54 protein-coding genes and 1 pseudogene are annotated in these 56,718 nt (G+C 46.1%); 10 read left to right on the forward strand and 45 right to left on the reverse strand.

What is annotated here, in order from left to right; genetic code table 11:
- Positions 1-460 precede the first annotated feature (460 nt).
- From ARB69_RS27235 to ARB69_RS16880, 13 genes are all read right to left on the reverse strand, one after another.
- Positions 461-607 carry a hypothetical protein gene (locus ARB69_RS27235; protein WP_167702508.1) on the reverse strand — a complete coding sequence of 49 codons (147 nt, stop codon included), beginning with the start codon at positions 605-607 and terminating at the stop codon, positions 461-463.
- A gap of 137 nt (positions 608-744) precedes the next feature.
- A complete protein-coding gene (locus ARB69_RS16820) occupies positions 745-1,671 on the reverse strand; it encodes an alpha/beta fold hydrolase (RefSeq protein ID WP_055154394.1) in 927 nt (308 codons plus the stop codon).
- 8 nt (positions 1,672-1,679) lie between these two features.
- Positions 1,680-3,050 (reverse strand): citrate/2-methylcitrate synthase, encoded by a 1,371-nt coding sequence (locus ARB69_RS16825; RefSeq protein WP_055154433.1) that lies wholly within the window; start codon positions 3,048-3,050, stop codon positions 1,680-1,682.
- A gap of 232 nt (positions 3,051-3,282) precedes the next feature.
- Entirely contained in the window at positions 3,283-4,158 is an 876-nt protein-coding gene (gene rsmA, locus ARB69_RS16830; RefSeq protein WP_055154395.1) for a 16S rRNA (adenine(1518)-N(6)/adenine(1519)-N(6))-dimethyltransferase RsmA, read from the reverse strand.
- A 76-nt stretch (positions 4,159-4,234) separates the two neighbouring features.
- A complete protein-coding gene (locus ARB69_RS16835) occupies positions 4,235-4,609 on the reverse strand; it encodes a hypothetical protein (protein ID WP_174518413.1) in 375 nt (124 codons plus the stop codon).
- On the reverse strand, positions 4,581-5,345 hold the full coding sequence (locus tag ARB69_RS16840) for a TatD family hydrolase (protein ID WP_055154397.1): 765 nt from the start codon (positions 5,343-5,345) through the stop codon (positions 4,581-4,583). Before ARB69_RS16840 ends, ARB69_RS16835 begins: the two co-directional genes overlap by 29 nt.
- A 78-nt stretch (positions 5,346-5,423) precedes the next feature.
- On the reverse strand, positions 5,424-7,544 hold the full coding sequence (locus ARB69_RS16845) for a beta-propeller domain-containing protein (RefSeq protein WP_083487130.1): 2,121 nt from the start codon (positions 7,542-7,544) through the stop codon (positions 5,424-5,426).
- A 14-nt stretch (positions 7,545-7,558) separates the two neighbouring features.
- Positions 7,559-8,071: an RNA polymerase sigma factor gene (locus ARB69_RS16850; protein WP_055154398.1), complete on the reverse strand. Its 513-nt coding sequence runs from the start codon at positions 8,069-8,071 to the stop codon at positions 7,559-7,561.
- A gap of 678 nt (positions 8,072-8,749) precedes the next feature.
- Entirely contained in the window at positions 8,750-11,017 is a 2,268-nt protein-coding gene (locus tag ARB69_RS16860) for a hydratase (RefSeq protein WP_055154400.1), read from the reverse strand.
- 128 nt (positions 11,018-11,145) lie between these two features.
- The gene (locus ARB69_RS16865; protein ID WP_055154401.1) at positions 11,146-11,712 is read right to left on the reverse strand and encodes an FHA domain-containing protein; all 567 of its coding nucleotides are present in this window, start codon (positions 11,710-11,712) and stop codon (positions 11,146-11,148) included.
- A gap of 160 nt (positions 11,713-11,872) precedes the next feature.
- Entirely contained in the window at positions 11,873-12,682 is an 810-nt protein-coding gene (locus ARB69_RS16870; protein WP_055154402.1) for a C-type lectin domain-containing protein, read from the reverse strand.
- 374 nt (positions 12,683-13,056) lie between these two features.
- Positions 13,057-14,406, reverse strand: a complete 1,350-nt coding sequence (locus ARB69_RS16875) for a glucose-6-phosphate isomerase (RefSeq protein WP_055154403.1) — start codon at positions 14,404-14,406, stop codon at positions 13,057-13,059.
- A gap of 64 nt (positions 14,407-14,470) precedes the next feature.
- Positions 14,471-15,241 carry a hypothetical protein gene (locus tag ARB69_RS16880; protein WP_055154404.1) on the reverse strand — a complete coding sequence of 257 codons (771 nt, stop codon included), beginning with the start codon at positions 15,239-15,241 and terminating at the stop codon, positions 14,471-14,473.
- A 416-nt stretch (positions 15,242-15,657) separates the two neighbouring features.
- Between ARB69_RS16880 and ARB69_RS16885 the strand changes: the two genes are divergently transcribed.
- Positions 15,658-15,900, forward strand: a complete 243-nt coding sequence (locus tag ARB69_RS16885) for a TIGR03905 family TSCPD domain-containing protein (protein WP_025653757.1) — start codon at positions 15,658-15,660, stop codon at positions 15,898-15,900.
- Positions 15,901-16,126: 226 nt separating this feature from the next.
- Here ARB69_RS16885 and ARB69_RS16890 read toward each other — a convergent pair whose 3' ends face one another.
- The gene (locus ARB69_RS16890) at positions 16,127-16,618 is read right to left on the reverse strand and encodes a DUF6147 family protein (RefSeq protein ID WP_055154405.1); all 492 of its coding nucleotides are present in this window, start codon (positions 16,616-16,618) and stop codon (positions 16,127-16,129) included.
- Between the two features lie 52 nt (positions 16,619-16,670).
- Entirely contained in the window at positions 16,671-17,690 is a 1,020-nt protein-coding gene (locus ARB69_RS16895) for a DUF4367 domain-containing protein (protein ID WP_055154406.1), read from the reverse strand.
- A 151-nt stretch (positions 17,691-17,841) separates the two neighbouring features.
- On the opposite strand from ARB69_RS16895, the gene ARB69_RS16900 reads away from it, so the two are divergent.
- The gene (locus ARB69_RS16900; RefSeq protein ID WP_055154407.1) at positions 17,842-18,909 is read left to right on the forward strand and encodes an undecaprenyldiphospho-muramoylpentapeptide beta-N-acetylglucosaminyltransferase; all 1,068 of its coding nucleotides are present in this window, start codon (positions 17,842-17,844) and stop codon (positions 18,907-18,909) included.
- Between the two features lie 54 nt (positions 18,910-18,963).
- Here ARB69_RS16900 and ARB69_RS16905 read toward each other — a convergent pair whose 3' ends face one another.
- Positions 18,964-19,509, reverse strand: a complete 546-nt coding sequence (locus tag ARB69_RS16905; RefSeq protein ID WP_055154408.1) for an RNA polymerase sigma factor — start codon at positions 19,507-19,509, stop codon at positions 18,964-18,966.
- A gap of 15 nt (positions 19,510-19,524) precedes the next feature.
- The gene (locus ARB69_RS16910) at positions 19,525-19,932 is read right to left on the reverse strand and encodes an HIT family protein (protein ID WP_055154409.1); all 408 of its coding nucleotides are present in this window, start codon (positions 19,930-19,932) and stop codon (positions 19,525-19,527) included.
- Positions 19,933-20,110: 178 nt separating this feature from the next.
- Here ARB69_RS16910 and ARB69_RS16915 point away from each other — a divergent pair, with 178 nt between their 5' ends.
- Positions 20,111-20,842, forward strand: a complete 732-nt coding sequence (locus ARB69_RS16915) for a sensor histidine kinase (RefSeq protein WP_055154410.1) — start codon at positions 20,111-20,113, stop codon at positions 20,840-20,842.
- Positions 20,843-20,857: 15 nt separating this feature from the next.
- Here the strand turns inward: ARB69_RS16915 and ARB69_RS16920 are convergent, their stop codons facing one another.
- The 18 genes from ARB69_RS16920 to ARB69_RS17005 all read right to left on the reverse strand — a co-directional run bounded on the left by ARB69_RS16920 (position 20,858) and on the right by ARB69_RS17005 (position 36,301).
- Positions 20,858-21,469, reverse strand: coding sequence for a rhomboid family intramembrane serine protease (locus tag ARB69_RS16920; RefSeq protein WP_055154411.1), 612 nt, complete (start codon positions 21,467-21,469; stop codon positions 20,858-20,860).
- Between the two features lie 167 nt (positions 21,470-21,636).
- Positions 21,637-22,419, reverse strand: coding sequence for a DUF6382 domain-containing protein (locus tag ARB69_RS16925; RefSeq protein ID WP_055154412.1), 783 nt, complete (start codon positions 22,417-22,419; stop codon positions 21,637-21,639).
- A 6-nt stretch (positions 22,420-22,425) separates the two neighbouring features.
- Positions 22,426-22,854, reverse strand: coding sequence for a TadE family protein (locus tag ARB69_RS16930; RefSeq protein WP_055154413.1), 429 nt, complete (start codon positions 22,852-22,854; stop codon positions 22,426-22,428).
- A gap of 8 nt (positions 22,855-22,862) precedes the next feature.
- Positions 22,863-23,291 carry a prepilin peptidase gene (locus tag ARB69_RS16935; RefSeq protein WP_055154414.1) on the reverse strand — a complete coding sequence of 143 codons (429 nt, stop codon included), beginning with the start codon at positions 23,289-23,291 and terminating at the stop codon, positions 22,863-22,865.
- Complete coding sequence (locus ARB69_RS16940) at positions 23,279-24,076, reverse strand: hypothetical protein (RefSeq protein WP_055154415.1); 798 nt, start codon at positions 24,074-24,076, stop codon at positions 23,279-23,281. Before ARB69_RS16940 ends, ARB69_RS16935 begins: the two co-directional genes overlap by 13 nt.
- A 108-nt stretch (positions 24,077-24,184) precedes the next feature.
- Positions 24,185-25,555: a DUF5702 domain-containing protein gene (locus ARB69_RS16945; RefSeq protein WP_055154416.1), complete on the reverse strand. Its 1,371-nt coding sequence runs from the start codon at positions 25,553-25,555 to the stop codon at positions 24,185-24,187.
- Entirely contained in the window at positions 25,555-25,755 is a 201-nt protein-coding gene (locus ARB69_RS16950) for a Flp1 family type IVb pilin (RefSeq protein WP_055154417.1), read from the reverse strand. Before ARB69_RS16950 ends, ARB69_RS16945 begins: the two co-directional genes overlap by 1 nt.
- 13 nt (positions 25,756-25,768) lie before the next feature.
- On the reverse strand, positions 25,769-27,001 hold the full coding sequence (locus ARB69_RS16955) for an immunoglobulin-like domain-containing protein (RefSeq protein ID WP_055154418.1): 1,233 nt from the start codon (positions 26,999-27,001) through the stop codon (positions 25,769-25,771).
- A gap of 3 nt (positions 27,002-27,004) precedes the next feature.
- Positions 27,005-27,667, reverse strand: a complete 663-nt coding sequence (locus tag ARB69_RS16960) for a type II secretion system F family protein (RefSeq protein WP_154253282.1) — start codon at positions 27,665-27,667, stop codon at positions 27,005-27,007.
- Between the two features lie 43 nt (positions 27,668-27,710).
- Positions 27,711-28,874, reverse strand: a complete 1,164-nt coding sequence (locus ARB69_RS16965) for a CpaF family protein (RefSeq protein ID WP_243143823.1) — start codon at positions 28,872-28,874, stop codon at positions 27,711-27,713.
- Between the two features lie 44 nt (positions 28,875-28,918).
- Complete coding sequence (locus tag ARB69_RS16970) at positions 28,919-29,848, reverse strand: hypothetical protein (RefSeq protein ID WP_055154419.1); 930 nt, start codon at positions 29,846-29,848, stop codon at positions 28,919-28,921.
- A gap of 238 nt (positions 29,849-30,086) precedes the next feature.
- Positions 30,087-30,299: a pro-sigmaK processing inhibitor BofA family protein gene (locus ARB69_RS16975; protein WP_009004566.1), complete on the reverse strand. Its 213-nt coding sequence runs from the start codon at positions 30,297-30,299 to the stop codon at positions 30,087-30,089.
- A 140-nt stretch (positions 30,300-30,439) separates the two neighbouring features.
- Positions 30,440-30,928: a deoxycytidylate deaminase gene (locus tag ARB69_RS16980; RefSeq protein WP_050639136.1), complete on the reverse strand. Its 489-nt coding sequence runs from the start codon at positions 30,926-30,928 to the stop codon at positions 30,440-30,442.
- 30 nt (positions 30,929-30,958) lie between these two features.
- A complete protein-coding gene (gene upp, locus ARB69_RS16985; RefSeq protein WP_055154420.1) occupies positions 30,959-31,588 on the reverse strand; it encodes a uracil phosphoribosyltransferase in 630 nt (209 codons plus the stop codon).
- Positions 31,588-33,114, reverse strand: coding sequence for an L-threonylcarbamoyladenylate synthase (locus ARB69_RS16990; protein WP_055154437.1), 1,527 nt, complete (start codon positions 33,112-33,114; stop codon positions 31,588-31,590). Before ARB69_RS16990 ends, upp begins: the two co-directional genes overlap by 1 nt.
- Positions 33,115-33,177: 63 nt before the next feature.
- On the reverse strand, positions 33,178-33,876 hold the full coding sequence (locus tag ARB69_RS16995) for an N-acetylmuramoyl-L-alanine amidase family protein (protein ID WP_055154438.1): 699 nt from the start codon (positions 33,874-33,876) through the stop codon (positions 33,178-33,180).
- Positions 33,877-33,993: 117 nt separating this feature from the next.
- Complete coding sequence (locus tag ARB69_RS17000) at positions 33,994-35,934, reverse strand: glycosyl hydrolase family 18 protein (RefSeq protein WP_055154421.1); 1,941 nt, start codon at positions 35,932-35,934, stop codon at positions 33,994-33,996.
- Between the two features lie 139 nt (positions 35,935-36,073).
- Positions 36,074-36,301 carry a hypothetical protein gene (locus ARB69_RS17005; RefSeq protein ID WP_025653779.1) on the reverse strand — a complete coding sequence of 76 codons (228 nt, stop codon included), beginning with the start codon at positions 36,299-36,301 and terminating at the stop codon, positions 36,074-36,076.
- A 585-nt stretch (positions 36,302-36,886) separates the two neighbouring features.
- On the opposite strand from ARB69_RS17005, the gene ARB69_RS17015 reads away from it, so the two are divergent.
- Entirely contained in the window at positions 36,887-37,609 is a 723-nt protein-coding gene (locus ARB69_RS17015; RefSeq protein WP_055154422.1) for an adaptor protein MecA, read from the forward strand.
- Positions 37,610-37,764: 155 nt separating this feature from the next.
- On the opposite strand, the gene ARB69_RS17020 is transcribed toward ARB69_RS17015, so the two are convergent.
- Positions 37,765-37,971 carry a DUF1858 domain-containing protein gene (locus tag ARB69_RS17020; RefSeq protein WP_025653782.1) on the reverse strand — a complete coding sequence of 69 codons (207 nt, stop codon included), beginning with the start codon at positions 37,969-37,971 and terminating at the stop codon, positions 37,765-37,767.
- A gap of 538 nt (positions 37,972-38,509) precedes the next feature.
- Complete coding sequence (locus ARB69_RS17025) at positions 38,510-39,595, reverse strand: SH3 domain-containing protein (protein ID WP_050639141.1); 1,086 nt, start codon at positions 39,593-39,595, stop codon at positions 38,510-38,512.
- 402 nt (positions 39,596-39,997) lie between these two features.
- Between ARB69_RS17025 and ARB69_RS17030 the strand changes: the two genes are divergently transcribed.
- From ARB69_RS17030 to rbr, 3 genes are all read left to right on the forward strand, one after another.
- Positions 39,998-40,393 carry a Fur family transcriptional regulator gene (locus ARB69_RS17030; RefSeq protein ID WP_050639142.1) on the forward strand — a complete coding sequence of 132 codons (396 nt, stop codon included), beginning with the start codon at positions 39,998-40,000 and terminating at the stop codon, positions 40,391-40,393.
- Between the two features lie 151 nt (positions 40,394-40,544).
- The gene (locus tag ARB69_RS17035; RefSeq protein WP_025653785.1) at positions 40,545-41,087 is read left to right on the forward strand and encodes an NADH peroxidase; all 543 of its coding nucleotides are present in this window, start codon (positions 40,545-40,547) and stop codon (positions 41,085-41,087) included.
- Positions 41,088-41,325: 238 nt separating this feature from the next.
- Complete coding sequence (gene rbr / locus ARB69_RS17040) at positions 41,326-41,862, forward strand: rubrerythrin (protein ID WP_050639143.1); 537 nt, start codon at positions 41,326-41,328, stop codon at positions 41,860-41,862.
- A 232-nt stretch (positions 41,863-42,094) separates the two neighbouring features.
- Here the strand turns inward: rbr and ARB69_RS17045 are convergent, their stop codons facing one another.
- A complete protein-coding gene (locus ARB69_RS17045; protein ID WP_055154423.1) occupies positions 42,095-42,538 on the reverse strand; it encodes an Lrp/AsnC family transcriptional regulator in 444 nt (147 codons plus the stop codon).
- 136 nt (positions 42,539-42,674) lie between these two features.
- On the opposite strand from ARB69_RS17045, the gene ARB69_RS17050 reads away from it, so the two are divergent.
- From ARB69_RS17050 to ARB69_RS17060, 3 genes are read left to right on the forward strand one after another with little or no spacing between them, the layout of a single operon-like run.
- Complete coding sequence (locus tag ARB69_RS17050; RefSeq protein WP_055154424.1) at positions 42,675-43,613, forward strand: agmatinase; 939 nt, start codon at positions 42,675-42,677, stop codon at positions 43,611-43,613.
- Between the two features lie 59 nt (positions 43,614-43,672).
- Entirely contained in the window at positions 43,673-45,073 is a 1,401-nt protein-coding gene (locus ARB69_RS17055; RefSeq protein ID WP_055154425.1) for an alanine/glycine:cation symporter family protein, read from the forward strand.
- A 39-nt stretch (positions 45,074-45,112) separates the two neighbouring features.
- The gene (locus tag ARB69_RS17060; protein ID WP_055154426.1) at positions 45,113-46,108 is read left to right on the forward strand and encodes an asparaginase; all 996 of its coding nucleotides are present in this window, start codon (positions 45,113-45,115) and stop codon (positions 46,106-46,108) included.
- A gap of 146 nt (positions 46,109-46,254) precedes the next feature.
- On the opposite strand, the gene ARB69_RS17065 is transcribed toward ARB69_RS17060, so the two are convergent.
- The 7 genes and pseudogenes from ARB69_RS17065 to ARB69_RS17095 form a co-directional block, all read right to left on the reverse strand.
- A complete protein-coding gene (locus tag ARB69_RS17065; RefSeq protein ID WP_055154427.1) occupies positions 46,255-46,497 on the reverse strand; it encodes a GIY-YIG nuclease family protein in 243 nt (80 codons plus the stop codon).
- 702 nt (positions 46,498-47,199) lie between these two features.
- A complete protein-coding gene (locus tag ARB69_RS17070) occupies positions 47,200-47,940 on the reverse strand; it encodes a M23 family metallopeptidase (RefSeq protein ID WP_055154428.1) in 741 nt (246 codons plus the stop codon).
- A 42-nt stretch (positions 47,941-47,982) separates the two neighbouring features.
- Positions 47,983-48,972 carry a SpoIID/LytB domain-containing protein gene (locus tag ARB69_RS17075; protein ID WP_055154429.1) on the reverse strand — a complete coding sequence of 330 codons (990 nt, stop codon included), beginning with the start codon at positions 48,970-48,972 and terminating at the stop codon, positions 47,983-47,985.
- 57 nt (positions 48,973-49,029) lie between these two features.
- On the reverse strand, positions 49,030-50,097 hold the full coding sequence (locus tag ARB69_RS17080; protein WP_174518414.1) for an RNA-binding protein: 1,068 nt from the start codon (positions 50,095-50,097) through the stop codon (positions 49,030-49,032).
- A 9-nt stretch (positions 50,098-50,106) separates the two neighbouring features.
- Positions 50,107-52,581, reverse strand: coding sequence for a glycogen/starch/alpha-glucan phosphorylase (locus tag ARB69_RS17085; RefSeq protein WP_055154430.1), 2,475 nt, complete (start codon positions 52,579-52,581; stop codon positions 50,107-50,109).
- 5 nt (positions 52,582-52,586) lie between these two features.
- Positions 52,587-55,742: an isoleucine--tRNA ligase gene (gene ileS, locus ARB69_RS17090; RefSeq protein ID WP_055154431.1), complete on the reverse strand. Its 3,156-nt coding sequence runs from the start codon at positions 55,740-55,742 to the stop codon at positions 52,587-52,589.
- 696 nt (positions 55,743-56,438) lie between these two features.
- Positions 56,439-56,718 (reverse strand): annotated as a pseudogene (locus tag ARB69_RS17095) (hypothetical protein); the annotation flags it as partial.

Genomic DNA, 56,718 nt, shown 5'->3' on the forward strand with positions numbered 1-56,718 from the left:
ATTTTCAATCCGGCCTGTGCTGAAAAAATATCAATTTTTTCAGCGCATGCCGGATGTGCCCTTCCGGGTGCCTCCGGGTCTCTTAGAGCTTCTTCGTTAAGCGGTCAGGATTTTAAACCGACCATACAGGCCGGAGGGCTTGCCGCTTACAGTCCGCTTGGCGTCCCCCCATCCGCACCCAGACTAAATCTCGTCACTATCCCCCGATTCATTTAAGAATTTCATAATATTTTTTCGATTTCTTTAATATTTATAACATACTTTGGACACATTTTTCTTTTATACTAAAGTCAGATAGTTGATAAACAACTATCTCCCCCCTCATAAAGTAAAGACATCTTGGGGCAACCCAGGATGTCGCACTTTACTCTCATTCCTTTAGATAACTATAAAAACAACCAGAGGCCCGGACAGCCGATACTGTCCGGGCCTTCTGCTTTTCCTTTTTCTCCGGCCTTGCCTACACCTGTCTCATCTTCACGTCGAAGGCTTCTTTACGGGCATTGTGTTCCTGGTTTTGATTCTCCGGTTTCTTCTTTTCCGTAACGCTGTTGAACTTATTTCTGTTCTTCTGCCCATTGATTTCTTCCTGTTTCTTCTTATCCATATCGTCACCTCACAGTTAGTATGTTCACTAGACACAGTCATATACACACTTAATGCATTTGCTGTAAAAGAAAAAAGAGCCGGTATGATTTCCGACTCTTCTGAAATACACTTTCATGATATCTAAAAAATGAAAAATTATATTTTACTTTCCAGCCACTCGTACAGATCTTCATACACCTGATTCCTGTCAGTCTCATTAAGCAGTTCATGCCTGTCTCCGGCATATAAGCGCAGTGTAACATCCTTTATTCCTGCTGCCTTGTACTTCTCATAAATCTTTCTGACGCCCTTGCCGAAATCTCCGACCGGATCTTCTGATCCTGCGGCTATCATCATGGGAAGCGTCTTAGGAATCATGTAGATGCTCTCTTTCTTCTGCATCTTCAACATACCGCAGAACATATGATAATAAGCATTTACGGTAAATACAAAAGAGCAGAGAGGATCCGCCACATATGCATCCGCCATCTTCGTATCGCTTGTTACCCAGTCCGCCCTGGTTCTCGGCGGCTTATAGCCCTTGTTGTATCCTCCGATCGCCAGATTATCAATCAGTTTACTGCGGTAATGCCATCCTTTGAAAGCAGCTATAATACGACAAAGCCTCTTGGCAGTCTTCAAAGTGACCCGTTTCTTATCCGCGACCACACCAATGATAATCACACCATTCAGGCCATTGCCATACATCTGGATATACTGGCGCACAAGGGCTGATCCCATACTGTGCCCCAACAAGAAATACGGAACCCCGGGGTACTTCGCTGCAGTCTTCTGACGCAGCGTATGCATGTCCCCCAGTACACAGGCATTGCCGTACTTCTCGTTGAAATAGCCATATTCTGTTTTTCCCTGTATGGACTTTCCGTGGCCAAGATGATCATTGCCCACCACGTAATAGCCCTTGCTGCACAGGAAGTCCGCAAACTCATCATAACGGTTAATATACTCAACCATTCCATGGCTGAGCTGCAGAACTGCTTTTACTTCGCCTTCCGGCTTCCATTCAATTGTATGGATCTCTGTATTACCATCTTTTGATGGGAAGTAAAATTCATCTTTCATCTTATCCTCTACCTGTCCTCTAATTTTATGTAATCACGGTGAGGCGCGAGTGGTTTATACGCCGGTCGGATAATCTTATCCACGTTCTTAAGCTCTTCCAGTCTGTGCGCACTCCAGCCGACGATACGCGCTGCTGCAAAGATCGGAGTATACAGTGCAGCCGGAAGATCCAGCATACTGTAAACAAGTCCGCTGTAAAAGTCAACATTGGCGTTAACACCCTTATACATCTTACGCTTCTCACTGATAATCTCAGGCGCCATATGTTCTACCTTCTCATAAAGAGCATACTCTGCATCATAGCCCTTTTCAGTAGCCAGCTGCTTAACAAACTTCTTGAAAATGTCAGCTCTTGGGTCGGAAACAGAGTAAATTGCATGCCCCATTCCATAGATCAGACCCTTTTGGTCAAATGCTTTCTTGTCCAGAAGGTCTGTCAGGTACTGGCGGATCTGATCATCGTCATTCCAGTCTGTCAGATTCTGTTTCATATCATCAAACATCTGCGTAACCTTTACGTTCGCACCGCCGTGCTTCGGCCCCTTCAGGGAAGCCATCGCCGCAGCGATCGTGGAGTAAGTATCCGTTCCGGAAGATGTAACAACATGTGTTGTAAATGTTGAGTTATTACCGCCGCCGTGATCCATATGAAGCACGAGGGCCATATCAAGGATCTTGGCCTCCAGTTCGGTATACTTTCTGTCCTCACGCAGCATCATCAGAATGTTCTCCGCTGTTGAAAGTTCCGGATACGGTGCATAGATATAAAGGTCTTCGCCTCTTCGGTAATTATATGCATGGTAACCGTAAACCATTAACATCGGGAACTGGCTGATCAGATTCAGGCACTGGCGGAGTACATTCGGTATGGATGTATCGTCCGCTTTCTTATCGTACGTATACAAATTCAGTATGCACCGGGAAATCATGTTCATCATGTCCTTGCTCGGCGCCTTCATAATAACGTCCCTTACAAAATTCGGAGGAAGCATTCTTCTCTCCGCGATCATTGCCTGAAATTCATTCAGCTGCGCCTCTGTCGGCAGACTTCCAAATAACAGCAGGTAGGCAGTCTCTTCAAATCCAGAATGCTTTGCTTCTAAAAAGCCTCTTACAAGGTCTTTGATGTTGTAACCACGGTAATAGAGGTTGCCTGCACAAGGGACTTCCTTTCCGTCCACGATCTTAGTAGCGCAAACATCGGAGATATTCGTTAAGCCTGCCAGTACCCCTTTACCATTTACATCACGGAGGCCTCTTTTCACCTCGTACTGTGTGTAAAGTTCTTTCTCAATTGCATTGTTGTCCTCACAAATCCGGGCTAACTCTTCAATCTTCGGGGTGTTTTCAAAAAAGATGTTATCAATGTCTTTAGGTATTCTTGCCATAAAACCTCTCCCTTCCTCTTAAATATTCACTTGTCTGATCCCTCTATTATACTAAAAAAGTGGGTTTTATACAATGAAATGTCTATTAAATATTTATGAACTGCCTAAAAAGAGTGTGATACAGACATGTGTGTCCTGTTGAACTTTGGGAGACCGGCACCGGCGGGCACTGCCCTGCCAGATACCGGTCTCACCGTCATTTGCAACCCTGATCCGCAGCATTCTAATTACTTTCCCTGATCAGCGAATTCGTAAGCGCCGCGAATTCTTCCAGGTTCAGCACTTCCCCCCGCACACCGGCCCCTTTTCCGAGGCTTTCTATCGCCGCTTCGATCTGTTCTTTTGTGTAATCCAGCTCGGGAGAATTTTTCATGCCGTTTGCAAGTGTTTTTCTCCTCTGGTTAAAGGATGCACGGATAATCCGAAACATCAGCTTCTCATCCTCCACCCATACCGGCGGTTCCCCGTACCGCTCCAGCCGGATCACGGCGGAGCCTACCTTTGGTCTCGGCATAAAACAGTTCGGCGGTACATTTGCCACGATATAAGGCTTTGCATAATACTGCACTGCCAGCGACAGGGCGCCGTAGTCCTTTGTCCCCGGTCCTACCTGCATACGCTCGGCCACTTCCTTCTGCACCATGACTGTAATGCTCTTTACGGGCACATGCTTCTCAAATAACCCCATAATGATTGGTGTTGTAATGTAGTACGGCAGATTTGCAACCACCTTAATCGGGCGTCCACCGTTCTCACGCTCTGCCAGCTCTGCAATATCCACCTTCAGTATATCCTCATTGAGCACGGTCACATTGTCAAAGCCATTGAGGGTTTCCTCCAGGATAGGGATCAGCGCCTTATCAATCTCCACCGCAATCACTTTTCCTGCCGCACACGCAAGATACTGCGTCATGGTTCCGATTCCCGGACCGATCTCCAGCACCATATCTTCCGGCGTGATCTCTGCCGAGCGGATAATCTTATCCAGCACATGCGTATCTATCAAAAAATTCTGTCCGAACTTTTTCTGAAAAGCAAAGTTATATTTTTGTAAAACAGCAATTGTATTCTGCGGGCTGCCTAGTGTCGGCTCCTTCATAAGCTCCTCCTCGTTCATGTTGTTGAACTTTTCCTCTAAACAGTATAATATACTTTCCCATGACCGGCAACGATTATCAAAAACTTTCTCTTCCTGTCGGATTAGCAGAGTAACCGTCCCGGCCGTCCTCATCCCGCAGAGACAGCGCACATTCAATCGTGCCGATAGACGAAGCCGACATCGCGATCTGCCGGAACCAGTCGATAATACATGCGCTGTGCGGGCTGGCAAACAACTGTTGGCTGAACTCCTCCGCATACTGTGCCCGGTCCGTCTTGATCTGGCAGATGATCTCATCCACCGCTTCTCTTGTCAGCCCATAAGGAAATCCCGGACGCTGTGTCCAGCATGGAGCCGCGGCGGCCAGCAAAGTTCTATGTCTTCTCGCCCATCTTCCGGAGTCCCATGTATGACCATGCCATCTACAGTAAGTTGTAAAACCTTCTGGCATTTTTTTCCGTCTGTTCTACCACCTCGTCATAAGATAGCTGCTTCAGTTCTGCGATCTGCTCCGCCACATAGACCAGGTTTAAAGAAGAATTTCGTTTGCCCCTGTTCGGAACCGGTGCAAGATACGGACAATCCGTCTCAAGCAGCAGGTATTCCAGCGGAGTCTCCTCCACCACTTCCTTTAGTTTTCTGGAATTCTTAAATGTGACAACGCCCCCCACGCCAATGAAGAACCCCATCTTCACGTATTCCCTTGCCATCTCAGCCGAATAAGAAAAACAGTGGATCACTCCCTTAAGTCCCCTGGCATGTTCCTTCATAATCTGAAGCGTATCCGCAGCCGCTTCCCGACTATGGATAATGACCGGCATTTCCAGCTCCCGGGCCAGTTCCAGCTGGCGGATAAACCATGTCTTCTGAACCTCATGGCTCTCATTGTCCCAGTAATAGTCCAGCCCGATCTCTCCTACAGCAACCATCTTTTCTTCCCGGAGAACCGCCCGGAGCCTCATAAAGTTCTCTTCATTCAGTTCCCCCACATCATCGGGGTGCACTCCTGCCGCCCCGTATATGAAAGGATATCTTGCAGTCAGTGCCCTGACATCCTCCCAGGACGCCACATCGGAACCTGCATTAACAATCGTCCCAACGCCGCCCTCCTGCATGGAACATAAAAGCGCATCCCTGTCCTCATCAAACTGTTCATCATCATAATGTGCATGTGTATCAAAAATCATAGGTGACCTCCCTGGTACATTATATCATATAAAAACCGGACCCTGCATAAGAGGGTCCGGCCCCAATCGCTTCCACGATTATAGCACAATATCATCCACCTTTTCAAATGTATCCATCCGGAAAGATTCTACTGTATTGCCAGCCACAAGATAGAAAGTATCTTTGCTGAACAATCCCCGTCCTTCCGAATATCCACTCAGTTCCCGTTCAAAAATACACTGGAACCCTTTTTCCTTGTCGTAGGAGAACAAGTAATACTTCTGACTCTGTCCGTATGCAGCAAATCCGATCAGATTCCTGTCCGTATTGATCAGAGCCGCTTTGTAGTTGTAAGAAACGTTTGTTGAGTAACAATCCTCCATCACATACTTCTCGATCTCCTTCACATCGGACGGATCCGAGATATCAAACATGGATAGCTTCACGCCCTCCGTAGTGGTTCCTGTCTCATCCACATCCATCCCGATCCCGAGCAGCAGCCCTTCACCATATGGATGAAGATAATCCGAGAATCCCGGGATCTTCAGGGCCCCGATCACCTCCGGCTTCTCCGGATCGGACAAATCTACAGAAAACAGCGGATCAACCTGCTTAAATGTCACAAAATATCCCGTGCTGCCCATAAACCTCGCCGAATATACCTGCTCATCTTCTGCTAGCCCTTCAATTTTTCCCAGTTCATTCAATTTTTCATCCAGGACATAGAGTGAATTGCTGTCTTTCTTTGTGGATTTGGAAGAAAACGGGGACTCTCCAAACGTTACGATCGGAAACGGACTTGCACCGCCTGTAGGGCTGACCGTAGTTACCAGCCGCAGATTTCCCTCATACTCATCAATACTGAACGAATCGTTTAATGTGCCATCGATCCGCGTCTGTCCCACTGCCTCCAGAGTACCGTCCTTATAAGCCACCTTACGGATACATGTCTGTGTTACATCGGACTCCTCGGAATTGTAATAAGACTCACAGACATAGATGCTGCTTCCGCTAACATACACAAGCCCGGAACTTCCGAATACTGCTTTGCTGTCCAGCTTCCTGCCGGGATCCTTCAGAGAAAAAGCAGAGATCACGGTATACTGGTTTCCCCGCACATACTGTGGCAGCAGAATGCTTCCGCTGTCAATGGCCTTTCCCTGCACCTGGGGAATGTATAAATCAATATCATTCCTTGCAGCCGACACCTCGGCGTTAAAATTGCTGAACAGGTATACATAGTCTCCCGTTACACGTACCGTATAAAAGCTGCCGCTCTGTGTAATCTTTCCCACAGATTTGGGCTTCTCCGGGTTGCTCACATCATATGTCTCCGCCACAGTGTACTGCTTGTAAGTACCGTCATATCCCTCGTTGCCGTCATTGTACTCGGTCTTCGTGTACACAATAAGCAGTTTATCGCCTTTTATATAGATCTCAGAGATGTACTGGTCATCCTCCAGTCTGATGGATGCCATCTCCTTCATCTCTTTATCCTCAATGTTGACAATCTGCACCTTCTGCCCATTCAGAATATAAAGGTTTTTACCGTCCGTCTTAACGATATCCCCTTCCTCAACGCCCTCTTCCCTGATATTTGTATCCGAATAGGACGCACCGCTGTCGGCAGCCCCCGCCGCAGATGTATCGGCTTTGCTCTCGGCAGATTCCGTGCGTGCGAAATTCGATGCACTGCCGTCGGCGGCACTGTCCACGCTATACTGCTTCTGGAGCTCCTCCTGGCTCTCCTTCTCCGCCTCGATATATTTATAAATTTCATCATAGTCCCCGGCGGAAGCTATAACCGTATCGGTCGTGCCCGAGGACTCCGTATCCGCCTTCGCTTCATTCGTTCCTCCCGCATCGGCGGCAGAAGTACTCTCAGTATTTGACGTATCTTTATGTCCCCCAAGGCCGCCGAAAGCGGCAATCCCCACTACGATCACACAGCAGGCAGCTGCAGCCACCGCACTATACGCTGCCTTCCACCGGAAAGGTTTCTTCCCGCCTTTTTCAGTCAGCATCTTTTCTATATTCTCCGGTTTCAAAGATTCGGGGATCTCCACATCATCTGCCATCTCCCGGATCTGCTCCTCCACAGCCTGTTTTTCCACCCGTTCTTCTATTCTATGCTCATCGGTCTTCTGTTCTTCTGTTTTGTTTCCCTCCGGATTCTCTCTCCCATTCTTCCCTTTTAAATCTTTCCCATCCAAACTCATATCTACACCCCTTTCTACTGCAGCACACGGCGCATCTTATCCAGCGCCCGCGTCTTCTTCGAGCGGACTGTGGCCGGGTTCATCTCCATCATGCCGCCGATCTCGTCGCTCTGATACCCGCCAAACACGGAAAATGCCACAATCATCCTCTCGTCTTCATTCAATATCCGGAATGCTTCACGCACATCATGAGCGCCTGCATAATCCCTCTCTGTCGCCGGCATCTCCGCTTCCAACTCTTCTGTGCGCCCCGTATCCCTTAACTTTTTCCTGCACCGGTTACTCAAAATCTTAAAAATCCAGCTCCGGAAAGACTCCTCTTTCCTCAGGCTCCCAATATTCTCATAGGCAGCTATCACAGCCTCGCTGACCGCATCCTCCGCATCCTGCGGATGTTTCAGCATATAAAGTGAAAATTTATACAGATCCACATAAATTCTCGCATACAGTTCAGAGAAAGCTTTCACATCACCTCTGCGGGCCTTCCTGATCAAGATCAGTTCCGAACAGCTCTCATAATCATACATCTGCACCCCTCCTCTCCTGCTCCGCATCGCAGGAGCAGTCATAAACATTCATGAATGAGAACGAAATGAATTTATATTCCGTTCATACATATAAGAGTATCATAAACCATGGTTTGTTGCATTGGAAATGTTTTTTTTGCTGCGGGCGGTGAACGAAAGGGGGACGCCTGTGGGGAGCGGGAGTTCCGGACGGCAGGGATTGTATTTCCATTGAGGGGATTCTTACGGTGGCGGCGGATTGAGTTGGTTATACGTATTAGCCTGGAAGAAGCAAGTATTTAAGCCATCACCAGACAGGATTTTTACGTGCCGCCGTTACAAATCCGCAGCTCCCGTTTAAGGACCGCCTCCGGGAGGAGCGGAGTTTTTACTGCCGGCCGGATGCAACAGCTGTCTGGAATCGTGGCAGGGGTCTTTTGGATGCGTCTTTCGGGGATTACTGCCGCTTCATCAAAATGGAAGCCAACATATGAACTTCCAACAGGACTTCCAGTCCTGTTGGAAAGACGACTCAGCGAGAATGCATCCTGCATTCTCGTGTTTGTCGTCGGTGTTCATCATGTTGGCTTCCATTTTGATTAGCGGCAGTTATCCTCGAAACCCGTATCCAAAAGACCCCTGCCACGATTCCAGACAGCGTCCCCCTGCCACCAGCAGCACCCCATCCGCTCCCTCTCCTTATCCTTTATAGTAGTTGATGAGGCAGCCTTTTAGGATGATTTCGCGTTCTGCGTCTGTGAGTTCTCCCAGGCGGAATTCTGTTTCTTTGAGGCTGTCGCCTACTACGTATGCTTTTATGGTGTCTTGTTTTTCTTCTACGGCTTTTCTGACATCAGGGATGAAGATGTAATCTCCGTTCCCAAATGGCAGGGACTCGTGATTTTCTTTGGTCAGAAGCGGGAGCATTCCCCAGTTGATCAGGTTGGAACGGTAGCGCTTTGTGGCATACTCATTCGCAATGTTTGCCCAGCCACCCAATACTTTCTGGCAGGATGCCGCCTGCTCGCGGGCAGAACCGTCTCCTGGTTTTACTGCAAATATGGCGCTTCCTACACCCAGGTTTCCTTCGCCTGCTGAGGGGTAGGATTCCTGGATCTTTGCCATCACCGGTTTCAGCTCCTCGAGAACGTCCAGCGGGCATGTGCCTGCCTCGATTGCCTTCTGGGCTGCCTGTACTTCTTTGGCGCGGGCTACGTATGCAGGGTCTTTTCTGGACAGTGTAAACTCAGCAAGGCCCAGCGGATTGGAACGGTAGGAAGATGTCTCGCCCGATGGGATCAGCTCGTCTGTCGTGGTTACCGGGTCATGGATCTCGGAAACGATCTTTATGACCAAGTTCTGCGGTAAGGCTGACATCGCCGGCCAGTCCTTGATGTTCGGGCCGAACTTGATCTCAACATCCGGGTCCGCCTCACCTTTGCTGTCGAATACCCGGTTCTCATATATGCTCTTGTCAAAATGATATTTCTGTCCTGTATATTCTACATCCAGTGCAGTGGCCGGTGTCAGGAAGCCCTTATTGGCAGCTGTTGCAGCAATGGAACGCGCGTCCATAAGCGCCACGGAGGCAATCTGACCGCTCTGAAGCTTGGAGCCCTCCCGGTTCGGGAAGTTTCTGGTAGAGTGGCGGATGGAGAATGCATTATTGGCCGGCGTATCTCCCGCTCCGAAGCATGGGCCGCAGAAGGCTGTCTTTACGATGGTTCCTGCTGCCATTAAGTCTGCAACCGCCCCGTTTTTAACAAGTTCCATGTAGATCGGAGTACTTGCGGGATAGACGCTGAATGTAAATTCATCATTTCCGATGTTTCTGCCTTTGATAATGTCTGCAGCCGCACAGATATTTTCAAATCCGCCGCCCGCACATCCTGCGATAATTCCCTGCTCTACATATAATTTACCGTCAATCACCTTATCCTGGAGCGTATAGTCTACTGCACCGTCCAGGCTTACAAGGGCCTTCTGCTCCACATCGTGCAGAATATCCTTCAGGTTGGCGTTCAGTTCATCGATTGTGTACACATTGCTGGGATGGAACGGCATGGCGATCATCGGCTTGATCTCGCTTAAGTTCACATAAACCATACCGTCATAATATGCCGCTGCGCCAGGGTTCAGCTCCTTGTAATCCCCGGCTCTGCCGTGGATCTCATAGAATTCACGGATCTTATCGTCTGTTTTCCAGATGGAGGACAGACAGGTTGTCTCCGTTGTCATAACGTCAATACCGATTCTGAAGTCTGCGCTCAGCTTGCTGACTCCCGGTCCGACGAATTCCATCACTTTATTGTTAACATAGCCATTTCCAAATGTCGCGCCTATAATTGCCAGCGCCACATCCTGAGGGCCAACGCCCTTCATCGGCTCGCCATCCAGGTAAATCCCAATGACTCCCGGCATCTTAATATCATAGGTCTTGTTCAGAAGCTGTTTTACAAGCTCCGGACCGCCCTCTCCCATAGCCATCGTCCCGAGGGCTCCGTAGCGGGTATGGCTGTCTGATCCAAGGATCATCTTACCGCCGCCTGCCAGCATCTCACGTGCATACTGATGAATGACTGCCTGATGAGGCGGTACATAGACTCCGCCGTATTTCTTTGCACAGGTCAGTCCAAACATATGGTCATCCTCGTTGATCGTTCCGCCAACAGCACACAGGCTGTTGTGGCAGTTCGTCAGCACATAAGGGATCGGGAACTTCTCAAGTCCTGAAGCCCTCGCCGTCTGGATAATACCTACAAATGTGATATCGTGGGAAGTCAGTTTATCAAACTTAATCTGAAGATGTTCCATGTCAGATGATGTGTTATGCTCTTTCAAAATGCCGTAAGCCATCGTATTCTGAGCTGCTTCGTCTTTTGAAACCGGGACAGTAACACTGCCTGTATCTTCAACTATTTCAGTGCCGTTCAGCAGATAGACACCATTATCGTATAGCTTTATCATGTTCGCTCCTCCTAAACATACTTGATTTTACTCGTTACTGTTAATCATTTTAGCATGTTAAAGAATGGATGTAAATAACGGAAGCGGCAAAAAAGAGCGATGCCGCCGATGGCACCGCCCTTTTAAACCTAATTGGTTTCCCGGAGAATCTTCACTACCTCAAGATCAGTTTCTCCCATTGATATAATATCTTCTTTCTGAATCACGATCGGTTTCTGAACTTTCTTGCCATTCAGGAACGTATGGTTCTTAGAACCTTCATCCCTGAGAAACAGCTTATCTTTGCTCCTCACAATCGCGCAGTGAACCTTGGAAATCTTCCTGTCACCGGGCAGGGAAAGAAATTCCTCAAAAGCAACATCCTTCGTCGTTCTTCCAATCCCGATACTGTCATAGAAAACGAAGCTGTAACGCTCTCCCGTATCCGGATCCTCCAGAATGATCTTCCAGCGCCTTTTTTTGCCCGCACCCGCTGCTGGCGTCTTCGGCGGATGTCCGGCAGACTGTTTTTTCTTTCTCACCGGGGGCCTGTCATCGTAATCATCGTCGTCATAATCATCACTTTCTCCGCCGTAAGCCTCATCAAGCTCATAATGCCTATATTCTTTTCTCTCTTTTACTATGGTCACTATGGTAACAATTATAGTGACAGCTATCAAAGCAGCTAAAACTATCAGAATAATCCAGTACATCATATGTATATCCACTCCTTCAAGAGTTTATAGTACTATATTTTTCCCTTACAGGCAACCCAATCCGCCATTTTTTATCGCCTGAGCCTGAAATTTACTTAACAAATTATCTTTGGATATTCACAGAAACGAAATAAATTAACCGTTCTTGCCATCCCGAATTCTATTCATATTCGCAGATATACCCCAGGAAACCGGAATATGACGATTCTGCCGCCAGCATATCGTCCGGCACATCATTCCATACAAACCGCTTTTCGCCGTCAAAGAAAAATAAATCCATATACTGCTCTTCCAGGCTGCCGTCCTGGAAACTTGGCTCCCCGCTTTTCCATTCGTCAGAACACCAGCTGTCCTCAGAATTCAACTTCTCCCCAAACAGCTTATTATTCTCATTCACCCAATAATAATCTTCGGAATTGCCGTCTCTTCTTCCCCCAATCCGGAAAAAGATATTGGTCATCCCTGCCTTGCTGATTTCTTTCCGTATGTACTCATATTCTTCTGAACTGTTAATTCTGGCAAGATAACCGCCCCTGTTTAAGCAGTCCTGAAACGCCTCTGTCCAGGTGCAGTCGCTTTTTATATACTCGTATCTGTGGATAGCCGTATCATCGGCAGGAGCAGAAGCATCATAGGTGCTTGCGTTTTGATCCGCAGCATTTCCATCCTGAGAATTGTCCTTAGAGCTGTCAGTTCCTTCCCCGGCATGATCCCCTGCATTGTCCCCCGTATTATTATTTGCGGGATCCTTTGTGCCATTATCCTTATCGGTGTTGACAGCGTCCCCCTTTTGTGCCGCTGAATTCTTATCCTGTTCCTCCTTCCCTGCGGCATCATTTGAAGTTACCTTCTGGCTGTCCTGCACCTTTTTTCTGGTTACAATCCCCAGCCCAATTCCCGCTGCAAATACCACGATAACTCCGATAATGACAATCGCCAGTATCTTTCCGTTGCGTCTTGGCTTTTTCATCTTTTGTCTCCTACCTTTTCTTCATACTGAAATATTTTCCCAATAGTTACTTATACCCAAGGAGCACCTCGTATTTCATGTCCCTGCGGGGCGGATTTGCAGCACGCTGCAAAATAATGTATACCCAAAGGGCACCCCGTATTTCATGCCCCTGCGGGGCGGATTTGCAGCACGCTGCAAAATAATGTATACCCAAAGAGCACCCCGTATTTCATGCCCCTGCAGGGCGGATTTGCAGCAAGCTGCAAAATAATGTATAGAAAAGACAGAAGCCTCTGATTCTAAGGCTTCTGTCCTGCTAGAACTTCCTACAATCTATCCGTATCCTGCGTATGCGCGTCCTTTGCCTCAGAAGCTCCCGCAGCGATACTATTTTATAATCTCTTTAATAATTCTTCTCTTTCTTCTTCATAACCCGGTTTGCCCAGAAGTGCGAACATATTCTTTTTATAGCTTTCCACGCCTGGCTGGTTAAATGGATTCACGCCGAGTAAATATCCACTAACGCCGCATGCAAACTCAAAGAAATAGAACAGCTGTCCGAGATAGAACTCGTTCTGCTGTGGAACTGTCACCATCAGGTTCGGCACGTTGCCGTCCGTGTGTGCAAGAATCGTTCCGTTCATAGCACTTTTATTGATAAAGTCTACGGTCTTGCCTGCCAGATAATTCAGTCCGTCCAGGTCAACCGGTTCTTCGTTGATAATCAGCTCTTCTCTGGACGTCTCCACATTCAGAACTGTCTCAAATAATATTCTGTTTCCATCCTGGATAAACTGTCCCATGGAGTGCAGATCGGTCGTCAAATCTACTGATGCCGGGAAGATGCCCCGCTGGTCTTTACCTTCGCTCTCTCCATATAACTGTTTCCACCATTCGGATACATAATGCAGGCTTGGCTCATAATTAGCCAGAACCTCTATTGCTTTGCCCTTTCTCAGCAGGATATTGCGTACTGCCGCATACTGCAGGGCCCCATTATCTTTAAAATCATTTTCCAAAGCTTCTTTTCTTCCTGCCTGTGCGCCTTCCATCAGTTTATCGATGTCTGCGCCGCTCACTGCGATCGGCAGAAGGCCTACGGCCGTCAGTACGGAGAAACGTCCCCCGACATCGTCCGGCACTACAAAGCTCTCATATCCCTCTTCTGTAGCAAGGTTCTTCAAAGCTCCTCTGGCTTTGTCGGTCGTAGCATATATTCTCTTTGCTGCGCCCTCTTTTCCATATTTATTTTCCAAAATCTCTTTAAATACACGGAAGGCAATGGCTGGCTCTGTAGTAGTTCCTGATTTTGAAATCATGTTGATGGAAAAATCCCTGTCGCCGACTACGTCAATCAGATCCTTAAGATAAGTACTGCTGATACTGTTACCTACATAGTAGATCTCCGGAGACTTTCTGAGTTCTTTGGATACCACATTGGCAAATGAATGTCCAAGGAAGTCAATTGCAGCTCTTGCTCCCAAATAAGAGCCGCCGATTCCGATTACCAACAACACCTCAGAATCACTGCGGATCTGCTCTGCCGCTTTCTTGATCCGTGCAAATTCTTCTTTATCATAATCAACCGGAAGGTCAATCCATCCAAGGAAATCATTTCCCGCGCCTGTCTTTGCAACAAGCTTGTCCTTTGCCTGGGCTGCCAGTTCGCTCATATATTCCATTTCATGTTCCTGAATAAAACTACTTGCTTTTGAATAATCAAATGTAACTTTGTTAGCCATTGTTTACCCTTCCTCTCTAATATCGTCTTTTACAAGCTAATTCTACCAAATATGCCCACCTTAATCAAGCTAAAAACTCCTCTAAAATTTGGCGAATTGCCTCTTCTTTTAGTGCAGGCTGCTCATCATCTTCCTCCATTTTTTCTTTTACTGTCCGGCGGATCACCTGTCTCGCCGCTTCCCCTTTTTCTACCCTGCGCGGTTCTCCTTCAATATTGATCGACAGTGCAGGTTCCTCCCGCTGTGCCGCCGCCCTGGATGCCCCCGCAGTTTCGGGGCTGATAACATCTATATTCTCCTTCTCGGTCTGTTTCACCTTCTTATAACGGTGAGCGCAGACATTTTCAAGGTAATCAACCATATAATTCTTTGCTGCTTTTACTTTATAAGATTCATCGGACAGCTGGCTGATTACAAACAACGCAACCATTTCCGCCGCCCCTACTGCAATATACTGGTACATCTCCTCACACAGCCCATGTGCCAGGTAGTGCCCTGCCGCTCCCAGCGCCGCCAGGATTCCGGAAAACCAAATACTCTGTATTTCCAATTGTCTCCACGTATGTACTTTAAAAAGAAATCCCCGGTATTCATATATGTACTTCTCCACAAATGCTCCCACATTGTCTACCTTATCGTGTATCATACACGCGTGCTCATATTTTGCCCGCACGAGCTTCATCAGTTTGTGTGTGCTCTTTGACATATTGCCTGACGCCTTTACCAGACGGCGGAGGGTAACCTGGTTCACGAGCTTGGCCAGTACCCCAATGACACCCACCGCAATCATCAGATAGAAGATTACGTTCGTGTCGGCTGCTACATTTTTAAACATAATAAGACCTCCTGTTTTTATGGTTGTGCCACAACTACCATTTTTTGGTGTGAGCCTATTATAGCCCAACTTTTCCGTACTTGCCGCAAAAACCGTTCTACATAATTCGCCATTTCAGAGTGTTTTTAAGGAAAAACAGGAATATCTCAGGGTTAAGAAACATAGAATTTAAGAACGGCCTCAATCCTTCAATTTAACACATCATTTATCTTCACAGTGCATTCTCTGCCTTAAGAAAACTCCTGTCATTTAATCGGGGAAAAACTCGAAAATTGGCACACGAAAATGTACTGGTAATTTCCCCTTCATTTTGCTATAATCAACATATCTGATAAATGCTGGTAAAATACGGGTTATAGTGCCGCCATAACACCCCAATGCCAGATTAAAATCATTATTTGCAGGAGGATAAAAACATGCAGTATAAGACAAGCGGAGTCTGTTCGCAAATGATCAACTTCGATATCGAAGACAATAAGGTAAGAAATGTAGCCTTTGTTGGAGGGTGCGCCGGCAATCTGCAGGGCATAGCCCGCCTGATAGAAGGCATGGATGTGGATGAGGCTATCTCCAGAATAGAAGGTATCCGCTGTGGTTTCAAAAGTACATCCTGTCCCGATCAACTCGCACTAGCATTAAAAAAAGCAACCGGAAGATAATCCGATTGCTTTTTCTATGTTTAGTACATGAACCATATAATAAAAGATCCCCCTCCTTGAACAATTGAAGCAGCTGTCATGCGGCGCGCATAAAAAAATTTGTGGTGTTTTCTCGATACAGGTCTTTTCTATAATCAATTAATGGTTAATAGTTTCTCCTGTATGCGGTACACTTGACAGCTGCTTCAATTGCTCAAAGAGAGGGGGTGAGGTGCTGGGCGTAAAATTAGTTTATGAAGATTCCATCGGTAAGCGATGTGGCCTCTTCGTATGGATAATCCGCATCCATTCCCGCTACATGGTCAGCATGAACACGGTAATAGTAACCTCTATCTACCATCATCATCTTGTTCGTACTTACATAATATGTATTTACATCTTGAACCTGCCAACAATCAATTTGTTCCCAAATACCGGTTTCTGCATTATACTGATCAACATAAATAACTGTTGATATATAATCAACATCATGATTTGCTGTGGTTGATGCATATACATAAATACGTCCAACTCCTGATTTTGTAATGGAACACTCTCCATCCATTAGATGAGTGCCACGTGTAATGATCCCAGAATTAGTTGTCCCCTTTGAAGTCGTTGCGTCTGTTAGGTATGACCCATCTACTTGAATGTACTGATTTTCAGCCGCTTTAACAGGTAGTACAAGCATTAAAAATGCAAAACATACTATAATAAATGAACTTAGTCTTCTTTTCATTACTTCCTCCTATCATGTTATCTATTAAGTAAACATCTTAGTGCCTAATAACTTACGTCTCTTTTTCAAAATATATGAGATTTTTTATAATACTTTCTAGTTCTTCTCTCTTCAAAATTCCTTTTAGCTGGTAATGTATGCCCTTATAAGTAAAATTCGCAATGTATCTAGAATCTGCATAACCTTTTACATAATATTCTTCTACCGCAATATCCTGATCTAACGAATGCACTTTGAATTCTCCGGTTTTTATATCCTCTTCTTTTTGACCTAATGATGAATCCGAATTATTTAAATAAATAGTATATCTTATTACCTCATCCCCATACTTATAAAATAATTGTGCCATTCTTTGCTCTTCATCTATCTTATACTCACTCAAGTACATTCCTTTAGGTTTTGTTCCTATTCTTACTGCTAATATGTTTATTTTTTCTCTAATTTCCCTGTAGGCGGTTACTTCCATTCCATCTTCAGAATCCTGTGTATCCATGTCTTCAACATTCATAATTTGCATTGCCTGTCCACCATGAATCTTCTCCCATAGTATTTTCAAATATGACTTACTCCCCACGCTAGTCACACTCGTTCCAACCACCAAAACAAGTACCGCCGCAAATGCAATTATAAACCTCCTTCCACGCGGCATACGTAATACACTGGTCTTCCTCCCTTCTTTTTTCTTCCCCTTTTTCTCATCACTGTTAAGATGTTTGTGGTATTCTGTATTGACTTCAAACAGCTTTGGTTCGTCCTCTTTCTTTTTCAGGAGTTCTCTGCCAAGGCGTAATGCTTCTCTGTCTTCTTCTGAAAGAAAACTTTCCGGATTATCTTTTGTACGTTCGGTAAAATTTGGAGCAAGTTCCTCCCCAAACTCTGCTGTATTTTCTCCAGTGCTGTGCTCTTGTCCACGTCTCTTCTCGTATGCCTGAATTTCAGCTAGAAGTGCAGCTTCCATCCTGCCAGATACCTGGATATCTTTAAGATCAGGATTTTCCGCTATTTTCCTTTCCACCCTCTCAGCTGCATTCTCCACTTCTTCTTGCAGTGATAATTTTTTGTTTTGTTTCATGCTTATTCCCCTTATTTTGGCTACTACTTTTTCTTGACTTTTTACTAAATAAGTTTAATATGAAATTATATGTGTTTTATCGGTTATATGCAAGTATAACTTTTAAATTTTTAAGCATAATATGAACATTTCAAATCTGGAGGTTTTCATTATGAAAAGAATCATACTCACCGGTGGAGGAACTGCCGGGCATGTCACCCCCAATATTGCACTGATTCCCCGGCTGAGGGAACTGGGTTACGATATCCAATACATAGGATCTTACAAAGGGATTGAGAAGGAACTCATTGAGCCTTTTGGTATCCCTTATCATGGTATTTCTTCCGGAAAGCTGCGGCGCTATTTCAGCGTTCAGAACTTTACAGATCCTTTTCGAGTAATAAAAGGGTTTGGGGAGGCTCATTCCATTATAAAGGAATTGAAACCTGATGTTATCTTTTCCAAAGGGGGATTCGTTTCTGTTCCCGTTGTACTGGCCGGCAAGCGGTGCAAGGTACCGACCATTATCCACGAGTCTGATATGACACCGGGACTTGCCAACAAGCTAGCCATCCCATCGGCAACCAAAATCTGCTGTAATTTCCCGGAGACCCTTGAGTCTCTTCCGCTGGAAAAGTCTATCCTTACCGGTTCCCCGATCCGGCAGGAGCTGCTGTCTGGCAACAAAATTGCTGCACTGGATCTATGCGGCTTCGCGGCGGATAAGCCCGTCATCCTTGTAATCGGAGGAAGCCTTGGCTCAGTGGCCGTCAACAATGCAGTACGCCTTGCTCTCCCTGAGCTTCTGGAGTATTTCCAGATCGTTCACCTCTGCGGCAAAGGCAAAGTTGATAATTCCCTTAATGGCCTGAGAGGCTACGCACAGTTTGAATATATCAAAAATGAGCTTCGGGATATATTCGCCCTGGCAGATATCGTTATTTCAAGGGCCGGTGCAAATGCAATCTGCGAGCTGTTAGCACTTAGAAAGCCGAATCTTTTGATCCCACTTTCGGCCAATGCCAGCCGCGGCGACCAGATTCTAAATGCCCGCTCATTTGAAAGGCAGGGCTTTAGTATGATCCTTGAAGAAGAGGAGCTTACAAAAGAGTCTCTCCTCGAAGCTGTCCGGAGGCTTTACGATAACCGCAATTCTTATATGGACGCTATGCGGGATTCCAGACAGCAGGATTCCATTGATACAATTATAGGACTTGTAGAAGAGATAAGTTTAAAGTAATTGTCGGATTGCAACACAACCAGGAAAACAGGTGGCGTAAAGACACCTGTTTTCTTATACTCGGTTCAATTCGTCATATTCTACACCAAACTCTTTCTTTATCCAGCTTTTGGCTCTGTGCAATACACTATGCAGCACTTCAACACGGACTCCCATTTGTTCAGCAACTTTTGCCTGTGGTATTTCCAGATAATATACCAGCGTAATCGCCTCGTACCATCTGGGATTTTTCTCAAGCAGTGCCTCAAAGATACGCTCGTGAAGTTCGGAACGATCTAAATCTTTCAACTCTTCCATAAACGTTTCTTCAGCACTCTCTACAGTTTCCCGAACAAAGTCTTCCTCTGTAAAATCTTCTCCAAGTATCTCCCGACTGGCCTTCTTGTTATAATTCAACGCGTAATTCTTAGCAGTCGTATACAACCACGATTTAATATTGCTGTGATTCATGTCGTTGTAATAAATATACAATTGGAGAAACGTATTCTGAGTAATATCTTCCGCCACATCATAATTGCCCGAATATGTATATGCTGCTTTTAAAACGAGATTCTTATAATCTTCATAGATCTCATCAAACTCACGATTATCAGTCAACATTTTTATCCCCGGTTATTAAATCACTTTACTTAATATTTCTTCTTTGTCCTCATCTGAAAGTTCGCCCATCTTCCAGCCCAATCCTACTTTATCGCCCTCATATCTAGGAATCATATGCATATGAAAATGAAATACTGTCTGGCCTGCGGGCTCCTCATTGTTCTGAACAATGTTATAGCCGTCACACCCCAGCACGTCTTTGAGCTTAAGTACCATCTTTTTAGCCAGAACCAATACCTTAGCTGCAAGCTCATCATCCAGGTCATACAAATTGCTATAATGCTCCTTCGGTATAATCAGAGCATGTCCCCTGGACGCAGGATTCAGGTCTAAAATCACACGAAAGTCATTGTCTTCATACAGCGTTGCTGATGGTATCTCACCCGATGCCAGCTTACAAAAAATGCAATTTTCGTCTTTCATAGCTTTTCCTCATTTCTTCTTTTAGAATGTTTTAACTTTAGTATATCCCATTTTCAGCTAAATGAGAAGCTCTTTTATCAGCATTATTCTGTCGAAACTTGTCAATCTGATTTTGTTGAACACTGCCCACCATCGTGCTAGACTACAAATATAACGTACTATAAGGAGGGCATAAAATATGTTACATAATGTTGACATCAATAAAATGAACACTCTCATGGAGGAAAACCATGATGCAAAACAGATCATTAGTCAGCTGTTAGAAAATCATCATGAAACGGTGTCCGCAATTGCTCATGAAATACGAAATCCTCTGACACTTGTTTCCTCGTCCTTGCAGGTTATGGAAATCCAGCATCCTGAAGTACGTGATTTTCCACACTGGCGTCAGACGATCGATGATGTAGAATTTATGTGTCAGTTGTTAAACGAGCTTTCTACTTTTAATAATGGCGATACTCTGCACTATTCTGTCTTTTCTATCGAACGTCTCCTAAAGAACATTGCCGTCTCATTTGCGATTTCTATCGACAGCGAAGATTCCGATATCGAATTCACATCCTCTATTCCTACCGGTCTGGGCGATTACACTGGTGACAAGGTCAAGCTGGAAGAGGTTTTCTTAAACCTTCTTCGAAATGCAAAAGAATCCATAACAGGTGAAGGCCGTATTCATTTTTCGGCCAGCCGTCATAATGACGCTCTGACAATTCAATGCAAGGATACCGGATGCGGTATTGCGGAAGAAATCATAGACTACATCTTTGAACCGTTTAAAACCTACAAAGAGGGTGGGACAGGCCTTGGGCTGTCACTGTCCAAACGAATCATCGAATCCCATGGTGGTTCCATATCGGTAGACTCCAAAGTGGACGAAGGTTCCACGTTTACAATCATTCTTCCCATATAGTACAGTATTGCTGAATTAATCATAGAATACTGTACCAGCCGCGCCACGCTGCCTGCGGTACAGAACCGCCGCCATCACAAACCCGCAGACAAGACCGCCAACATGGGCCGCATTATCTACTCCTGAGCTTGTAAAGCCAAAATACAGGCTCAGGACTACCATAACCAAAAGTCCACGGTTTGTCAGCCTTCCCACTCTTCCATGATTTTTCAAGACTACGCACAGCAGCGCTCCCATGAGACCGAATATGGCTCCTGAGGCCCCTGCCGATACCACCATCTTATCTGTACTCATATTCATCCACAATGAAAGCAGATTCCCCCCAAGCCCTGATATAAAATAAATAATCAGAAACTTGATCCGGCCGGTCTCCAGCTCCAGGTTCCAGCCGAGCGCTCCCAGCAGTACCATATTGTTCAGCAGATGTTCGATACCAAAATGCAGGAACAAACAGGTAAAGATCCGGTAATACTGATGCCCTTCCACAACATAAGGCCCGTACATAGCCCCATGCTCCAGCATAAACAGCGTATCTTCCGTAGCTCCCATAACAGAAAGCACCAGAAATACTCCAATATTAATTACAATCAATGCGGTGGTGCACACTGCTTTTTGATTTCTCTCCAAGATGGTTCTCCTTTTCTTAACTGCTCTTCTATATTATAATAGCTCTCTGCGCTTCTGTCTATGAAAGAATCAAGCACCTGATACAAAATTGTCAATTTTTTACTCCGAATGAGATGCTTTTGTATATTACCATGTATCCTTTACTTATTGTTTTAGATTTTATAACCTCACATATCCTCTTCTTCCTTCCCGTCTGTTTCCAGAATCAGGTCCTTCCAGCTGCCCCATTTTGTCTTTTTTAAACGGTCTGCAGTTTTCTTCCATGGGCTCCAATGCCCTCCTATCTCCCGGATTGTCTCCACATCGGCAACCGGTTCATATTCTTCTTCCTCAAGAGAAAACAGGTTTTCCGGGGACAGCTGCTCCCCGTCCTCCGGGGTATCCGCATTTTCAGGTTCTGGTCCGCGTCTTTTTTCTTCGTGAATCCTGTATTCATCCATAATTTTCTCAAGATCATAATTCTCCTGCAGCGTTGCTTTATGAAGCTCATAAGCCAGCATAATGCCTTCCGTATCCTCATAATCAAGCTTCCGGACAAAATATTCGGTTATTACATGGAAAGCCTCACAGAGGGATTTTTTTCGGCCCGGCAGATAACAGAAATACCATGTATCTTCACCATAAAACATAAATTCAGGGTAGAGTAAGAGGCCGTCCGGGCTCAGCATAAAGCGCCGGAGTGCCTTAACCACTTCCATCAGCCGGTTCACAAATCCCAGCATATCTTCCTTTTTAATTGCAGATGCCTCAAATAACGATTTCATCGACAATAAACCCGTCACCGTGTAACTGTATCTGCTCTTCCCATCCATTCCGCACCCTGCTATTTCGAGCAGGCCGGGTATTTTATTTTCCCGAAGCATATGTATCTGATAATCCTCCTCATACAAACGTGGGATATCTATGTGCAGGCTTACCCTATTCAGTTCTTTTTCATAACCTGTCTTCATAATTGTCTATTCCTCCTGGTCTGCCAAAGACTCTAAGTGTCTTTTCTTTCTTATCTTTTTCTCCGGTTCCGGTATCCTGGTGATCTGTACTGCCTGTACACGCATCCTGCCCCTGCCTGCACGGGCCGTAACTCTGGCCCGGGTTCTATCCAGCTCAACTTCAACGTCTGTCAGCCTCAGCCAGATCAGCTTTCCCGCAGTGCGCTCCTGGTAAAAACTCTGCAGATCTGGTTCTTTGCCTCCCTGCTGCCTGTCCGACTGGGCCGCCAGCACCGCCGTTTCCGCTGCCGCCCCCAGCAATATGTTTTTGTCATGCCAGTAGAATACGATATATATTGTAAAAATAATCATAAAAATTACAATCGGAAGAATATATGCCATTTCCACTGTCACACTTCCATTCAGCTCTCTTTTCTTCTTTATTACGTCTTCCATTTTAAGTCTCATTGTACGCCACACATCCATAGAAAATAGGATACCAGCAAAAACGGGATAAACGGATATCCCGCCTTTCTGTCAAATCCTTTATATAACAAAAGGGCGGCTGCAAACAGCGCCGAAAAGAGGAAAGCACCGGACAAGACACCCAGCAGATTCCAGAAGCCTAGATATACCCCCAGAATAAGTATAAGCAGGCTGTCCCCATATCCAAAACCTTCCCTTGTTACCCTGCTCACCACTATAAATACCGCACCTGTAACAGCGCCTGCCAATGCAGAAAAATCAAGAGGCCCCGTCTGGCAGATACGGACAGCGGCAGCCGCAGCCCCTCCCGCCGCAAGAAACCACAGAGGAATCCTTCTGGTCCAAATATCTATAATTGACAAGATGCACAAGTATACGCCGCATCCTATTCTGCTTACTTCGAGCATCTGCTGCATCCTCCTTTCAAGCCAACTTCTGACTTTTTTACTGCATGTATGGTTCTTTTGAGTCCACTGCAGCTTAATGAATTGTGATACTTTCCTCCTGTATTCGTAATATAAACTCCGGCAAAAGCATCTCCATGTACGCATTTTTCGCATCGGTAATACCTGCCGCCGTCCTCGTTGCGGATTCCGGAAAGTCCTGAGTACGGCACAAACCGGACAGACAGCTGCAGATATGTACATTGATAGTCCTCGTGATAAACCAAAGCCGTATCCGTGATATATACAATCTCCTCTCCGTCGGAATTTCCATCCCTTTTAGAATAACCGGTCCAGGCCTTTATTCTCATTTCTTCCCTGAATTTTGCTTTCATATTCGTGAACTGCGGAAGCGGAATCCTTACGGCATATTCCACAGAGACATGAATCTCCCCCGTAAGTACAGACATATATGTCCTGCTTAAGTTCAGCCCGGAACTGCCTCCTGCCAGAATGCTCCGGTCCAGGCGCTCAGCTCCCGCGGCTTCTACGATATCCTGCCGGAATTTGACCAGATTCACGACAGGCAGCATAACCGTATCCTCCGCGGCTGTCTTAGCTGCGCTCTGTACAGCGCTTCGGATACATGTTCTTACAGATTGTATTTCCAGCAAATAAACCAGGCTCAATACCGCGAATAAAAATACGGGAACCGCCAGTGCCGCTTCTATAGTAACGCTTGCTTTTGAACCCAATGCAGATGCCCTTTCTATGTTCGAGTTGGGTGGGTTTTCATTTGATTGTGTCATCGCAGTTTTTCCTTTCTTTATATTTTTTTCGGTTGGGATATATTTACCTGCCGGAAGGGATGCGCCGGCAGGGTTTGAAGAAAGGGCATCTGCATTGGGTTCAAAATTTTATCTGTATCCAAAATATAGCGGAAACTGGTAGGTCAGCCCCTCACGAATAACTGCTTTATTCTGGACTCTCAGCCGGACGATACAGGCGTCTGCACAGAAAGACAAATCTCCCTTTTCCGTTCTCATGTTTTGTTCAACACGGTCCAGCGCCTTCATAACCAAAACGTCCTCCGCTTTTAAAAAAAGAAGGATTCTGAGGTAATCGGTATAGGAGATCCCTCCCTCGGCATCCGCCCCCTCCTGCAGGTCCTCCCCAGTTCCCAGCGTCAAAAGAGACGAGAGCGACAGCTGCCAGTTTGTGCTGTCTTTCACCAGAGCAGCTTTTTTCCCCGTCATTAAAGAACGCAGATCCAACAGGCTTTCTCCAAATGCCCAGGCTGCAAGGAGCGCCTGTTTCACAATTCCTGATACAGCCGGAAGCGCTGCAAGCGTCGAAAGACTAAGCGCCAGCGCTTCTGCCTCCGCCTGCTTTGCAGTATCTGTCTGCAGATAAAGATAATTCATCCCAAACCGGATTCCAAGAAGCTTCTTCACGACTGCTTCCAGATTCTCTCGGTCCGAGGCACAACCCGAAAGTATGTATTCCAGTTCATAGCTCAGACTGCGTTTTTCACTTACTTGATTTACCGCGTTGCCAAACTTTTTGATCAGATATTCATGAAACAGCAGCCGCTCTTCTACGCCTTCCATCCCCTGCCTTGTATAGAAGCTGCCCCTGCCAAACCGCAGATTCCTACCACTTGGCTGTTCCCCCGGAGCAATCTGCCTGTCTGAGAGTTGGTAATCCTGCGGCAGTACAAGCTGAAGGATTCCTGATTTTTTCAGTTCGGCTACATGCGGCAGGGGATTTTCCTCATCGGGCAGCGCATTGCCGCTGTCTGCCAAGATCTCTTCCAGTTCCGTATTGATCTCCGAATCCTGCCTGTCTGCTTCTTCTCCCTGCATCTTTTGTACCTCCCATATGCCAGTCCGCCCAGCCAGTTCACGTATGGCGGCTATTCCGTATGTCTCTTCCATGTAGGCAAGCGCCTGCTCTTTGAATGCGCTTCCGTTTCTGTCAGTCAGGTACTGAATCCCCTGGATATCATGTTCCATACCGCTTGTGCCATAGTAGTGCATACGGTCTGTAAGATATTTCTCTTCATAAGAATCCGTACCATAGCTTCCATCAATTGCCAGAATCTCATATTCTTCCAGAAGTTCTCTGCTATATTCGCCGAATACAGAGAACACAGCGCGGTCGGCGTCCAGACGTTTTAGATTTTTTGCCACCTGGATAGACGTACTCTCCAGAATCGCTGTGATAAATGAGATAAGAAGAACAAAAATAAGACTCAAAAATGCCGTTATCTCACCCCGCTTCCCCATTAAATACCTGAGCTTTCACTTGTTATTTTCTCAAAAATTGAGTTCACCAGGCTGATCAGCTGTGTTTTAAATATTAAAACTAACGCGATAATTACAACCAATATTAAAATCAGCTCTACTACAGAAAGCCCCGTAGAGTCACATAAAACTTCTTTTCCCCTGTACAATCTCTGTTTTAATCTCCGTACAATTCTCTTCATCTGTTTCCTCCTCTCAGATCTGTATCGTAAAAAATGCCGGAACTACAATGATAATCAGTACTACCGCCAGCATCAGGAACATCGGCCCCAGCATCTTTGTTCCGGCTTCTTCCCCCAGCCTCCTGGCCTGTTTTTTTCTGTCTTCCAAAGCATCCGCGGCTTCCCTTTTGAGCAGTTCATTCATCCCTCTGCCCCCTTTCCTCAGGTTTTGTGACAGGAGTGCGCCGAACCTTCGATACGCCGGCAGACCGCACCTGCTGCCAAACCTTTCATAGCATTCACCTTCTGTGACGCCGCCCTGAATCTCGTGCATCGTATAGGACATTTCCTCATAGGCAATCCGGAGACCTTTTCTGTCCCTTCTTTTTTCATACTCTTCCACCATCTTGAACCATGCTTTGCGAACGCTCATGCCCGCTCCCAGGAACAGGGTGAACTGGCTGATCAGCTGTGGGTAGTCTGTGGACAACTGTTTCTTCCGCTCCTCTACTATCTGTTTCTGTTTCTGCCTGTCCAGAAAAAAGACTGCCGCTGCCGCTACGATTCCCAGAACGAATAGTCCGGCTGCCCGGGACTCTCCCGGATATTTCCATGTTATTTTACTCCCATCCACGCTGCCCGGCAGAATCAGATATTTTTCTTCCGGAGCGGCCAGCTCTGCCTCCCGCAGTGCCTTCTGCACTTTTTGCATCTTTTGTTCTTTTTCGTTTAGCCTGGGGGGAAAGACGTTTACGTAAAAGGTATGTACAGCCTCCTCCCCGCCATATGTAAGAACTGCATGCAGCTCAACCAACGTACCTTCTTCCTGCAGATGTTCCTGCTGCAGCTCCCCCAGCAGATTTACGATTTCGTAATTTCCGGACTCCCACGACACATTGATTCCCATACCCGGCACCTGATCCACCAGTGTCAGATCATGCCTGACTTCATCCAGGTTCTTATTTTCCCCCAGCACAGCCTTTTCCAGACGTTCTCCGGCCTTCTCGAATATCTCCGGAAGTTCCTCTTTCTGATACTGCTGCTCTACGACCTGTACAATCAACGGCGCCTTATCTCCGTCTACCCGGGCCTCCAGTTCCACCTTTTTACTTCCCTCACCGTGGCTACCACGGGCAAGTACGCTTTTTCCTTCTGCATTTTGCTCCGGCCTCCGGCGGCTGTCAGCAGCCAGCATCAGAAGTGATATTGCGCTTGCAGCCAAAAAGATAAGTCCCATTCTTCCATACACTGTATTTCGCTTCTTCATAATCTACACCTCTATATCCACCAGCTTTTCCCCCATCCGGTAAGCGGCCGCATATATCAGCAGACATCCCGTCATTAGGGCGGCTCCCGCCAGATTTCCGTAAAGCACTTTCATAAAATCCGGAAAAGCCAATCTCATATAAAACAGAATCCCAAATGGTATGATACACATCACCTGAAATTCCAGCTTTTTAGAAGCCAGAAGCGTCTGTATCTCCTTTTCCGCTTCGATCTTATCACTGATATCCCTGACCGCGCTTTTGAGTATCGCTATGCTGTCCCCTCCGGTCCGCTTTGCCGCAGCAAATACCGTTACGAAGTTCTCTACATCCTCCTGGCTGACCCTGGCCGCCAGATCATTCATGACCTGTTCAACCGGCTGGTTCATATCCAGCTGATGGATCATCCGCTCAAATTCTTTCCGTATTCTGCTATCCTTCCGAAACAACGGCTTCAGATCCCGGGCAGTCTCGCGCACCGCATTCTCCACGGAATACCCCACGTTGAGAGCGGAAGCCATGGTCTGAATACTTACCCGAAATTGTTCTCTGAACTCCTGCTCTTTTTTCCGGCACTGCCTGGCCTTCCAGTACAGCAGATAGACATATAAAGAGGGCACAAGCGCCAGCGCCGCAATCCACGTATCGTAGAAAAGATATGCGGTCATGCACAGGAGTAAAATCCCCTTTATCAATGCCTGTATATATTCCTTACAGCGTATATCCTGCTGCCAGCAGCTTTTCCCGGTTGACAAGCTCTTCCACTTTCACAAGCCGTCCTTTAACTTTGCCATCTTCTGATCCCTCCTCCTGATACGCAAAAAGTGTCTTTATCTGTACCTCACCATCTTCATAGCCCAATACTTCTGCTATCTCCAATACTTTTCTGCTTCGATCCCTCAGCCGTCCCAGGTGAATAATAATATCAAGGGCCGAAGCCACCTGGCGCTGAATTGCGGTAAAAGGCATATCAATCCCCATCATCATCATCGTCTCCAGACGGTGCAGCATATCCACACAATTATTCGCGTGGCCGGTAGACATAGAACCGCTGTGCCCATTCAGCATGGCCGAGGAAATCATATCCACGGTTTCCTCCCCCCGGACCTCTCCGACCAGGATTCTGTCCGGACGCATCCGCAGCGCCGACTTGATCAGATCCCGGATGGTCACCGCCCCGGATCCCTCCAGGTTGGCGTTCCTTGCTTCCAGCCTGACCAGATTGGGAACGCCTTGAATCTGCAGCTCTGCATTGTCCTCAATGGTGATCAACCGCTCATCTTTTGGTATATAATCAGACAGAGCATTCAGAAATGTGGTCTTCCCGGCCCCGGTTCCTCCGCTGACAAATATGTTGTACCTGGAACGCACCAGGAGTTTGAGAAACTCCACCGCTTCACTGCTTATGCTGCCCCACGCAATGAGCTGCTCCATTGTTACCTTTTCCTTCGGAAACTTCCGGATCGTCATGATGGGACCGTTCAATGCCACAGGTTTTAATACCACATTCACACGGGATCCGTCCTCCAGCCTTGCGTCAACAATGGGGGAGGCTTCGTTCACATACCGGTTCGTTCCGGATACAATCTGCTGTATGACATCCTCCAGCTTTTCCGGAGAGAGGAAGTGCCTGTCCGATTCGAATATCTGTCCTCCTTTCTCCAGAAAAATGTGATCTGTGCCGTTGATCATAATCTCCGTAATATCATCGTCCTCGATCAGATCCTGAAGAATATCCAGCTTTCTGAATGCATGAAACAGTTCTCTGCTCAGCTTAATTTTTTCCTGCAGTGGTATGTAAGTTTCTCCTCCCGCCTGGTTGAGTACGGAGTGTATGAGATCCAGCAGTTCATCATCCTCCATCTCCCTGCCCATATCCATTTCCTGCAACACTCTGTCGTATAACTGTTCTAACTGCTCTATGCCTCCTCACCAGCCTTTCTCCCAACCCGTTTCTGTACGGTATGTTCCAGCACATCCTCATAGCCCGTCCGCCTCAGGTTCTCAACATACTGCTTCAGCTTAGCCAAAGAGACCGGCTCATCCGTATACAGCGTATAAACTGTGCGGCATTCCCTCAGTATGCGGTACAGACCGTTTACACCGTCCCCCAGATCCAGGACCACAGATTTATAAATGGACTGATCAAAAATGGCTTCAAACAGTCTGAGCCACTCTGCCTCTTCAACCGCCCTCAGATCCTGTATAACCGGCATCGGCGAAATATAATCCAGCGCTCCCGACCTGCCGGCCATGGCGCTTATTCTCAGTCCGATATTCGCCTTATCCTGCCTCAGATAATACAAAAGATCCGTCAGGTTATGTTCCGTTTCCTCCTGAAAGTAATAGCTTGTCCCGGAATACTCCTCCAGATTCAGGTACAGAACCGGCCCTTCTTTGGAGAGTTCCCTGCCAAGCTCCAGCGCATACTTAGTCTTTCCGATCCGGTGCACCGGAGAATAAACACCAATCAGCTGACCCTCTCCCCTGCCTTTGTATCTCCCCTGCATGAACTCACCGTCCAAAGCCTCCTCCAGGATAAGGCTGAGGATCCTATCTGCGGATTGATACTTAAAGATCCCCCTTTCTTCCGGAAGAAGCCCGCTGTCTTCCCCCTTAATCAATACATAACGCCTGTCAGCGTTCATCTGCTGCCTCTGTTCGGGCGGGCAGTCTTCCCCCAGCAGCAGGATGTGGACTTGTTTCTGCTGTGAAAATGCCTCCAAATGCTCTGTGTCCTGAAAAAGGTGCATCTGAAACCCCAGCTCCCTGTGAGAGCTTACGGCCTGCATAAGATTCTTTGCGTACTCCTGCTCCGCATCCCATATTACAAAATTCTTTGGATGCAACTTGTCCCTCCTTTTTTCATTTTTAATACAACAACGTTTGAAAATACCGCTGCGAATATGCAGCATGATTCTTACATGATGGTTAGTTCATCGTCCCAACCCAAGATACATCCGGCACCACGATCCGGCGCCTGAATGAAGACAGCAGCTCGAACAACTGCTGTGTGAATCGTATTATAAACACAGATTTTTAAAATGTCCATACTTCTTTTCAAATAAATTACTTTTTGTGAAAACCTCACAAATTTTGATAGAACAAAATTCCATAAAGCAGACACACGCCAGGAATACCAAGGCTTCCGGTTGTCAAAAAGGACACTGCATTCAGCCCCACATTCAAAGCATTATCCCCAGGGAGCAGATATTGATTAATAAAATAAATCAGCCCCATGCCCAAAATAGCACGGATCACAAAGTTCACAACCATATTCCCCCATTTATTTCCTTCCATACTCACACATCCTCCGGATCAGCATATATGATATCCTATTCAAATCCGTGACAAAATATTCCCCCGCGCCGCGCAGTCCGTAAAATAATACGTTCTGCACGACCCGGGGGATAACATGGGGACAATTCTCCGGAGCCTGTCTACAGCTTAATCTTCACCTCGCGGCTGGTCCTATGGTATTGATGGTACCGCACCCCCGCCGCGTCCATCATCCGCTTGGATGCCAGCACACCGGGAGTGTCGGCGTATTTGTCACAGTCATAGATGACTTCCTTTATCCCGGACTGAATGATCGCTTTCGCGCATTCATTGCACGGAAAAAGGGAGACATACAGCTTGGCCCCCGCCAGGCTGCCGCCATTGTAATTCAGGATGGCATTTAACTCGCTGTGCGTAGAATATACGTACTTTGTCTCCAGGGGATCATCCCCTTCTCTTGCCCAAGGAAATTCATCGTCTGAACATCCGATCGGAAACCCATTGTATCCCATGGACAATATCTTATTATCCTGACTGACAATACAGCATCCTACCTGCGTATTCGGATCTTTGGAACGCATGCCCGAAAGCATTGCCACCCCCATAAAGTATTCATCCCAGGAAAGATAATCCTTTCTTTTGTCAGACATATCTATCCTCTCCTTTCGTTTTTGCACTTATTACTTCGTTCCGAAAATACGGTCTCCCGCGTCCCCCAGTCCGGGTACGATATATTTATGCTCATTCAAATGGTCATCCAGAGCGCCGATATACAAATCCACATCCGGGTGTTCCTTCTGCATCCTCTCCACACCTTCAGGCGCTGCTATAATACACATGAAGCGGATTCTTTTCACTCCTTTGTCCTTCAGCATCTGAATCGCTGCCGTACTGGAGCCGCCCGTTGCCAGCATCGGATCAACGACAAAGACCTGCCTTTCATCGCAATCCGCCGGAAGCTTACAGTAATACTCCACCGGATCAAAAGTCTCCGGATCACGGTAAAGCCCGATATGTCCTACTTTTGCAGCGGGTATCAGAGAGAGCATCCCGTCCACCATCCCAAGGCCTGCGCGCAGAATCGGCACCACGGCAAGTTTCTTACCGGTCAGTTCCTTACCGATCGTCTCACAGATAGGTGTATTAATCTTCACGTCCCGGAGCTTCAGGTCACGCGTAGCCTCATAGCACATCAGGCCGGCAATCTCCCCGACTACCTCCCGGAACTCCTTGGTCCCCACCTCTTCCCTGCGGATATAGCTGATTTTGTGCTGAATCAATGGATGATCCATAATGTGTACTTCTGACATCATTCTCCTCCTTTAGTAAGTGTATTAAGTTTATTTGTTAATTTTTTTATTAACATCGATATTATTTCGTAGCATTCTCCGTATGCTGTCAATGGTTGTCCATAAGGATTTGGTATTTCTGTATCATCCTCTGCGAACTCATTTAGAGTATAGACATTTTTTATGTTCTCATACTCGGATACCACCTTCCACTTCTGGTTCTCATCCATTGTCAGAACCAGCGTATCCTCCTGCAGATCCTCCTCAGAGAAAGCAATGGATGAATGGCCTTCCAAGCTCATCTGGCCGCTTTTCATAATTGCCTCGGCTTTCTGATTGGCAGGCTCAGGAAACAGGACGATGAGCCCTCTGGAATCTATGGCGTACTCCTGTTCCAGATCCTGGCAGCGCAGAAGTTCCGCTGCCATGGGGCCTCTGCTTGTATCGGTATTGCTTAAGAATACGATGCGTCTGTATTTCTGCTGTTTCACAATTGCGGCGGCAGGCAGCATCACATGCCCGGCCGCTTTTTCCAGCCGGTTCATGATTGCCTTGCCGATCCCCTGCGCGGCAAAGGACTCACTGAAGATTACGCTGACATCCTCCTCATCAAATTCCCGGAGAATCGCATAGAGATTCCTTGCAATGGCCTTCTCATTTTCCCGTGATCCCAGATTCTTTACCAGTCCATAGGTATAAAAGGGCATCGTCTCGTTGGTCGCAATGATCCCGGCCTTTTGCCCTTTGCGGTGTGCCTCATAGGCCAACTGCCGGATCGCAAGCACTTCCTCTCTCAGAGTGCCCTCCATGATCATCAGCCTGGCTCTGGGCGCATAATGGCGGTACTTCATTCCCGGAGCTTTGGGCGCCTGTGTGCTCTCGCTTCCAAGTATGGTCTCATCTACGCTGACCGCACCGATGACTTCCTCCAGCATATCTGCCGTAATGGCGCCGGGGCGCAGAATCATTGGCGGCGTCACTGTCATATCCAGAATGGTGGATTCCAGCCCGATATCCACGCTACCGCCGTCCAAAATCATATCGATCTTACCGTCCAGATCCTCTGCCACATGCTGTGCCGTTGTGGGACTCGGACGGCCGGACGTATTTGCGCTGGGCGCAGACACGTACCCTCCTGCTGCAAGTATCAGCTCTCTTGCGATCAGGTCGCTCGGCATACGCACAGCAACCGTCTCAAGGCCGCCGGTCGTTCCCATTGGTACAATATTGCTTTTTTCAAAAATCATAGTCAGAGGCCCCGGCCAGAAATGGAATGCCAGTTCCTCTGTTACAGGGGGAATGTTCACCGCGATCTCATCAAGTGCCTGCACATCTGCAATATGCACGATCAGCGGATTGTCTGACGGACGCCCTTTTGCTGCATAAGTTTTTTTTGCTGCCTCCTCATCCAGTGCATTTGCTCCCAGTCCATAGACTGTCTCCGTGGGAAATGCAACAAGTCCGCCTCTTTTCAGTATTTCTCCTGCTTCCTGTATCACGTCTTCGTCTATCTGATTCTTATCCACTTTTTTTATTATAGTTTTCATAGGCTTCATTATACCATTAATCAACCTAAAAAAAAACTCTCTTTCACAAAATAAGATGCAGTCCTAATCCAGACATTGTAAAATCCCCGCGCAGACGGCCTCTGCCAGAGCATCCTGGTATGCTCCATCCACCAGTTTTTCCGCCTCCTCATAATTACTCAGAAAACCGCATTCTACAATAATGACAGGCACCTCGGTCTTTTTCAGCATATAATATGTATCATTCGCCTTTGCCTGTCTTTTATTGTCCGGATCAACAGCCAGGAGGGCCTCCTGCATGATGCCGGCCGCCTTCTCTCCGCCCTTAGAATGCGTGTAGTAGAATACCTGGGCGCCATGTATACTTTCTCCTTCATAGCTGTTTTGATGTATACTGACCGCAAGAGCCGGCTTTTCCCGGTTGATAATCGCCACCCGTTCCTTCATGTCTTCTGCTTTTGAATCAGCAATTCCGTTTTCGTCCTCACGTGTCATGATCACCTTCACTCCCTGTTTCTCCAAAAGTGTCTTTACCTTGCCTGCAATCGCCAGGTTAATATCCTTTTCCAGTGCTTTATTGACGCCTACTTTGCCCGGGTCAGAACCGCCGTGTCCGGCATCTATGACAATCAACGGCTTATCACCCTTTTTAGCCGCTGCCGCAGTCGCTTTGCCCTCGCTTCCCATATAATTCTTGTACAGGAATTCTCCTGCCTTCTGACTCCCTATTACTGCACACAAAAGCAGCACGATCAGTCCCAGTATTCCTATTTTACGGCGCAAAAAAACATCCCCTTTCTCATATACTATTCCTAAGTATATGCAGAAAAAGGATGTTTCTTTCATATTTCTGGAATGCGGCGTATCATCACGCGCACTCTGGTACATCGGCAAAATGCTCTAGTTCACATATTGCAGGATCAGATCCCAAATACCTGAATTCTCCCAGCCGAGCCGCCACTCAGCCACTCCGGCCAGATTATTGCTCTTGATCAGCTTCAGCTTCTCCTCAATGGACTGGTTGTCCTCAAGCCAAATCTTATAAGTTCCGCCATCGGTATCCCACTGTGCATAATTCTGCTTCGTCTTATCATCCCATTCGGCCTGAACGCCTGCCGACTGTAATGTCTGATTTGCCTCGTCCATGCCCATGGCCGTACTCGTCACTTTGTTCGGATACTGCGCCGCCTCTGTGCCTGCTTCCTCCTCCAGTTCTGCCGTTGTCTTAGGAGTCTCCAGCCACAGCCTTGTGTAAAATGGAATTGCATTGACTAGTTTTGTATTCGGAACAACTTTGAGTGCGTTTTCTATTCCGTCCTTCACATAATTGTAAGATGCCACAGGGCCTGCTTCATAGGATCCCTCCGTGTGCTCGTCATAACCCATAATAATAATATAATCCGCCATAACCGCCTGTTCCTTCAGGTTATAGTGCTCGTTATACGGCATGGGGACATAATTATCCACGGAAAATACAAGGCCGTTCTGCCTGCATTTAACGGACATCTCACGTACAAACTGAATGTAATGCTCTCCGCATTCAGCGGATATAAGCTCAAAGTCCAGATTGATGCCGTCAATGCCTGACTGCAGCGCAGCTCCGATTACCTGGTTGATCAGGTTCTCTCTCTTTGAGGTATAGCTTAAGACTGCATAGGTCTCATCGTAAGAGCTTATACCTCCATGAAAATCTCTCAGCACAGCCCACACATCGAGATTTGACTGATGCGCATAGTTCACGTACTCGGAATTAGCCAGAGACGAGATATTCCCGTCCGTGTCGCTTATGTTGAACCAGGTCGGTGCAATCGTTGTCAAACCCTTGGTATTGGCAATTGTCTCCAGCACATAGCTGTTCGCCGTGTCATTCTCCACATTGTGCCAGGCCATATTAATTGTATAACCGGTAGAAATATTCGTATAATCCGGCTCCTGGAACTCCCTGGACCGGGTCTCTTTTGTGATCTTCTTCAGCGAACTTGTCTTGACATAACCAATGAATCCATCGCTGGTACGGACCTTCATCCAGTCATTCTCATCTTCCAGTATCCTGAGCTGTTCTGACTTTTTCACCTCTGTCAGAATCGGGCTCTTTACACCGCCCTGGTATCTGACCTGAGTGTCCCTTTTCAGCTCAGATACGCTTTGTTCTCCCCAATTGCAGTCGATAACCGCCCTGTCAGGGTTCTCATATACTTTATATTCCATATTGGTATACTGCTGTATAAATGCAAGTGCAATATATGCAGTCTTACCTTCTGTCTTCAGAATTACATAGTCTTCACTTTTCTTTTCCTTAATATCGGTGTACTCTTTGCTGCCGACGCTTACAGATACGCTGCCGTTCGGAAGGGTATAGAGCAGGATATTCTCATTAGAATCCCAGTAAAATCTTTCATTGATATAATTACGGACCACGGAATACTCCACATAGGGTATGCCATCGTAAAACTTTCCGCCTGCAGAACTGCTCTCCTGCGTTCCTGCATCCAGGGCGCCCATGATCTGGTCATCCACTACCACCGCAAGATCATCGTTATTCTGTATCCCATAATATTGTTTCAAATCAGCCTTCTCTTTTGATGAGCCGTATTTTTTCCAGAATACGAATCCGCCTAATGCTATAATAACCAGAACAACTAAAAGAATCATCCTTATGATGAGATTGCGTCTTCTTCTCCTTGCCCGGCTGCTCTTTCTCCTTGGTCCCTGGCCATTCGGCCCCGTACTCACTGGTCTTGAACTCCCCGGTCTCTGGTCACTGCTGGCTGGGCGTCTTCTCTGTGCATTCTGCTGGCTGCGCCTTCGGGCATACTCAGCTCTTCTTTCTCTTTCGTCCATGCCGCACCTCCTATCAGACCTTATTATACCATATTTTTTTCATACGTCATTAGTATTTTGTCTTTTTACAAAGTTTTTAGACGTATGCCCGCGGCAGCCTGTATTGCCGGCTGTCCGGCAGAATGAGGGGATTCTCTGCCTAATTGCTTCCATTAATATTTACAAAAGCGAGTGATTCTATGTATCCTTTGGGATCCAGAACGTAATCCCGCATATAGCACCCTTCCTCACGGATCATATGCGCCGTCACAATCTGCAGCGGGCTGGCCTGACAGCCGTCCATGAGCATATTCACACCGTGCTTTTCATAATTCTCCAGCTCTGTGTATAAATCTCTGTATAAATGAGCTGTGTCACCAATTTCCATGGCTCACTCCTTTCCCTGCGGATTCGGATAAATAACAGCCGCTGCCTGCTTCTTTCATACCGAAGGCCTCGTGACGTACCGCCGGACTGGTGCAGCATGGAAGATAGTATGAACCCGCAGTTCCCTCCTCTTTAAGAATATCTGATGATTGCGTCCCTGAATGGGACATGTGATTTTCCTGAAATATATTCCACGGCCTTCCTGTGATCATGAAAAGATGCATGAGTAAAGATGTCCGGAAATATATTTAGATAGGATTTCCTTTATGAATTCAAAAATCCGAATGAAATTCTGTACCTCCTTTCGTATAGACATATATTTATCCTGGAATACTATCTTCTGTAACTGCCATTATAGAGAGCGTGTCCGGCTATTTCAATGTGTTTATTGTTTATAAGCCTTCCACATTTGTTGATAACTGGAAAATATGCCGTCCGAATGTTCCTGCGGCGGGCATGGTACCAAAGTAGTATAAACTCTCTATAAACTCTTTACAGTTTTTCTTTACATATTTTTTAATTTTGTTTATACTAATAGTGAGAAGATATATTTTTTTTAAAATCCCAATCGTAAGGATGTGATAATATGAAGATCGAAAAACTGAATGACAATCAGATTCGCTGTACCCTGACACACGCCGACCTGGCAGCCAGGCATCTCAAGCTGAGCGAGCTGGCCTACGGCACGGAAAAAGCAAAGTCTTTATTCAGAGACATGATGCAGCAGGCGTCTTTCGACTTTGGCTTTGAGGCAGAAGACATCCCTTTGATGATAGAAGCTATACCTGCTTCTGCGGACTCTATCGTATTGATCATTACAAAAGTAGAGGACCCGGAGGAATTAGACACGAGATTTTCCAAGTTCACTCCGTTTGGCGAGGCTGGTATGACCAGCACCGCTAAAGCCTTGGAAAAATTGGAAGGGGCGGAAGAATTTCTAAATCTGCTGAATAAGGTAAAAGAAGCCGCGTCCGAAACAGGCAATGCGGCGACCGTACCGGACGCGCCAGCACTTTTCAATGTTCGCCTGTTTTCTTTCGACAGTATGGACCGGGTAATCCAGGTTGCCCATCTTCTTGAACCTGTATACCATGGTTCTAATACGCTGTACCATGACACGGAGAATTCATCTTATATACTTGCGCTGACTCAATCAGACCATTCAAATAATGAATTCAACAAGATATGCAATATGCTTTCCGAATATGGTACGATCGAAAAGGCATCCGGCGCTGCGCTTGCATTTCTGGAAGAGCACTGCGATATTATGGTATCTGCAGATGCAGTACAGAATCTGGCCGTAATCTGATTATATGCCCTGGGGCAACGTGTACATCCCCCAGAGGGTTTTATATAATAGGAAGTGCCTGTCACTTTACTATTATATAAAAAAGCCCCTGCAGGTTTCTATTGATCCCTGCAGGGGTTTTTTATGCAGAATCTTCCGCACATGGCCCTTTTTTATTAACCGTTTGCTTTCATGGAAGCGTTAATCTTTTCCACAAGCAAATCAGAATCAATGCCATGTACCATTGCAGCCTCTTCCAGAGATTCCATCTGTGCTGACGGGCATCCAAGGCAGTGCATTCCTATCTCCATTAAAATAGGTGCTGCATCCGGGTAAATATTTAATAATTCACCTATTGTGGTACTTTTAGAAATCTGTCCCATTTCTATTTCCTCCTTTATTATTCAGTGCCTTTTATTATAATCCCAATTTTTATAATAATCAACCGCCTAAAATGTAAAATCCTTATAAAACACCGACACACTTCCGGTCTATTTTCTGAATTGTTCGAACAATTATTTTCAATTTTTGACTACTCAAAAGTCAATCATTTTGCTGATTTTTTTCGACAAAAAATTAAATTCATCATAACTTAACAAAACGTTCGTTCTTTTTTTTATAAAAGTAATCCACCAAAAACACATGTTTTTATGTGGATAATGTGTATAACTTTTATAAAAACTAGATTTTTCCACGTTTTTTTGAGTTTTGAGTGTGGATAAGTTGAAAACTACCTTTCCCAAAGTTTCGACATGTTTTTACATTTTTGTGCATTTTGTATATGCCATCCTTTTCACATTTATCACATTATTCGCGTTTTTTAGATATCCTGTGTCAAGATGTCTAACAAAAAACTACACTTCAAATGCAGTTTTTTTTGAAGTGTAGTTTTTTTTGTCAAATCTTTAAATTTAATACTTTTTATATTACCCTTCGTATTGTAATGATCGGTGTGTAGGTAGCACTGCAGATTCCAATGCCGTCGGCTTCATTCATTGCATTGACGATATTGCCGTCACCCATATATAATCCCACGTGCCCGTCATATAATACGATATCTCCCGGGATCGCTTCTTCTAAGCTGACCGGTGTTCCGACGGACTCCATATCCCACGTCGTACGCGGAAGGCTGACTCCAAAATGTGCATATACGGATTGTACAAACCCGGAACAGTCAGCGCCTTCTGTCAGGCTCGTGCCGCCCCATACATAGGGGTTGCCGATGAACTGGCAGGCATAATCAATAACGGCCTGTCCACTTGACGCCTGAACCTGCATTGCAGCCGCCTCCTGGACTTCCTGCTGCTTTGCCGCCTCTTCAGCGGCTATGCGTTCGTTTTCTTCATCTTTTGACTCCGCATAGCTGTACTGCTTCTCTACGCTTACATAATCGCCGCATACCCAGCCTGACGTACCGTTGACATAGACCGGATACCAGCCGTTTACTGCTTCGCCGGTCACCTCGTACTGCTGGCCGGCCAGAATCCTCGTCAGAATATTGGCCTCCGTACTCTGTCCGTCTCTTACGTTCAGCACGTCTGCTGTTACCGTTGCATGCTGCTGTTCGTAATTTCCTGCATTTTCCTGGGCTGCTTTGCCTGTATACAGGCACTCTGCGGGTACATAACCTTCTACGGAACCGGACCGTATCCTTGTCCAGTCTCCATTATATTCAAGTACTTCTGCCGACGAATCGCTGTACAGCTTGCCGACCCAGTCACTTGCTTCATCTGGGGCATTTCTAATGTAAGCATAATCACTCACATTAGAAAATGCCATATTCAAATACTCACCCTCGTTATTAGGTACCAGATACAGGTCGATGTTTTCTTTGACCTCTGACTGGTAACATTCTTTTACTGCCGATTCGATTCCTGCAACTGGTATGACCGGCGTATTCTCAGTAGAATTGTCTGCCGCTCGGACCGTGATTGCACTCCCCGGAACCAAAATCGCTCCTGCTAAAGCAGAAAGAATCAATTTCTGCTTCATACGTATTGCTTTCATATAAAACCTCCTTGTAAGTGTCTTTATCTTTTGTAGGAAGTTCTAAATGTTACACAATTGTTAAATTTGTTACGATGCTATTATAGCAACCCCTTAGCATTGTGTCAACCGTTTTTACCCTATTTTCAATTTACACACTTCGACATAAGTCCTAAAATTCTGTTATTTTGCAATATTATTTTTTTATATCCGTTAACTATTTTGTAACACTTTATCGGCTCTATTCCTTCTATTATAATGTTTAACAGAATTTTTAGGATACAGGAAATCATTTCTATACGCTGCTGAAAAACTTTTTTTATTAATTTACAAAATACTGTTGACATTTTTAGGAAAATGTATTATATTTTAATCACAGTAACAATTACTATTATTAATATATAAATTGAAAGGAGGTCTATATTGGCAGCTCTGAAGTATAGTCGGCAACGTGAATCCATCAAGCGGTATCTGATGATGACGAAGGATCACCCCACTGCCGATACGGTCTACCTGCATGTAAAGGAAGAATTCCCCAACATCAGCCTGGGTACCGTATACCGGAATCTGAATTTGCTAACTGATATTGGCGAAGCGATCAAGATTCCCACACCAGACGGCGGTGACAGATTTGATGGTAATGTCATGCCGCACAATCATTTTTTCTGCACAAGCTGCAGAAGGGTTCTGGATCTGGACCTGGATATGAAGAATATCGAAGAGGTCAACAAGGCAGCTGCCGAGAACTTTGACGGCATGATAGAATCCAGCACCACAATTTTCTACGGTAAATGTGGAGACTGCATACACAAGCCGTAATCAGGAACACAGAAAGTTCCTGAATATACACATGTGATTAATATAGGAAGTGTAATCTGCTTCCTATATTAAAAATAAATTACCGGCAGGCATAAAACCTCCGGAAGCAACTATACTTATAAAATATTAAAAAGAAAAGGAGATTTTTATTATGAAAAAATTTGTATGTACAGTATGTGGTTATGTTCACGAGGGAGACGCAGCACCGGCAGAATGTCCGATCTGTAAAGCACCGGCTGATAAATTCAAAGAGCAGACAGGTGAAAGAGAATGGGCTGCAGAGCACGTTGTAGGCGTAGCGCAGGGTGTCAGCGAAGACATCATCGCTGATTTAAGAGCAAACTTCGAGGGAGAATGCTCAGAAGTAGGTATGTACCTTGCAATGGCAAGAGTTGCCCACAGAGAAGGTTATCCGGAGATCGGACTGTACTGGGAAAAAGCTGCTTACGAAGAAGCAGAGCACGCTTCTAAGTTTGCTGAGTTATTAGGCGAAGTTGTTACCGACAGCACAAAGAAGAACCTGGAGATGAGAGTTGACGCAGAGAACGGCGCTACAGCTGGTAAGTTTGACCTTGCTAAACGTGCAAAAGCTGCGAACCTGGATGCAATCCACGACACAGTTCATGAGATGGCAAGAGACGAAGCTCGTCACGGAAAAGCTTTCGAAGGCCTGTTAAAGAGATACTTCGGTTAATCACATACCCGTTAGATATACATTTTACTCCAACATTCATATAAGCACCCAATTTATACAGACGGGGCCCTAAAGCTCCGCGGTAAAACGTAAATGCCTGCATAGGAACTACCTCTCCTCTGCAGGTAATTTACTCTTACCGGAATGGGATATTTATCCATTTTTTATTTTTATTTCATTGAATCAGAAAAACAGCATGTTATAATATAGATATTAGAAAAAACAAGGAGGATTTACTATGTCAAAGTACGCAGGAACAAAAACAGAAAAGAATCTTATGGAAGCATTTTCAGGTGAGTCACAGGCACGCAACAAATATACATACTATGCATCCGCAGCAAGAAAAGCCGGCTATGTACAGATGTCCAATATTTTCTTAGAGACAGCTGACCAGGAAAAAGAACACGCAAAAATGTGGTTCAAAGAATTCCACGGAATCGGGGATGTAGAGGCCAATCTGGAAGATGCTGCAGCAGGCGAGAACTTCGAATGGACAGATATGTATGCCCGCATGGCAAAGGAAGCTGAGGAAGAAGGATTCACAGAACTGGCAGCCAAATTCAGAGGCGTTGCCGAAGTAGAAGCTGCACATGAGAAACGTTATCAGAGACTTCTCGACCATTTCCGTGCAGGACAGACCTTCAAAGACGAAGCGCCGCTTGGCTGGAAATGCGGAAACTGCGGTTATATCTACCAGGGCGACGAAGCTCCGGAAGTATGCCCGGTATGTGCACATCCACGTGCTTACTTCGAAAGAAAAGCTGAGAATTACTAAAATATTATACTATTTTACTTCTAAAGTCGAGTAGGAGCCTAACCATTAGTCGGTGAACCGTCCTCTCAGTCGAGTAAGTAAGTGGAATTTCACCCAAAGCTTTTCACAAGACGGTACATGAAAGACTCCCTTAACACGTCTCTTACTATTCAACAATACAGATAAAGACTGCTCCAACGAGTAAACAGCTATGGCTCTCGCTTTCTTACAGCGCAGAGCCATTTTTTTCTATTTAATTCTGATTCAATTCTTTAGGCGTCCTGCCTTCAAAAACGGTTGACAAAATGATGAAACTATTGGTTGAACCGTATTTTTTCAAAGAATCAATCAATGTTTCTAATTCTGAGGTATCGTGAAGCGCCGCTAGGAGCATTGCATTATAAATTCCGATTACTCTGTAGTGCTCCAATATGCAGGAAGAAGAGCTACAGAAAGAAGAAAAGGTAGCATATCGCTCGGGAGTGACATCCACTCCGATAAATACCATCAAATTTCTTGACAGCTTCAGTGGATTAACCTTTGCATGGTAACCCAGGATCGCTCCCGATTCTTCCAGGCGCCGAATTCTTTCTGTTACGGAAGGCGGTGAAAGGTTCACTTCACTGCTAATCTGTTTGATCGTAGTTCTTGCATTCTGCTGTAATATACTTAAAATCTGTAAATCCGTTCTGTCCATTGATGCCTCCTTAAAATCGTAGTTTTCTTCCTGTTTTTCCTATTTTTTTAAAGAGGAAGATGCTTTTTTACTTTTTTAAATTATATATCAAAAGTAGGCAAAAATATATAATAAAAGAAAAAAAAGGAGATAAAATATGGACAAAATTAACATGCCAATAACGGGGATTTGCTCTTTTGCAAAATATCCGGTCTGTACGGATCTGGATGAGTTGGATGCGGACATTGCAGTACTTGGAGTTCCCTATGATCTGGGAGTCGGTTTTTTGTCAGGGGCAAGACTTGGGCCCAGGCGTATACGGGAGGTATCAACACATTATGCCAGAGGCGACGAGGGTTTTTACGACCCGGAGACACAGGAACAATTTTTAGCAGCTCCTATTAAGATTGTAGATTGCGGAGACGCTGATGTGCTTCATGGTGATATCGAGTATTCTTTCGAAAGCATAGAAAAATCTGTTCGGAAAATACTGAAAAAAGGAGCGATTCCAGCTGTCATGGGAGGCGATCATTCTATCACGATTCCAATAGGAAGAGCGTTGGAATGTCTGGACAGTGAGATCTGTATCGTACATATAGATGCCCATTTGGATTGGACAGACCATGTGGGACCGCTATATTATGGAAATGGAAGTCCGATGAGGCGGCTTTCTGAAATGAATCATATTGGGCAGATGATCCAGATAGGATTGAGAGGGCTTGGTTCCAGTAAATGTACAGATTTTAGAGCTGCTATGGAATACGGAAGCATTCTGGTACCCGCGAAAGAAGTACACAAACTGGGGCCGCAGGAGATACTAAAAAAAGTGCCCAAAGCAGAAAAGTATTTCATTTCCCTCGACATCGATGGGTATGATATTTCTCTTGCACCAGGTGTAGGATCACCGTCACCGGGCGGCCTGTATTATGACGAAGTCGCAGAAATGCTGGAGGGCATTTGCCGGATGGGAGAAATTGTTGGCTTCGACCTTGTGGAAGTAGCACCTCAGTATGATCCGGCGGGAATTACACCCCGCATAGCGGCTATGACGATGCTGAATCTGATGGGACAGATCATGAAAAACAAGAAAAAGTGAAAATGGCAGAAAACAGATAGTTATTGAGGGAATCATCATGTAAAGAAAGGATGCGGAATATGGAAAAATTGAATAACCTGGTACTTGATCTGGGTGGCAATGCGTGGAATCTGGTTTTGGTATTAGCTATATTTCTGGGAGTTTTTTATGGCATTCGGACAAAATTTATTCAGATTCGGCTTTTCCCAGAGGCCTTGCGGCTTGTAAAAAACCGTGCAAAAGAGGGGAAAGATGAAAAAGGTGTATCCAGTTTTCAAGCGTTGTGTATCACTTTAGGCGGCTGTATCGGGACCGGAAACGTGGCCGGTGTGGCAATGGCAATCGTAGTGGGAGGTCCCGGAGCTGTGTTCTGGATGTGGCTGATCGCAATACTCGGAATGGTTACGTCTTTTATGGAAAATACACTGGCACAGGTATATAAGGTGCAGGAGGGTGAGGTATACCGAGGCGGACCGTCCTACTATATGGAAAAGGGGCTGGGCAAACGGTGGCTTGGAATTTTGTATGCGTTCAGTATGATCGTATCCCTGGGATTTGCACTTGCAGCATTGCAGTCAAATACAATCTCTTTATCCGTAGGACAGGCCCTTGGAATTCCTGCTCTGTTGACTTCGATCTTGGTAGCAGTACTTATTGCGCTTGTTATATTTGGCGGAGTCCGCCGTATTGCAAAGGTTGCGGAACGCGGAGTTCCTATCATGACACTGGTTTACTTTGCACTTGCATTGCTGGTACTTATCGTAAATATTCAGAAAGTTCCGGAAATGTTTGCACTGATTTTCTCGAGAGCATTTGATTTTAAGGCAGTTGGCGGAGCAGCAATTGGCACTGTGATTTATCAGGGGCTGAAACGAGGCGTATTTTCAAATGGAGCCGGGCAGGGAGATGCACCGACTGCGGGTGCGTCGGCAGAAGTTTCCCATCCGGCGAAACAGGGATTGTTCGGAGTGTTTTCTGTATTTATTGACACAATTCTTGTATGTACACTGACCGCATTCGTCATTATTATATCAGGTGTCCATGAGTACAGCGATAGAGTAGGAATTGAGCTTTCCCAGCTTGCATTTTCTTCCTCTCTGGGAAAATGGGCAGGAGTAGTTCTGATGCTTTGCATTTTTATGTTCTGCTTTACTTCCATTATGTCAAATTATTATTGCGGCGAATCTTGCCTTGCATTTATGGCGAAGGGCATGAAAGGAAGGAACACTTACCGTATCATTTTTGTTACCGCAATTTTTCTGGGAGGAATTACCGGCGTTGATCTGATGTGGAACATCGCAGATTTATTCTGTGCGATCATTGTTATTTTAAATATGATTTCCCTGATTTTCCTCGGTAAAAAAGCCATCAAGGTTGCCGATGATTACATTCGGCAGAAAAAAGAAGGGAAAGATCCTGTATTCTGTTCAAAAGGAATCAAAGGACTGGAAGGGGCCGAATGTTGGGGCCGGGAGCGATGATATAAGAAAAATAGCCAAAAATAAAGAAAGGGTGAGTGCATGAAAAAGTTGCTATTAATTGCAACAGGCGGAACCATTGCTTGTCAGGACAGTGGCCGCGGACTGACATCAAAAATCGGAGCGAAAGCTCTTCTACAGTATATTCCCGATATAGCAAGGCGCTACGAACTTAAAATAATGCAGATTTATAATATTGACAGCCCGGATATCCAACCGCATCACTGGGAAAAGCTCGTACGAGAAATCAGGGAAAATTATGATGAGTATATTGGTTTTGTTATTATACATGGAACGGATACCCTTGCGTTTACTTCTTCTGCATTATCTTATATGATACAAAATAGCAGAAAGCCTATTGTTGTGACAGGTTCTCAATATCCCATCGATCATGAGAAAACGGACGGTGTTAAAAATCTGGCCGACAGCTGTATTTTTGCAGCGGAAAGTGGGATGCCCGGGGTCTACGTTGTATTTAACGGGAAAGTCATGTTTGGAAACCATGTTAAAAAAATAAAAAGCAAGAGCTATGATGCCTTTTACAGCGTGAATTATCCCGATATTGCCACAGTGGAAGATGGGATGGTAGTGAAACATAAAAGAATTGCTGATCCCTGTATGCCTGTAAATTTTACAGAGTGCGTAGAAGATAAAATTTTTATTTTGAAATTTTACCCTGGAATCCGTCCGGCCTATTTTTCTTTTATAAAGGATACCTTTAAGGCTGTGGTTATAGAGGGATACGGTGTTGCAGGCATTCCCGCGGAGTTTATCCCGCTTCTTCAGGAATGGAATGAATATGGTATAGAGATGGTCGTAACGTCCCAGTCTATGTATGAGGGGACAGACTTGGAAGTTTATTCCGTTGGGAGGGCCATAACAAACAAATTCCATGTGATGCAGGGATGCGATATGACATTGGAGGCAGTTTGGACAAAATTGATGTATATCCTGAGTTCTACAACAAAAACTGAAGAGATAAGAAAAAAATTTTATGCTTCTGTACAAGAAGATTGGAGTGCGAACATATCAAACTGAGCAAATAAACATGCATAATTAGTGCACTGCCGTACTAGGGCTTTCCTGTATGAAATTCAATGGAAAGTCCTAGTTGCCTTCACTGTTGCAATAACTTCCAACAAAAGCCCCGCCACAATACAGATTGTCTTATTTCCACAACCCCATCACCTGCCGCCAAGCAGCTCCAGCTTCTTCCTGCGCGGCAGCCGCTTAATAGCATACTCCCGTCGCATAGCCTCCTCCTTCGTCTCAAAAGCCTCAAAATAAGCCAGCTCCACAGGCCTGCGTGCCCGCGTATACTTAGCTCCCTTCCCCGCATTATGGTCACTCACCCGTTTCTCCAGGTCATTCGTCCACCCCGTATACAAACTCCCGTCCCTGCACCTCAAAATATATGTATAATTCATCCATCAAACACACCTTTCCATACCTATCACTATACCACATATCCACATTCTGATCAAAAAAAACTCCCCCCACTGTGGATAACTCCAGCAATTTTCCACCACAGCCCGAAATTTTGTGGATAACTAAAATGTTTTTTTATAACCAGATAACCAAATCCCCACAGCCCCTATAAAGTCTTTAATCTTTATTGTCCGCGTCTCCCATCCGCCTCTCCCGCCTCCCGTCCGGATGCACCCAGCCTGCCCGGCGCATGGAGCAGCCACCCGCCGGGAAGACATCTGGTGTTTTCCTGCGCATCCAGCGTGTGATTAGAAACACTTACAACAAAACAGGAGAATCTTATGGCCAAATCTTGATTTTCAAAATCAAGATTTGAGGCGGCTGAGCTGAGAAAGCATCAAGCTTTCTCAGTGAATCCGCCTGTAGCCATAAGATTCTCCTGTTTTGTTGTTAGTGTTTCTTTCACAAAGCGCCAGCGCTAGAGCGTGTCTAAAAATTCATTGCCGCAATATGCTGCCCCACTTCACGGTCTATTTACTGCCAAATCCAGTCAACGTAGCCCACTACGCCTCCTGTATTTGGCAGTAAATACCCCGCAAACTGGGACAACATCTTGCAACAAGCAATTTTCAGACACGCTCAAGAAAACACCAGATATCTTCCCGGCGGGTGGCTGCTCCATGCGCCGGGCAGGCGTCCCTTTAAGACTCCATAAAGTCCATAGGATTCACAGGAGCCCCATCTTTGAGCACCTCGAAATAAAGGTTCGGCCCTTCCACGCTATAATATTTTGTTGGTTCGCTCAGATATCCGACTGTCTGGCCAGCATCTACATAATCTCCGACCTCCAGCGGCACTTCCTTAAGCTGCCCGTATACTGCGCTGTATCCGTTTCCCATATCCAGGGTAACTGTAGTACCTGTCTGGGCGGACTGTTCTACATTCGTAACAACGCCCGGTGCGGATGCACCGATCATTTCTCCAACCTGGCCCCCGATAATCAGTGCCGGATTGTACTTATACTGTTCCAATGTTGAAAAGTATACCGTTTTGTCCATACTGTAGTTAATCAGTACTGCGCCGCTTGCCGGCCATGTGAGCAGGCTCTCCTCGCTGAAATATACTTGCGCGGTATTTCCTGCTGTCTCCGCATTTCCTGCGGAATTGTCCTGTGCGCTTTCATTCTCTTCTGTGTCATTTTCTGTTGATGTATTACCTTCTGCTTCCGGCAGGACAATATCATTGGTTGTCGTTGCCTCGCTCTTTTCTTTTGTTAGCTGTTCAGTCTGTTCCTCGGCTTTAGCCAGCTGCTGGTTCAATTTTTTATTATAATTGTTGAATGTATATGCTCCAACCATTACAATGACAGCAACAAAGCAGATCACGATTCCGACTGCTGCGCCCTTTCCTTTTAATAAAGATGGCTTTTCATTCTTATTCATATTCATCACCTCTGGCTATATTTTTGCCAGAAAAATGACGCCTTATTCTATTTTTGTAAATATTTCTCCGCCATCTGCCAGATTTGTTCCTTCAAAAAAATTTTGCAGAATTTCTTCACAGCTTTTTCCCTCTTTTGCCATCTCGTTTGCCGTCCACTGGCTCATCCCCAGGCCGTGCCCTTTTCCCATAGTCGTAATCCGAAGGCCCCCGTCCGCTTCCTGCAGAGAAAACGCACTGGACGCCAGTGACAGGGCCTCCCGGAACTGTTCGCCGCTGCAGACCGTATCACCAATTCTCATCTGTGATACATATCCCGCAGAATCGTAGGCTTGTATCTCAAAGTCAGAGAAACTGTAGGTTTTTTCTGCATTTTCTTTATCAACGGCCACCAGAAACGGCTGGCACTTGGCTTGTATTTCTTTGTACTCCATGTTGTAAACATGCATCTCGTCCTCGGCTTCTTTATCCTTAGGACATTCTTTTACCGCCAGATAGGGGCAGTCTTCATTTCCCAGAACTTCCTGGCCGCTTCTTGTTTTACCATTGCTGGCCTGGTGGAACGGCACCAATGCATACGTGTCATTATAGTATAACACCTGATTTTCGGTCTCATCCATTGCCTTTTTTAATTTTTTGTAATAAGTTTCAAATTCCTTGGCACTCCACTTTTTTTCCAGAGATTTTGTATCCAGGTAATTGTCCTCCAGCAGCTTATCCTCACTGCTGTCCAACGTCTGGTAGAGGTTGGTACGGATCAGAACTGCCTGTGCTTTCAGCGCTTCTTCTTCATAATTTCCGGGCATTTCTTTTGCAAGCATACCCAGAAAATATTCATCCCAGGGCACCTTGATCACCTGATCACTTCCATCCTCCGATGTTTTCTTCACCTGCACATAAGCACCGCCATTTTTTCCGTTTACTTCCATATCCGCGCCGTTTACAAAAACCGCGACCACATAGGGAAGCAGAATTAAAATAAGTAAAAATGAACAGACGGTTTTGACTTTTTGCCGCATATAACGTTGTCCCATAAAAAAGCCCTCCATATATATATTATATGAAGGGCTCAAAGGGGTCAGACCCCTTTTTTATAAGTCACTGTTTTCTTTCTTTTCTGTGTACTCCTCGTAGGTCTGGGTACCCTGTGGCTGCTCCTGCGTTTCTACGTCAGTCTCTGGCCCGGATACCTTCTCTTCTGCTTTGGCTTCCGTATCCGGCAGAATAATCACTGACGGCTCCTGCGCGCATTCCGGCTCCTCCTCTGAACCAGGAGCCTTTGGTGCTGATACCGGTGCTTCAGGCGTCACTGGAGGTACTGGAGGAACGGGAGGTACAGGCGGCGTACTCATATCCGGTGTTGTGGGAGGCACTGGGGCCTCCGGTGCTGCAGGTTCTCCCTGCACCGGCGCCTGAGGCGCAGGTACTGCGGTATACGGCCCCGGCATGGATCCGGCCGGCGGCATAGTTGGGTAACCCGGCTGGATAAACGGCCTTCCCAGATCCGGCTCCATTCCCGGATTAAAGTTCCTGTTGCGCATTGCGAAGAGGCAGATGGACTCGTAAAGAGGAACTACCATGCACAGTACTGCGTGCGCAATGGACATGTTTTTTGAAGTAAACTTCTCAAGAATCTGGTGATTTATGAGAACACTCAGTACTTTATAGAAGGCGCTGTACACAATAGCAGCAATCACCCAGATAATTGCTATAATGATGATTCCCATGATCACGCTGCTGCTGAAATGTGAAGATGTACCGCCCCCATGACTGTATAAAGCACTGGAATAGAGGCTGGAAAACGCCCCCAGTCCGACTACCCAGACGATCATATAAAAAATAAAGTTTACCACACCGAAGATGAACGGCATTGCAAGGAGCCAGATCCCCGGATTTTTGATGGTTTTGGATTTGAGGGTTATGCTTCCGCCCAGCTCTCCGTGGAGATATGTCCTTGCAAACGGAATGAACGCGAGCCAGGGGTAATCCATGCCCTGTCTCTTTGCAATCGTATACATACCGATTCCTTTGAATACATAACTGATTACGAAGAAAATGAACCACACTGCAAGCACAATCAGATAAATGGCCAGAATCCCCGTAAGCATTGAATCCACCGGTGAGTTATAAGTATAAGTGTAACTGTCATAATAATTCATAAATGCCTCCTATTCCGGCTGTCCTGACGGGACATTCACTTTTTCGAGTTTCCAGATATCCTTTACATACTCCTCGATTGTCCGGTCTGAGGTGAACTTCCCGCTGCATGCAGTGTTCATCATCGCCATTTTCGACCATCTCTGTACGTCGCGATAGGCAGCCTCCACTTTTTTCTGCGCCTCTGCGTACGCGCGGAAATCCTTCAGAATAAAGTAAGTATCGGGCCTGTTTGTGCAATGTGTATTTAAAAGGGAGTTATACAGGTTCTTGTACATCTCGTGGTTGCCGCCCGCATAGGTGCCGTCCATCAGCTGGTCGACCACGCGTTTGAGCTCCCAGTCATTAAAGTAAATGTCAATCGGATTATAGCCGCCGTTATTCTCGTAGTTAATAACCTCCTCGGAAGTTAACCCGAAGATAAATGCATTCTCCGCTCCGACTTCCTCCACGATCTCCACATTGGCGCCGTCCATTGTTCCCAGGGTCGGTGCGCCGTTGAGCATGAACTTCATATTTCCGGTGCCGGATGCCTCCTTGGACGCGGTCGAGATCTGCTCGCTCACATCCGCTGCCGCAAACAGAAGCTCCGCATTGGATACGCGGTAATCTTCGATAAATACAACTTTCAGCTTGCCGTTGATGCTTCTGTCATTGTTCACCACATCCGCTACGGAGTTGATCAGCTTGATCGTCTCTTTGGCTCTGAGATAACCTGCCGCGGCCTTTGCTCCAAAGATAAATGTCCTTGGATAAAATGACATCTCCGGATGCTCCTTGATCTGATTGTACAGATACATAATGTGCAGAATATTCAGCAGCTGACGCTTATATTCGTGAAGTCTCTTGACCTGCACATCAAAGATGGACGTAGGATCCACATCGATTCCATTATTTTCTTTGATATATTTTGCAAGGCGTACCTTGTTCTGATATTTGATCTGCATAAATTCTTTTCTTGCGCGCTCATCATTTACCAGCGGCTTCAGGTTGCCGATCAAGGATAAATCCGTGATCCATCCGTCCCCTATCCTTTCCGTGATCCAATCCGCAAGAAGCGGGTTGCCATGGAGAAGAAAACGTCTCTGTGTGATCCCGTTTGTTTTATTATTAAACTTCTCCGGCATCATGTCATAGAAATCTTTCAGTTCCTGATTTTTCAGGATCTCCGTGTGCAGCCTTGCCACACCGTTGACGGAGAAACCGGCTATAATCGCCATATGCGCCATGCGCACCTGATTGTCCCTGAGGATTGCCACTTTTCTGACCTTCTCTTCATTGCCCGGATATTTGGCGCGGACCTCCTGCAGGAAACGGCGGTCGATCTCCTGGACGATCTGGTAAATACGCGGAAGCAGCTTAGAGAACAGATCGATCGGCCATTTTTCCAGCGCCTCTGCCATAATCGTATGGTTGGTATAGGCACAGGTCTTTGTGGTCACTTCCCATGCCTCCTCCCAGGTCAGGCCTTCCACATCAATGAGCAGCCTCATCAGCTCCGGAACGGCAACCGTCGGATGCGTATCATTCATCTGGATTGCCACCTTCTCATAAAGCTTTTTGATGTCGTCGTGGTCCTTTTTATACTTCGCAATCAGGGCCTGCAGGCTGGCTGAGATAAAGAAATACTGCTGCTTCAGCCTCAGCTCCTTGCCGGCATAGTGGTTATCGTTGGGATAGAGCACATCCACGATCATCTTGGCAAGGTTCTCCTGCTCGACCGCCTTGTGGTAGTCCCCTCTGTCAAATGATTCCAGGGAAAAGTTCGTAATCGGCTCCGCATCCCAGATCCGCAGTGTATTCACCACATGGTTCCCATAGCCCACGATCGGCATATCATACGGAATCGCACGCACGGATTCATAATTCTCCTGAATAAACTTATCTCTGCCGGTCTCCGGATCTTTTTCAAAACGGATCGTACCGCCGAAGCGCACCTCTTTTGCGTACTCCTGTCTGCGCAGCTCGAAGGGATTGCCTTCCTTAAGCCAGTCATCCGGTGTCTCGATCTGGTAGCCGTTTTCAATCTTCTGTTTAAACATCCCATAGCGGTAGCGGATACCGCATCCGTATGCAGGGTAATTCAGTGTTGCCAGTGAATCCAGGAAGCATGCGGCCAGACGCCCCAGACCTCCGTTTCCAAGCGCCGCATCCGGCTCCTGGTCCTCGATCACGTTCAGATCGATATTCATCTCCTCCAGCGCTTCCCTCACATCCCCGTAGGCAGTCATATTAATCAGGTTATTGCCCAGGGCACGGCCCATCAGAAATTCCATGGACATGTAATAGACCGTCTTGGCATCCTGCTTCCTGTACTCCGCCTGCGTTGCCAGCCAGTCATCAATGATGATGTCCTTCACGGCATAAGAAACCGCCTGGAATATCTGCTGGGGCGTCGCCTCCTCTATCTTCTTCCGGTACAGTGTCTTCACATTGTCCCGGACGATTTCTTTGAAAACTTCTTTTTCAAATCGCTTACTATACATATATCTTACATCCCTTCTTTCATTACGCCCATTGTAACAGCCTCGCCGTTTATCTTCCATTCCTTCACATAGCCTGCCGGTTCTGCCTTCACAACTTCGTTTGCGAGTACTTCGCTTCCGATCTCTTTCCCGTGCTTTGCAAAGACACCTTCTGCTTTTGCGCTTCCCGCGTAAGTCACTTTAATCTTATCCATGACCTCAAAGTCTGCTTCCTTACGCATCGTCTGGATCTTGCTGATAATCTCTCTTACAAAACCTTCCTCTAACAGTTCTTCTGACAGGTTTGTATCCAGAACAACGGTTATACCGTTATCATTTTCAGATACATACCCCTCCATCTGCGCCGTATCAATCAGCAGGTCTTCCTTAAACAGAGTAATCTCCTGTCCGCTGATGTCCAGCTTCAATGCTCCGGTTTCATTAATCTCGTCCATAGCAGCATTGCCGTCGAGACTGTCCAGGGCAGACTTGATTCCACCTAACATCTTACCATACTTTGGCCCGACTGTCTTTAACTGTGGTTTAAAACTATATGAAGTAAAGTCTCTCACATCCTCTGTGAACTTCATATTCTTGACATTCAGCTCATCTTCAACGATTTCCTGATAAAATTCCGGCAGATCAAACCCTGCTTTCACAAACATCTGGCCGATCGGCTGGCGGTTCTTGATATTAGCTGTATTGCGGCACGCGCGTCCCATTACAACCAGCTTCAGGACATTGGCCATATTGGATTCCAGCTCCCCATCGATATAACTCTCGTTAACAACCGGGAAATCACAGAGATGGATGCTCTCCGGAGCTCCACTGTCAATGCTGCATACCAGGTTCTGATAGATCTCTTCTGTCATAAACGGAATCATCGGCGCCGCTACCTTCGCAACGGTCACAAGCGCAGTGTACAGCGTCATATACGCATTGATCTTATCCTGCTCCATGCCCTTTGCCCAAAAACGCTCCCGGCTTCTTCTGACATACCAGTTGCTCATGTCATCCACAAAGTCCTGCAGCGCCCTTGCGCTCTCCGGAATCCTGTAATTTTCAAGGTTCTCATCCACGGTCTTTATCAGTGTATTCAGTTTGGACAGTAGCCATTTATCCATAACACTCAGTTTTTCGTAATCCAGGCTGTATTTGGTTGCATCAAATTCATCTATATTTGCATACAGTACAAAAAATGCATAGGTATTCCACAGCGTTCCCATAAACTTACGCTGTCCCTCTGTCACTGCTTTTCCGTGGAAACGGTTCGGCAGCCACGGCGCGCTGTTCACATAGAAGTACCAGCGGATTGCATCCGCGCCATACTGATTCAGCGCATCAAACGGATCCACTGCATTTCCCTTGGACTTGCTCATCTTCTGGCCATTCTCATCCTGCACATGGCCAAGCACAATGACATTCTTGTACGGCGACTTATTAAAGAGCAGAGTAGAGATCGCCAGCAGAGAATAGAACCATCCTCTCGTCTGGTCCACAGCCTCTGATATAAAGTCTGCCGGGAACTGCTGTTCAAACAGGTCTTTATTCTCAAACGGATAGTGATGCTGTGCAAACGGCATGGAGCCGCTGTCAAACCAGCAGTCAATCACCTCCGGCACGCGGTGCATCTCTTTGCCGCAGACCGGGCATTTTATCGTAACATCATCAATATACGGGCGGTGAAGCTCGATATCATCCGGACAGTTATCGGACATGGATTTCAGTTCCTCGATGCTTCCGATAGAATGCTGATGTCCGCACTCACACTCCCAGATATTCAAAGGCGTGCCCCAGTAACGGTTGCGGCTGATGCCCCAATCCTGCACATTTTCCAGCCAGTCGCCGAAACGTCCCTTCCCGATACTCTCAGGGATCCAGTTGATCGTATTGTTATTGGCAATCAGATCGTCCTTCACGGCGGTCATGTTGATGAACCAGGATTCGCGCGCGTAGTAGATCAGCGGCGTATCGCATCTCCAACAGTGCGGATAGCTGTGCTCGAACTTCGGAGCATCAAAGAGAAGCCCTCTCTCCTCCAGGTCTTTCAGAACCATCGGATCCGCCTTCTTTACGAAGACTCCGGCAAATGGCGTGGATTCCGCCATATTTCCCTTTTCATCTACAAGCTGTACGAACGGCAGTCCATAGCTTCTCCCAACATTCGCATCGTCTTCACCAAAAGCAGGGGCAATGTGTACAATACCGGTACCATCCGTCAGTGTAACGTAGGAATCACAGGTCACATAGAACGCCTTCTTATTCTGCTTCGCAGCCCCTTCCGCCGCACAGGCAAACAGAGGCTCATATTCCTTGTATTCCAGATCCTTTCCTTTATATGTCTCCAGAATCTCATATGCCGGCTTATCTTCCTCTGCCAGCTTGCCAAGTACCGTATCCAGCAGCGCCTGCGCCATATAATACACATAGCCGTCTGCTGCCTTTACCTTCACATAATCCTCCGCCGGATTCACGCAGAGCGCCAGGTTAGAAGGCAGTGTCCAGGGCGTGGTTGTCCATGCCAGAATATAAGCATCCTCATCCTTCACCTTAAATCTGACGATCGCAGAACGTTCCTTGACATCTTTATACCCCTGGGCCACTTCCTGGGCAGACAGAGGAGTCCCGCACCGCGGGCAGTAAGGTACAATCTTAAATCCCTTATAAAGAAGGCCCTTGTCCCAGATCTGTTTCAGCCCCCACCACTCGGATTCGATAAAATTATTATCATAGGTCACATAGGGATGTTCCATATCAGCCCAAAATCCAACCGTACTGGAGAAATCTTCCCACATCCCCTTATATTTCCATACGCTTTCTTTACACTTATCGATAAAAGGCTCCAGGCCGTATTCCTCAATCTGATCCTTCCCGTCGAGTCCCAGAAGCTTTTCCACCTCCAGCTCAACCGGAAGCCCGTGAGTATCCCATCCGGCTTTACGCGGAACCATATACCCCTTCATCGTACGGTATCTCGGAATCATATCCTTGATAACGCGCGTCAACACATGTCCGATATGAGGCTTCCCATTCGCGGTTGGAGGCCCGTCATAGAATGTATACTCAGGGCAGCCTTCCCGCTCCTCCATACTTTTCCGAAAAATATTATGATCAGCCCAGAACTTTTCAACTTCTTTTTCACGCTCAACAAAATTCATATCCGTAGAAACTTTCTTATACATAACTCATCTCACCTTCCTATAATTATTTCATTTAACACGAAACGGACACCGCTGCGCCCTGCTTCCTTTGCGCCTGCGGCGCGGCATCTGCCTCTTACACCGCAGTGCGCATCCCCCGGAGGGTTTTTATGATATTGGCAATTCCTGTGGAATTTCCAATATCATGCAATAGAGTTTCGCTCGCGAAACTCGCGCCTGCGGCGGCCGCTGCGCGGCATCTACCTCTTACGCCGCAGTGCGCATCCCCCGGAGGGTTTTTATGATATTGGCAATTCCTGTGGAATTTCCAATATCATAAAAAAGCTTCCGCCCTGTAATAGGACGAAAGCTTTCACTGTCGTTTACCACCTGTTACAACATACTCCGGCCTTTTTGATCCTGCCTTGTATATGCGTTCCCGTAACGGGGGAACTCCGTCAGTCTCTACTGCTTCCGTTTCGAGGACTGCGACTCAGAAGTGATGTTCAGAAATCACTTACTCATACCGGGCTCGCACCACCTCCGGCTCGCTGCAAATTTCAGTGAAAACTTACTGTCTTCGTCATAGTCTTTTTTGTCTGCACAGGGATATTATAAAAAGAAACCGGGGAATAGTCAAGGGATTGCACATATATTTCACCAAAATTCATCACATTGTAGAAATTTAAAGAAACGTTTGAACTATTACTGCAGAATTGCATCTATTTCACTATCCCCTTATTCACTTTTCCCAAACTTTTTATAATATTCTTTCGCCTTCTGCTCAGACAAAGTAAATCTTTTTTGCAATTTTATTAAAATCTTATTCTCATCAAAGCCTTCCTCTATATAATCCAGTACCATCGCTCTAATGCCTTTCTCTACCCCTTGTGATAATCCTTGTTCTGAAGTGTACCCTTTGTCAAGGACAAATTTAAGAAGAAGGGATAATATGTTCTGTATAGACATCGCTATATTTCTTCTTCCTTTTTGGGTTCTTGTATTATCCCTTTCAAAG

The sequence above is a fragment of the Faecalicatena contorta genome (assembly GCF_001404335.1).
Lineage (GTDB): Bacteria > Bacillota > Clostridia > Lachnospirales > Lachnospiraceae > Faecalicatena > Faecalicatena contortus_B.

Coding starts and splice junctions, on each gene's coding strand:
- ARB69_RS27235 (WP_167702508.1), bottom strand. CDS start 607: ATGGATAAGAAGAAACAGGAAGAAATCAATGGGCAGAAGAACAGAAAT.
- ARB69_RS16820 (WP_055154394.1), bottom strand. CDS start 1,671: ATGAAAGATGAATTTTACTTCCCATCAAAAGATGGTAATACAGAGATC.
- rsmA (WP_055154395.1), bottom strand. CDS start 4,158: ATGAAGGAGCCGACACTAGGCAGCCCGCAGAATACAATTGCTGTTTTA.
- ARB69_RS16835 (WP_174518413.1), bottom strand. CDS start 4,609: ATGCCAGAAGGTTTTACAACTTACTGTAGATGGCATGGTCATACATGG.
- ARB69_RS16840 (WP_055154397.1), bottom strand. CDS start 5,345: ATGATTTTTGATACACATGCACATTATGATGATGAACAGTTTGATGAG.
- ARB69_RS16845 (WP_083487130.1), bottom strand. CDS start 7,544: ATGAGTTTGGATGGGAAAGATTTAAAAGGGAAGAATGGGAGAGAGAAT.
- ARB69_RS16850 (WP_055154398.1), bottom strand. CDS start 8,071: ATGTATGATTATGAGAGCTGTTCGGAACTGATCTTGATCAGGAAGGCC.
- ARB69_RS16860 (WP_055154400.1), bottom strand. CDS start 11,017: ATGATAAAGCTATACGATAATGGTGTCTATCTGCTGAACGGCACTGAA.
- ARB69_RS16865 (WP_055154401.1), bottom strand. CDS start 11,712: ATGATGTACTGGATTATTCTGATAGTTTTAGCTGCTTTGATAGCTGTC.
- ARB69_RS16870 (WP_055154402.1), bottom strand. CDS start 12,682: ATGAAAAAGCCAAGACGCAACGGAAAGATACTGGCGATTGTCATTATC.
- ARB69_RS16875 (WP_055154403.1), bottom strand. CDS start 14,406: ATGGCTAACAAAGTTACATTTGATTATTCAAAAGCAAGTAGTTTTATT.
- ARB69_RS16880 (WP_055154404.1), bottom strand. CDS start 15,241: ATGTTTAAAAATGTAGCAGCCGACACGAACGTAATCTTCTATCTGATG.
- ARB69_RS16885 (WP_025653757.1), top strand. CDS start 15,658: ATGCAGTATAAGACAAGCGGAGTCTGTTCGCAAATGATCAACTTCGAT.
- ARB69_RS16890 (WP_055154405.1), bottom strand. CDS start 16,618: ATGAAAAGAAGACTAAGTTCATTTATTATAGTATGTTTTGCATTTTTA.
- ARB69_RS16895 (WP_055154406.1), bottom strand. CDS start 17,690: ATGAAACAAAACAAAAAATTATCACTGCAAGAAGAAGTGGAGAATGCA.
- ARB69_RS16900 (WP_055154407.1), top strand. CDS start 17,842: ATGAAAAGAATCATACTCACCGGTGGAGGAACTGCCGGGCATGTCACC.
- ARB69_RS16905 (WP_055154408.1), bottom strand. CDS start 19,509: ATGTTGACTGATAATCGTGAGTTTGATGAGATCTATGAAGATTATAAG.
- ARB69_RS16910 (WP_055154409.1), bottom strand. CDS start 19,932: ATGAAAGACGAAAATTGCATTTTTTGTAAGCTGGCATCGGGTGAGATA.
- ARB69_RS16915 (WP_055154410.1), top strand. CDS start 20,111: ATGTTACATAATGTTGACATCAATAAAATGAACACTCTCATGGAGGAA.
- ARB69_RS16925 (WP_055154412.1), bottom strand. CDS start 22,419: ATGAAGACAGGTTATGAAAAAGAACTGAATAGGGTAAGCCTGCACATA.
- ARB69_RS16930 (WP_055154413.1), bottom strand. CDS start 22,854: ATGGAAGACGTAATAAAGAAGAAAAGAGAGCTGAATGGAAGTGTGACA.
- ARB69_RS16935 (WP_055154414.1), bottom strand. CDS start 23,291: ATGCTCGAAGTAAGCAGAATAGGATGCGGCGTATACTTGTGCATCTTG.
- ARB69_RS16940 (WP_055154415.1), bottom strand. CDS start 24,076: ATGACACAATCAAATGAAAACCCACCCAACTCGAACATAGAAAGGGCA.
- ARB69_RS16945 (WP_055154416.1), bottom strand. CDS start 25,555: ATGGGGAAGCGGGGTGAGATAACGGCATTTTTGAGTCTTATTTTTGTT.
- ARB69_RS16950 (WP_055154417.1), bottom strand. CDS start 25,755: ATGAAGAGAATTGTACGGAGATTAAAACAGAGATTGTACAGGGGAAAA.
- ARB69_RS16955 (WP_055154418.1), bottom strand. CDS start 27,001: ATGAAGAAGCGAAATACAGTGTATGGAAGAATGGGACTTATCTTTTTG.
- ARB69_RS16960 (WP_154253282.1), bottom strand. CDS start 27,667: ATGACCGCATATCTTTTCTACGATACGTGGATTGCGGCGCTGGCGCTT.
- ARB69_RS16965 (WP_243143823.1), bottom strand. CDS start 28,874: ATGGGCAGGGAGATGGAGGATGATGAACTGCTGGATCTCATACACTCC.
- ARB69_RS16975 (WP_009004566.1), bottom strand. CDS start 30,299: ATGGAAGGAAATAAATGGGGGAATATGGTTGTGAACTTTGTGATCCGT.
- ARB69_RS16980 (WP_050639136.1), bottom strand. CDS start 30,928: ATGTCTGACAAAAGAAAGGATTATCTTTCCTGGGATGAATACTTTATG.
- upp (WP_055154420.1), bottom strand. CDS start 31,588: ATGTCAGAAGTACACATTATGGATCATCCATTGATTCAGCACAAAATC.
- ARB69_RS16990 (WP_055154437.1), bottom strand. CDS start 33,114: ATGAAAACTATAATAAAAAAAGTGGATAAGAATCAGATAGACGAAGAC.
- ARB69_RS17000 (WP_055154421.1), bottom strand. CDS start 35,934: ATGGACGAAAGAGAAAGAAGAGCTGAGTATGCCCGAAGGCGCAGCCAG.
- ARB69_RS17005 (WP_025653779.1), bottom strand. CDS start 36,301: ATGGAAATTGGTGACACAGCTCATTTATACAGAGATTTATACACAGAG.
- ARB69_RS17015 (WP_055154422.1), top strand. CDS start 36,887: ATGAAGATCGAAAAACTGAATGACAATCAGATTCGCTGTACCCTGACA.
- ARB69_RS17020 (WP_025653782.1), bottom strand. CDS start 37,971: ATGGGACAGATTTCTAAAAGTACCACAATAGGTGAATTATTAAATATT.
- ARB69_RS17025 (WP_050639141.1), bottom strand. CDS start 39,595: ATGAAAGCAATACGTATGAAGCAGAAATTGATTCTTTCTGCTTTAGCA.
- ARB69_RS17035 (WP_025653785.1), top strand. CDS start 40,545: ATGAAAAAATTTGTATGTACAGTATGTGGTTATGTTCACGAGGGAGAC.
- rbr (WP_050639143.1), top strand. CDS start 41,326: ATGTCAAAGTACGCAGGAACAAAAACAGAAAAGAATCTTATGGAAGCA.
- ARB69_RS17045 (WP_055154423.1), bottom strand. CDS start 42,538: ATGGACAGAACGGATTTACAGATTTTAAGTATATTACAGCAGAATGCA.
- ARB69_RS17050 (WP_055154424.1), top strand. CDS start 42,675: ATGGACAAAATTAACATGCCAATAACGGGGATTTGCTCTTTTGCAAAA.
- ARB69_RS17055 (WP_055154425.1), top strand. CDS start 43,673: ATGGAAAAATTGAATAACCTGGTACTTGATCTGGGTGGCAATGCGTGG.
- ARB69_RS17060 (WP_055154426.1), top strand. CDS start 45,113: ATGAAAAAGTTGCTATTAATTGCAACAGGCGGAACCATTGCTTGTCAG.
- ARB69_RS17065 (WP_055154427.1), bottom strand. CDS start 46,497: ATGAATTATACATATATTTTGAGGTGCAGGGACGGGAGTTTGTATACG.
- ARB69_RS17070 (WP_055154428.1), bottom strand. CDS start 47,940: ATGAATAAGAATGAAAAGCCATCTTTATTAAAAGGAAAGGGCGCAGCA.
- ARB69_RS17075 (WP_055154429.1), bottom strand. CDS start 48,972: ATGGGACAACGTTATATGCGGCAAAAAGTCAAAACCGTCTGTTCATTT.
- ARB69_RS17080 (WP_174518414.1), bottom strand. CDS start 50,097: ATGAATTATTATGACAGTTACACTTATACTTATAACTCACCGGTGGAT.
- ARB69_RS17085 (WP_055154430.1), bottom strand. CDS start 52,581: ATGTATAGTAAGCGATTTGAAAAAGAAGTTTTCAAAGAAATCGTCCGG.
- ileS (WP_055154431.1), bottom strand. CDS start 55,742: ATGTATAAGAAAGTTTCTACGGATATGAATTTTGTTGAGCGTGAAAAA.